Source organism: Streptomyces sp. NPDC049040 (assembly GCF_043197715.1).
Lineage (GTDB): Bacteria > Actinomycetota > Actinomycetes > Streptomycetales > Streptomycetaceae > Actinacidiphila.
In genome coordinates this window covers 23,106-80,776 of record NZ_JBICTO010000010.1, presented here as the reverse complement: position 1 = coordinate 80,776, position 57,671 = coordinate 23,106, and the positions used below count along the sequence as shown (strand labels likewise).

Sequence of the window (57,671 nt, the reverse complement as noted above, 5' to 3'; positions counted from 1 at the left end):
GGGCGCGTAGGCGTAGACGACGGGCACCGGCAGGTCGCGGCTGATCGACGGCCGCGGATCGGTGCTCTGGCCGACCACGATGATCCCGTCGACCCGGCGGGCCAGCAGCGTGCGGATGTAGTGCTGCTCGCGGATGGCGTCGCCGCGTGCATCGCAGAGCAGGACGGCCATCTCCCCCGTACCGAAGGCGCCTTCCGCGCCGAGCAGTACGGGGATGCCGAAGCGGCCGACGCTGTCGCTGGTGAGGAGTCCGACCGTGCGGGTCTGGCCGGATATCAGGCTCTGCGCGAGCGCGTTCGGCTGGTAGGAGAGTTCCTCGGCCGCCCGGAGCACGCGCTGCAGGGTCTCGGCGCGGACCTGGCTGCGGCCGTTGAGCGCCTTGGAGGCGGTGGCGATCGACACCCCCGCGCGCGTGGCCACATCGGTGATCGTGGTCGCACGCCGCCGCTGAGAACCCATGGTCAAGAAAGCCTTTTCTTCCGCAGGGAGCCCACCGTCAGCTCCATAGTGCCCGGGCATGGCCTCGCAGGCATCCCCTTCCGGTCAACCGGCCCCGCGCGCGGCGGGCTTCCCCTTGACAGCCCTGGGGCCCACACCTACTTTACGAAAACCTTTCAGGTCGCGTCACCGGCGGCCCTCCACACGCTATGCCGACCCCACCGGAGTAGCAGATGAAACGATTTCCAGCGCTTTTAGCGGCCCTGCTCATCGCGATGATCGGCTCGATCGCCGGCGCGGTCGCGGCCGCCTCGCCCGCCCTCGCCGCGACGGCCTTCACCTCGACCGCGGTCGACCAGAACGGCGGCAACTGCCTGGACCTGCCCAATGGTTCCACCGCCAACGGCGTCCAGCTCATCCAGTGGTCCTGCAACGGCGGCGCCAACCAGGCCTTCGCCTTCACCCCGGTCGCCGGGACCGCCGACCAGTACAGCATCGGCACGGCGGCCGCGGGCAAGTGCGTGGACGTCCACGGCGCGTCCACCGCCGACAACGCCACGGTCATCCAGTGGACCTGCGGTACGGGCACCAACCAGCGGTTCCGCCTGGTGCCGTCGACCGGCGGAGCCGCCGGCGTCTTCGCCCTCCAGGCGGTCCACTCCGGCAAGTGCGTGGTGCCCGCGGGCGGTTCGTCGGCCGGCGACACGGGGCTCGTGCAACTCCCCTGCAGCGGTGCGGCCTCGCAGGCGTGGCTGCTGCCCGGCAAGGCCGGCGGCGGCACGACGACCACTCCCCCGGCGAAGACCGTCAGGGTGTACTGGCTGAAGCCCTCCGACGTCGCGTTCGACCAGCGGTACCCCGACGGCATCGCCGACGTGATGCGGGAGGCGCAGCGGTACTACAAGCAGGAACTCGGCAAGACCTTCACGCTGAACAACCCCGTGGTCGAGGTCGTCGACGGCGACCAGCCGCGCAGCTGGTACGAGAACACCCCCAACGGCGGTGACAGGTACTGGTGGTCCGTCACGAACATGCAGAACGAACTCGCCAGGAAGTTCGGCCTGAACAACCCCGACAGCCGCTGGATCAACGTCGGCGAGATCAGTGCGGAGGGAGACGGCGCCGGCGGGGGCGGCAGCCCCGGCTGGGTCGTCCTCAGCGGACACGACGCCGACGGTGCCGCGGGCATCAGCGGGCAGTCGATGAACCGCTGGTACGGCGGCATGGTGCACGAACTCGGCCACGCCCTGGGCCTGCCGGACGCGGCCTCGACGGACGGCACACCGATGTCCGCGTCCTTCTACGACTACCCGAACACGCACTTCAGCCAGAGCCAGAAGGACCAGATCCTGAACGGCCGCTACGGCAGCTTCCTTTCCTGACGCCGACAGCTCTTCTGCGGGGCACCGCCCGGTGCCCCGCAGAAGGGAAGGCGCAGCCTCGGGGAGCCGGGCCTGGCGTGCCGGCCCGGCTCCCCGGGGTCAGGAGGCGAGCGTGATGGTCACGGTGCCGGCGCCGGGAGTGGCGGTGACGGTGTGGGTGGTGGCGTTGTAGCTGCCGCCGCTCACCGCGGTGACGCCGACCGTGTCGAAGATCGGGAGCTGGACGGCGACGGCGCCGCCGGGCAGCGTGCCGGTGAGCGAGACGGTGACCACCCGTCCGGCGCCGGGCTTGGTGACGGCCAGCGAGACCCCGTAGGTGCTGCGGGCACCGCTGCCGGTGTTGTAGGAGGTGGTCAGGTTGGTCACCGAGGTGGTCTGGCCCGCGGCGATCCAGCTGTTGGGCACGCCCCGCCCGATGTAGAGAGGGCGGGTGAAGCTGTACGGGCCGGTACCGGTGGACGCGCGGCCCTCGGCGACGATGGACTCGATCAGACCCTGCTGCTGCGCCGAGATCGGCCACGCGTAGGGGATCGCCCCGAACTGCGGCCCCGCGTGGTTGCCGATCCACGGGTTGGCGCTTGACGGCCCGCTGCCGTTCGCCTCCCACCAGGCGTTGGGACCGCCGGTGGTCGTCGAGATCTGCCAGGCGTAGCTGGTGATGGGCAGGTCCCGGTAGCTGGTGCCGTACAGGCCGTTGGAGGCGTAGGCGGTGTTGTAGGCGGTGGAGTAGCCGTTGAAGGCGCCGAAGGTCGGGTAGGGCAGTCCCTGGGCGGAGAGCCGGGCGAAGCCCCAGGCGTACATGGCGTCGCTCTGCGCGGCGCTGCCGGCGATGCCGTTGAGCGCGCCGCCTTCGAGCATGGTGGACCACTGGTTCTGCCCGACCCACACCGGTGAGGCCCAGTTGGCGTCGTTGTAGGTGTTGCAGCGGTTGGACGAGTTGGCCACGTCGACCGCGCAGGGCAGGTAACTGAAGCCGTGGGCGGACTGGTTGGCGCCGAGCACGGTGTTGAGGTGGCTCAGCAGCGAGGTGTAGGCGGTATCGGCGTACTGCGCCTCCGCGGTGTTGCCCAGCCGGGTGGCGATGTACTTGTAGGCGGCCAGGCCCTGGAGGGCCGAGTAGTCGTCGAAGAGCCAGCGGCCTGAGGAGTCGTTGTCGAAGCTGGCCTTGAGGACTCCGTCGGAGGCGAGCTGGCCCTGGTAGATGCTGTGCATGATCGTGTAGAGGCTCGGTCCCCAGGGGCTGGACCCGGCGGAGTCGTCGTGGAAGTACTGGCTGACGAAGGCCGTGTCGTCGGTCTTGGCGAGGTAGAGCGCCCAGACGCCGGGGGTCTTCCAGTCGCCGTCGTAGTACCAGTTGGCGCCGTGCTCGTTGTAGTTGACCGCTTCCGAGATGCGCGCGTTGAGCAGCAGGTTCTGCGCGTCGCGGAAGTCGCCGGTCTCGAAGCGGGAGACCAGCTCGCCGGGCACGTCGTGGTTCAGCTCCCAGAAGTAGTTGTTGGCTCCGGAGAACTGGGCCTTGCCGATCTGCATGATCAGGCCGTAGATGGTGCCGGCCTTGTAGGCGTTGGTCAGCGCGCTGCCGGGATTGGCCAGACCGCCGGTGTTGGGCAGGGCGGTGTTCGGCAGCGAGACGGTGGCGGTCTCGCCGATCCTGGAGTTCCAGTAGGCCGCCATCGCGCTGTAGGCGCTGTCCAGGGTGGGGGCGCCGCTGCCGAGTTGGGCGGTCGTCGGCAGAGCCGCGCCGGAGCCGAAGGTGTCGATCGCGGCGACGAAGTCGTGGTTGCTCGTCGTGTGCGGTTGCACGGTGTTGAGCGAAGTACCCGTGAGGCGGACCAGGTTGGGCCCGGTCGCACCGGGGTCGAGGGTGACGGCGGCCGCCGCGTTGTTGGTGACCGAGACGCGCGTGTAGGCGAGCAGCACCGGGTTGCCGCCGATGGTCGCCTTGTCGGCGAAGTTCTTGATCGAGACCGCGGTGCTCCCGGTGGTGAAGGTGGTCGTCAGCGCGGGCAGGTAGCCGCTGTCCTCGGTCCACTGCACCGACTGCGCGGGCCGGTTGCCGCCGGTGTGGTAGATCCCGAAGGAGTACATGGCGCCGCAGATCGAGGTTCCGCCCGAGTTGTACGTGGTGGGCACGCCGCGGGCGAAGTAGGAGCCGGACAGGTAGGCGTAGGCCGGCCAGTGGTTGCCGTCCCATCCGATCGCCGACTGGTTGGAGAAGCCCTGGCCGTAGGGATCGGCCGGGGTCGGGAAGTTGGTGCCGTAAGCGGTGGGCAGGGACGAGTTCTTGCACGCGTTGGGGGCGACGGCGGGGATGCCCTCGTAGCTGCCCGAGGGGGTGCCCGTACCGTCCGTGGTGTAGCCGGGGATCCGCCAGACCAGGGTGCCCGCGGAACCGCAGGGGAGCTGCACCAGCACGGCGTTGCTCGCGGTGGACCCGCCGGCGGGTGCGACGCACTTCCCGGAGTGCCCGGCGACCAGGTTGAAGGTGCTGGTGGTGCCGGCCACCGTCACCGCTTGCAGGGTGAACCGCTGGGCGGCCGCGCCGCTGCAGGTCGCCTGGTCCACCGCGGCGTTGTCGGCGGTGGAGCCGCCCGCCACGTCAAGGCACAGGCCCGCGAAGCTGGTGACGGTGTACGTGGCCGCGCTGCCGGAGACCGGGGCGAAGTTCCAGTTCTGGTTGGTGCCTGCGTTGCAGGTGTACTGGATCAGCTGGACTCCGGACGTGGTCTGGCTCCACGGGTCGTCCAGGCAGTTGCCGCCGGCCTGGTTGACCACGGTCGAGCCGAAGGCGGTCGCGGCGACCGCGGGTGAGGCCGAGCCGGCGAACTGGACCAGCGCGGCGAGCAGCGCGGTGGCCGTGGCGGCGGCGATTCTGCGCAGCCGCGGTGCGCGCAGGAACGTGGACTTCATCGCGCGATCACCGGCTCGGACGGTTCCTGCGGGCGGGGTGGGCGGTTCGTCATCGGTGGATCCTTCCCGTGGGCTGGGTGGTGGGGGGAGCGCGGTCCCGGGAAAGCCGGACCTTGGAGCCGGTCGCCGGCACAGGGGACGTGGGCGGCCGTACGGCGAGTGCACTGTGACACGAATGTGAGCGCTAACATTCCTACTGCCGTGCGCGTGGTGCGAGGCCGCGGGGTCCGGACGCCGGGCGGAGGTGCCGATTCATGCTCCCCATCTGTCGCCGCCACCCAAAGGGGAGGAAGCGGGAGCGGCGACGACGGGGCGCCCAGGAGCGGGTCGGGCCCGACTTTCCCAGCCGAACCGAAAACCTTTTCCTGGATGAGAAAAGTAGAAGCGCTCACATCACTCGTCAACGGTCCGCGCAGAACAACCTCGGCCGGATTCCGGGTCCACCGCCGGCCCCGCGGGCCCGAAAAGGCCCCGACGCCTGCCGAGATCGCCCGCCACGGGCACCGCCACGGCCCCGGTCCGCCCAGCGGCACACGGCATGACAGGCGCCCTCGGGCTGTATCAGTCTGGCTGCCGAGCGGCCCGCTCCCCCGAAACGGACGGGGCCCCCGGGGGCGGGGCACCGCGGGACGGGGGTGCGGTCACGCCGGCGCGGGCCGGTGATGACGGGCGACCGGGGGGACGAACCGATGAGCACGCAGGACACGACCGACACCGCGGCGGCGGATTCGGTGATCTCGCTGCCCAAGGGCGGCGGCGCGGTGAGCGGCCTGGGCGAGAAGTTCTCGCCCGACCTCTTCACCGGCACGGGGAACTTCTCGGTGCCGCTCAGCGTGCCGAGCGGCCGCGGCGGCCTGCAACCGCAACTGGCCCTCACCTACAGCACAGGCAACGGCAACGGCCCGTTCGGGCTCGGCTGGCAGCTCGGGCTGTCAGGGGTGGCGCGCAGGACGTCCCACGGGCTGCCCCGGTACGCGGACGTGCCGGACGCGGACGGCACGCGTGCCGACGTCTTCGTGCTGTCGGGGGCCGAGGACCTGGTGCCGGTGGCGGGGCGCCATCCCGGCCGGGTGTCCTACCGGCCCAGGAGCGAGGGGATGTTCGCCCGGATCGAGCACGTCAAGGACGGCGTCGGCGACTACTGGGAGGTGCGCGCCAAGGACGGCTCCCGCACCCGCTACGGCACCCCGCGCCCCGAGGACGCGCCCGCCGGCTGGCGGGACCCGGCGGTGGCCGCCGACCCCGCGGCTCCCGGGCGGGTGTTCGGCTGGCGCATCACCGAGACGGCCGACCCGCTCGGCAATCTGATCAGGTACTCCTACCTCAGGGACACCGGACGTCAGGCGGGGCACGAGTGGGACCAGCCGCTGCTCGCCCGGATCTCGTACGCCGACCACGGCGACCGCTCGGATCCCTCGTTCCTGGTCACCGTCGACTTCGACCACTCGCCGCGCCCCGACCCGTTCTCCGACCACCGGGCGGGCTTCGAGACCAGGACGTCGCTGCGCTGCGACACCGTCAGAGTGACGACGCACGCGGCGGACGGGGTCAAGCGGGTGGTCCGCGAGTACCGGCTCGGATACGTGCAGGCTGCCTTCAACGGTGTGTCGCTGCTGGACCGGGTGACGGTCGTCGGCATCGACGAGTCGGCTCCCGACGGGCAGCCGGCTGTCGAGGCCATGCCGCCGCTGGTCTTCGCCTACAGCGGCTTCGACCCCGCCGCACGCGGATTCCGGCCGCTGACCGGCCCGGGTCTGCCCACGACAGGCCTCGACGACCCGGCCATGGCCCTGGTCGACCTGCGCGGGGTGGGACTGCCGGACCTGGTCGAACTCGGGGCCGCGCACCGGGTGTGGCGCAACGCGGGCGACGGCCGCTTCGAGCTGCCGCGGCTGCTGCCGGAGGCACCGCCGCAGTCCCTCGCCGATCCCGGCGTGCGCTTCATCGACGCCGACGGTGACGGCCGCGCCGAACTGCTGGTCCCCGCACCCGCCTCGGGGAGCAGGACCGCGGGCGCCGCGGCCGGCTACTACCCGACGGCGCCCGGCGGCGGCTGGAGCCGCGGGTCCTTCCGGCCCTACCGGCAGGCTCCCTCGGTCTCGCTCGCCGACCCGCAGGTCAGGCTGATCGACCTCGACGGCGACGGGCTCACCGACGTCCTGCGCTCCGGCTCCCGGCTCGAGTGCTGGTTCAACGACCGGGACCCGCGCAAGGCGTGGCAGCGCAGGGCGACCGGCAGCGGCCCGCTCCCGCAGGTCGACCTGGCCGACCCGGGCGTGCGGCTGGCCGACATGACCGGCGACGGCCTGCAGGACCTGGTCCTCGTCCGCAACGGGAACATCTCCTACTGGCCGAACCTCGGCTTCAACCGCTGGGGCGCGCGGGTCGCCATGCGCGACGCGCCGCGGCTGCCCGACCGTTACGACCCGCGCCGGGTGCTGCTCGGCGACATCGACGGGGACGGGGCCGCCGACCTGGTCTACGTCGACGACGGACGGGTGCTGGTGTGGGGCAACCGGACCGGGAACGCGTGGTCTCCCGAGCCGGTGACGATCCGCGGCACGCCGGCCGCCGCGGGCCCGGACTCGCTGCAACTGTGCGACCTTTACGGCACCGGCATGGCCGGCCTGCTCTTCGGGCGCACGGCCGGCGGCCGTGCCGGCTCGGCCATGCGCTTCCTGGACTTCACCGGCGGCACGAAGCCCTATCTGCTGGCGGGGATGGACAACAACCTCGGGGCGGTCACCCGGGTGACGTACGGGGCCTCGACCGCCGAGTACCTGCGCGACCAGCAGGACCCGGGCACCCGCTGGCGGACCACCCTGCCCTTCCCCGTCCAGGTCGTCACGAAGGTCGAGGTCACCGACCTGTTCTCGGGCGGTGTGCTGACCACCGGCTACCGCTACCACCACGGCCACTGGGACGGCGTGGAGCGGGAATTCCGCGGTTTCGCGAGGGTGGACCGCGTCGAAGGCGAGACGTTCGCCGAGACGTCGGGACGGATGTCCGACGGGACGCCGCGGGACACGGCGGCCACCGGTCCCGGCGGGGTGCCGGCCGGGCACTTCTCGCCGCCGACGCTGACGAAGACCTGGTTCCACCAGGGGGCGGTGCCCGGCGCTGGGCCGGGCCAGTGGGCGGAGCTCGACCTGCGGGCCGAGTTCTGGGACGGCGACGCGCCGATGCTGCACCGGCCGGCCTGGCAGGACGCCTACCTGGCCGCGCTGCCGGGCGACGCCCGGCGCACCGCCCTTCGGACGATGCGCGGCCGGGTGCTGCGCACCGAGCTCTACGCCCTGGACGGCACTGCCCGCGAGGCCCGCCCGTACACCGTGACCGAGGCGGTCGCGGGTGTCCGCGAGCAGTCGGCACCGGCAGCGGCGGAAGGGGACCGGGAGCGGATCTTCTTCCCGTTCGCGCAGGCCACCCGCACCACCCGGTGGGAGCGCGGCACCGACCCGATGACCAGCTTCGGCTTCGTCGCCGATTACGACGACTACGGCTGCGCCACCGGCCGGCTGTCCTTCGCGGTGCCGCGCGGCAGGGACCCGCTGGCGGCGGCGGAACCCGGCGGCGAGCCGTACCTGGCCACGTACGAGACGACCGAGTACGCCCGGCGCGACGACGAGGGCCTCTACCTGGTCGACCGGGTCGCGCGGAAGACGGAGTTCGAGGTCGTCAACGACGGCCGGCTCGCCGTCCCCGACCTGCGTGCCGCCGTCCTCGCGGGCCCGCAGGCCGCCGGGCCCGGCACCGGGGTGTCGCTGCGGCTGATCGGCCACACCCGCACCTTCTACGACGGAGCCGCGTTCACCGGGCTGGCCGCGGGCGTGCTGGGCGACCACGGGCTGGCGGTGCGCAGCGAGTCGCTGGCCTTCACCGGCGGCTTCCTCGACGAGCTGTTCGACCCGGCCGACCCCGCGGCTGTCACCCCCAGACCGCCCTACCTGAACCCGGACGGTGCGGTGTCGTGGCCGGCCGGCCATCCGCCGGAGTTCACCGCCGCGCTGGCGCCGCTGGCCGGATACGTCCACTACGCCGACGACGAGGTGCCCGGCTCCCCCGGCGGCTACTACATCACCACCGCCCGGCACCGCTACGACGTGCACGACGCGGGCCGGGTGCCGCGCGGCCTGGTGGTCGCCTCGCTGGACGCGCTGGGCGCGCAGACCCTGTTCGGCTACGACGAGTACGACCTGCTGCCGGTCTCGACCGTCGACGCCGCCGGACTGACCCGCACGGCCGGCAACGATCCGCGGCTGCTGCGCCCGCACACCGTCACCGACGCCAACGGCAGCACGAGCACGGTGGCCTACTCCCCGCTCGGGCTGGTCACGGCACGCTTCGCCCGCGGCTCCGGCGGCGAGGGCGACGCGGTGCTGCCCGGTACCCGGATCACGTACGACCTGCTGGCCTATGTCTCGCGCGGCGAGCCGGCCTCGGTGCGCAGCGTGGTGCGGGTGCACCACGACACGGATACCGGGGTACCGGCCGACCGGCGCGACGACGTCCAGGTGTCGGTGCAGTATTCCGACGGCTTCGGCCGGGTGCTGCAGACGCGCTCGCAGGCGGAGGACACCCTCTTCGGCGATCCGGTGTTCGGCGGCGGGGTGATCCCGCAGGATCTCCTCGCCGACACGGGCGACACGGTGGGCCGTACCCGTGCGGCAGGCGATCCGGACAACGTGGTCGTCTCCGGGCTGCAGCGCTACGACAACAAGGGGCGGGTGGTGCAGACCCACGAGCCGCTCTTCGCGACCGGCTACGGCTACACGGACCCGTCGCAGGCACAGTCGGGGCAGCACACATCGACGTTCTACGACCCGCTCGGCCAGGCCGTCCGCACCGTGCAGCCCGACGGCAGCGAGCAGCGGGTCGTCCCCGGCGTCCCCGCCGACCTGGCCGACCCCGACGTCTTCGCCGCGACCGCCTGGGAGTCCTTCACCTACGACGCCGACGACAACGCGGGCCGCACCCACCCCGGCGCCACCGAGGACTTCCGCAGCCACTGGAACACCCCGGAGAGCATCGAGGTGGACGCGCTCGGCCGCACCGTGCGGGCGGTCCAGCGCAACGGCCCCGCCGCCGGGGACCGCTTCACCACCGCCTCGCGGTACGACATCCAGGGCAACCTGCTCACGGTCACCGACCCGCTGGGGCGGGTGGCCTTCCGCTACCACTACGACCTGGCGAAGCGGCGCTGGCGGATCGAGGGCGCGGACGGCGGGCGGCAGGACAGCGTGCCGGACGCGCTCGGCACCCCGGTGGAGACGCGCGACGGCAAGGGCGCGCTGGTAATGGCCGCGTGCGACGCGCTGCGGCGGCCGGTGCGCGTGTGGGCCCGCGACGGGACGTCGGATCCGCTGACGCTGCGCCAGCGGATCGAGTACGGCGACGGCGGCACCCCCGACCAGCCGGCGGCCGAGCGGGAGGCGGCCCGCGAGCTGAACCTGCTCGGACGGCCCGTGCGGCACCACGACGAGGCAGGCCTGCTGACGGTCGCCGCGGTGGACTTCAAGGGCAACGTGCTGGAGTCCGAGCGGCGGGTGATCGCCGACGCGCCGCTGCTGGCCGGCTACGCGGCCGCCGCGGGCAACGGCTGGCGGGTCGCCCCCTTCAGGGTCGACTGGACCCCGGCGGCGGGACAGGACCAGGCGGCGCACGACGACACGCTGCTGGAGCCGTCCGGCTACACCACGACGACGCGCTACGACGCGCTCGGCAGGGTGGCAGGCCACGTCTTCCCCGCCGCGGTGGACGGCACCCGCGCGGAGCTGCTCCCGTCCTACAACCGGGCGGGTTCGCTGGAGGCGGTGAGCCTGGACGGGACCGTCCATGTGCAGCGCATCGCCTACGACGCCAAGGGCCAGCGGGCGCTGGTGGCGTACGGCAACGGCGTGCTGACCCGCTACGCGTACGATCCGCTCACCTGCCGCCTGGCCCGGGTCCGCACCGAGCCGTTCACGGCGGACGGCGCGGCCTACCACCCGGCAGGCGCCGTCATCGAGGACCGCGGCTACGACTACGACCTGGTCGGGAACGTCACGGCCGTCCGCGACCGCACGCCCGGCAGCGGCATCCCGGGCAACCCCGAGGCGCTGGCAGCCGCCGACCCGGTGCTGCGGCGGCTGCTGGGCGGCGGTGACGCCCTCGACCGGCACTTCGCCTACGACCCGCTTTACCGCCTGGTGTCGGCCACCGGACGCGAATTCCAGTCGCCGGCGCCGGGCGACCCGTGGAGCGACATGCCGCGGGGCACGGACGTGACGAGGACCCAGGCGTACACCGAGACGTACACCTACGACCCGGCGGGGAACCTGCTCGCGCTGGTGCACGGCGGCGCCGGCGCCTTCCGCCGCGACTTCGTCCCGGACCCGGGCGGCGACCGGCTGCTGCGGATGACCTCGGGCGGTACACCGTACGACTACGCCTACGACGCGCGCGGCAATCTGGTCGCGGAGGCGTCCTCGCGGCACTTCGGCTGGAATCACGCGGACCGGATGACGTCCTTCGCCACGCAGGCAGAAGGGGCGGAGCCGTCGGTGCATGCCCACTACCTCCACGACGCGACGGGCCGGCGGGTCAAGAAGCTGGTCCGCAGGCAGGGCGGCGCCTTCGAGGTCACGCACTACCTCGACGGCACTTTCGAGCACCACCGCTGGTCGGTGGGCACGCCGTCGGCAGGCGCGAACAACCACGTCCACGTGATGGACGACCGGCAGCGGGTCGCGCTGGTCCGCCTGGGCACGCCGCACCCCGACGACCCGGGCCCCGCGGTGGCCTTCCAGCTCGGCGACCACCTCGGAAGCTGCACCGCGATCGTGGACGGCGCCGGGGTCCTCACCAACCGCGAGGAGTACACGCCCTACGGCGAGACCAGCTTCGGCAGCCACACCCGCAAGCGCTACCGCTTCACCGGGTGTGAACGCGACGAGGAGAGCGGCGTGAGCCATCACGGCGCCCGCTCCTACCACCCCGCGCTCGCCCGCTGGACCAGCACCGACCCTCGGCTCCCCGGCCCCGCAGAAGGGGCCCTCCTCGCGAACCCCTACCGCTATGTCCGGAACAACCCGCTGATGTTCAGCGACCCGGACGGCACGGACGTGTACATCCTCGCGAACCTCTCCGGCCGGGAGATCGACTACGCGGCGGTGGCGACCAGGAAGGCCGAGATCGACGCGAAGCTCTCGGCCGAGGGACGGACGGACAAGGACCATGTCTACGTCCTGACGGCCTTCGACCTCGGCGAGTTGGAGGGCAAGGTCGCGGAAAAGGTCAAGGACGCCAAGGAGAAGGGCTACGGCAAGACCGTCGAGTTCTCCGAGTGGGGCCACGGCGGCCGGGACGGTCCCCGAGGCGACAAAGTCGTCGCGCAAAAGGTCCGGCTCAGCGAGGAGGACCCCAAGCAGCTGAAGTTCGAGGTGTGGCAGCGGATCGACTTCAACTTCGAGCCGGGGCACTCGATCGCCGCCTTCTACGGCTGCCGGGAACTCGGCTTCGCCGAGAGGTTCCTCGCCGCCCAGCCGAACCTGCAGTACGTCGCGGGGTTCGACGTGCGGTCCTATCCGTCCTGGCAGTCGGGCACGTACGACTGGCACTGGAACGAAGGCTACGACTCCACGCGGGACGCCTCCCTCGCGCAGTCCCGCCTGAGCGGCCGGAGCCCGTTCGTGTGGTTCGTCGGCCAGGGCCGCCTGCGACGCGCCGACAACTCGATCGGTGTCAGGACCGAGGGTGACAAGAAGATCATCGAGGCGGTCGGGAGCACCACCAACCTCACCGTCGTCGACCGGGCGGGCAACGAGCGCGGGCAGGACCCGAACGCCGACATCGACACGCTGAACCGGCAGCCGTGGGCTCCCTGGATCCGGGAGCAGAACCGGCCCTGACCGCACACGTCCCCACGGCACGTCCCGACACAGGTCCCGCGCTGCCCACGGGTGGACCGCCCGCGGGCACCGCCGGCCGCGGCGCACAGTCCCGAGCACATCCTGTACTTCTCACTGGGGGAAACCGTCATGACCGGCAAAGAACGAGCAGACCTCGGGGGCAGGCCCCTGAAAGTCGTCGTCACCAACCCGCCGGCTCCGCCGGACGTGGAACCATCGGTGACCGTGACGCGCCCCGCGGGCCAGGTGGTGGCAGGGATCGCGGCGGCCTTCACCGTCGACGCCGACCGGGGCGAGCACTTCGTCTGGCAGGGCGGCGACGACAACTGGAACGGCGAGCCCAAGGTCACCTACACCGAGGTCCGCGTCTACGTCGACGGGGCCGAGGTGGTGCGCGACCACCGGGGTACCGGCGGCCTGGAGACGCTGACCATCCCCCGTCCCGGGGTGCACTCGGTCAGCGCGGCCGGCCTGACCACAGCGGGCGTCCTGATCGACTCCGCCGCGATCAGCGTCAGGGTCGCCGCGGCGGCGGCGCCGGCCTTCACGCTCGACGCACCCGCCGAGGGTGCCGTCGTCGACCTCGACGACGGGGGCGGCCAGGTCACCGTCAGGCTCGGCGTCACGAGCGACCAGTACTTCCCGTTCACCGCCGCCGTCACCCGCGACGGGCAGACCACGACGGAGACGATCCCCGGCGCCACCGCCCAATACCAGAAGGCAGTGTCCCTCGCCCCCCTGCCGCTCGGTGCCAGGACCCTCTCGGTGACCCTGACCGACCCCGACGGGCTGGCCACCACCAAGACCCGCACGCTCACCGGCCGGGACATCGCCCCGCCGCACCTGCAGGTGGACTTCCCCCAGCCGGCGGCGAACGTCATGGGCGACACCGGCGGGAAGGCGACCGTGGCGATGCACGGCACCGCGCCCGACGGGCAGAGCGGGATGACCGGCGGCAGCGCCTCGGTCGCCTGGGCGCTGAGCCCGACGGGCACCAGGACCGCCGCCCGCCCGGTGAACGGCGCCGACTTCGGTTCGTGGACCGCGGACGTGCCGCTGTCCGGGTTCGGCGCGCACACGATCTATGTGTGGGCGACCGACCACGCGGGCAACACCATGCCCTCGCCGGTGGCCGTGCCTGTCGTGGTCATCAGCTCCTACGTGCCGGCGAATCTCGACCAGCGGCTCGACGAGCGCGAATACCTCGCAGCGCTGCTGTCCTTCGCCCAGGAGCAGGTGACCGTGCCCGGCTCACCGCCGGTGCCCCTGGACACCGAGCGGCTGGTCGCCGCCCTGGGGCAGCCCGTGGACAGGCTGAGCCAGCCGCTGTCCGCCGCGTTCGACAGCGGGAGCCGGGAGGTCAACCAGCTGCGGGTGCCCGTGGAACTGCTCAGGGCCCGCATCGCCGCCACCGGCGCGTCCACCGCCCCCGGTGCGGCCGGCGAGGCCGCCTACCGCGGCACCGCCTACGCGGCGCTGCTCTCCGCAGCCGGTACCTCGTACGCCGAACTGCGGCTGGCCAGGGGCGCCGAGCCCGCGGCCCGCCAGGCGCTCGCCGCCCGGCTGGGCATCAGGCTGTCGGCGACCGCACCCGACGAGCTCGACCAGCTGCTGCTGGACTCCGCGGAACCCTCGGAGACGGCGATGGAGACCGTCTTCGGCCTCCCCGCGACCACCGCGGCCGACCCGCTGCGGATCCCCTCCACACCGCTGCTGCTGTCCTGGCAGCTGGCGGGGCTGGCGGCGACCTGGTCGGAACAGGACCAGCATCCGACCGTGCCGCCCGCCTACGGGGCGGTCGCCGACCCCGACGTCATCGGCGCCGCGGACGTCGTCGCCGGGCCGAGCGGGGACCGGATCCGCACCCTGCTCACCGCCCGGCAGCAACTGCTCACCGACTACGCCGCCTCGCTCACCCAGGCCCGCACGCAGGCGCCCGACGCGCCCGCCGGGCTCGCCGCCATGCAGGCGCTCGCACTGCCCGGCACCGACCTCGCGGCGCTGGAGGCCGCGGACGCCCAGGGCACCGACATCGGCGCGGCCCTGGCGGCCGCCGGGCTGACCCGCGGCGGTTTCCTCTACCTCAGGAAGCTGGCCCGCCTCGCGGCGACCGGCAGCGTGACGGCAGCCGAGTGGGGCGACGCGGTCGCCGTGCTGACCGGCGCCCACAAGCAGTCGCTGTACCCGGTGTGGCGCGCGCAGGAGTCCGTCGTCGTGCTGTCCCCCGACTTCTTCGTCCTGGCCGCAGGGGGACCGCGGGTCAGCCCCTACCGTGTCGACGCAAGGGCCCGCGCGGACTGGCAGACCGCGCTGCGCAACCGCACCTCGCAGCGCGAGGACCTGGTCGACGCCTGCGCCCGCGCCGTCGCGTCCGCCGAGCAGATCGCGCTGCCCGTCCTGCGGGACGCCCTGCTGGCCGACCTCGCGCCCACCACGGCGGGCGACGCCGGCGAGGCGATGTCCGCCAGGTTCCTGGTCGACGTCCTGGCCGGCGGCACGCTGCGCACCACCCGCCTCGGCCAGGCCGTGGAGAGCGTGCAGTCGCTGCTGGCGGCCAAGCGGTCGGGCGAACTGCCCGCCGACCACCCGGCGGCCGACTGGACTCTCGGCGACTTCGACGGCTTCACCGCCGCCTGGGTGTGGATGGGCGAGCAGGGCAGCTGGCAGGCGGCCACCCTGGCCTTCCTGTTCCCCGAGCGCCATCTCGACCCGACCCTGCTCGTCCCCGCCTCCGGGCCGCTGCGGACCCTCTTCGACGATGTCAGCGGCGGCGCGGTCTTCAGCGCGGCCGACGCAGCTGCCGCGGCCGCCACCTACCTGGCGTCGCTCAAACTCGGCTTCGGCTACCTCGACCCGAAGCGGACCGCGGCCCACCAGGCCACCTTGCGCGACCTGTCGAAGGCGCAACCGGAGCCGTCCGCACGGGAGATCTTCTGGGCGGTGCCGATGCTGCTCGCGCAGCGCCTGCAGGCGGCAGGCGACTACCAGGCGGCCCTCGACTGGTACTGGATCCTGTATCCCTACGACGTGGGCTCACCGGTCTCGATCTACAACCGCGTCAACACCGAGGCGGTCAACCGGCCGGACCTCACCTTCCCGCCCCGGTGGACGACGGCCCTCGACCCCTTCACACTGGTCACAGGGCGGCCCGCGCCCTACACCCGCTACACCCTGCTCTCCCTCATCAGGTGCCATCTCGACTACGCCGACGCGGAGTTCACCCGGGAGACCGACGAGTCGGTGGCGCACGCCCGCACCCTCTACGTCACCGCCAGGCGGCTGCTCGGTACGGCCGCGCTGCAACCGCAGCAGCCGACGAACCCCGGCGAGCCGACGCTGGCGATCCCCGACCTCGACGTCCTGCACGGCAGGGCGGAGGCGCAGCTCGCCAAGATCCGGCAGGGCCGCAACATCGCGGGCACGCCCCGCACCCAGGGGATCGCCACCACGACCACGGTGAGCCGGCCCACGCCGTACCGCTTCAAGGTCCTGCTGGAGCGGGCCAGGCAACTCGCCGCTCAGGCAGCCCAGATGGAGGCGGGATTCCTCTCCGCGCTGGAGAAGTACGACGACCGCACCCTGCGCCTCTACGACGCGGTGAAGGGCATCGACCTCACCGCCGCCCAGGTCGACCTCTCGGTCAGCCGGGTGCAGGAGGCCGGTGACGCGGTCACCGCCGCGATCTCCCAGCAGACCAGGGCCGACACCATGGTCACGCTCTACGCCGACGCCGTCGACGCGCCGGAGAACAGCTACGAGAAGGACCTGCTCGACGAGTACTCCGACCTGCAGTACGTCAGGGACGGCATCGCCGTGGCGGACACCGTCATCGGTGTCGCGCAGGCCGCCGCCAAGGCGAGCAGCCTGTTCGACGCGGTGACGAGCTTCGGCGCGAGCACGGTCTTCTCCGGCCAGGTCATCGCCGCGACCGTGGTCAAGGGCGGCCTGGAGCTGCTGCAGAACACCATCGACGCGCAGATGCAGGCCAACCAGTTGCGGGCGGGCATCGAGCAGCGCAAGGAGGAATGGCGCCGCCAGGAGGTCGCGGCCCGGCAGGACTCGCTGATCGCCGCGGCCCAGGTGACGACGGCCAGGGACCAGGCGGCCATCGCCCTGCAGGAGCAGAGCGTGGCGGCGCTGCAGCACGACCAGGCGGTGGCCACGCTGAAGTTCCTCAACGACCAGTTCACCAACGCGGACCTCTACCTGTGGCTGAGCAGCACCATGGGCGGGGTCTACCGCTACTTCCTTCAGCAGGCGACCTCGACCGCGCGGCTGGCCCAGGCGCAGCTGGGCTTCGAGCGGGCCGAGCCGGCGCAGACCCTGATACGCAACGACTACTGGCAGTCGCCCGGCGAGATGACGGCGGGCGGCACGCAGACCGGCCGCCGCGGTCTGACCGGTGCGGAACAGCTCACCGCCGACCTGGCCAGGCTCGACGAGTACTCCTTCAGTTCGGCGCACCGCCGCCTGAACCTCTCCCAGACCTTCTCGCTGGCCCGGCTGATGCCCGCGGAATTCCTGGAGTTCCGCAGGACGGGGACGCTGGCCTTCGCCACCCCGATGTCGCTCTTCGACGCCGACTTCCCGGGCCACTACCTGCGGCTGATCCGCCAGGTGCGCACCAGCCTGGTCGCACTGGTGCCGCCGGACCGCGGCATCCGCGCCACGCTCGCCTCGAACGGCATCTCCCGGGTCACCACCGGGGGCGACGGCGTCTTCCAGGACGTCACGCTGCGCTCCGATCCCGGCATCGTGGCGCTGACCTCGCCGATCAGCGCCAGTGGCGTCTTCGAACTCGACGTCCAGTCGGACCTGTTGCTGCCCTTCGAGTCGAGCGGGGTGGACACGACCTGGGAATTCCAGCTGCCGCCCGCGGCCAACCCGTTCGACTTCTCCGCCATCGCCGACGTGCTGCTCACCATCGACTACACCGCCGCGTACGACGAGACCTACCGCGACCAGCAGATCACCCGGCTCAACGCCGACCGCAGGCGCGGGGCGGACTGCGTCTTCAGCCTGGTCCGCGACTTCCCCGACCAGTGGTACGACCTGAACAACCCCGCCGACCCCGCGCAGCGCGCGGTCACCTTCACCCTGCGGGACCTGGACTTCCCGCTCGGCTACGAGGAGTTGTCCACCTCCGCGGTCACCGTACGGCTCTCGGCAGGCGAGACGGCGCCGGAGGCCGTGGTCACACTCAACCGCGGGGCGGCGGGCGGTGCGGCGACCACGGCAGGCGGCTTCGCAGGCACCCGCCGCGGCAACGCCCCCGCCTGGGTGCCGCTGTGCGAGGGCAGCCCGGCCGGCGAGTGGCGGCTCGGCTTCGGCGCCGGCGCGGACGCCCTGTTCGCCTCAGGCGACCTCGACGACATCCTGATCGTCGTCGGCTGGAACGGCCTCGCCCCCGCCTGGACGTCCTGACCGGCAGGCCGCGTCCGGCCGCATCGCCGGGCGCGGCCTTTGACTCGGGCACTTGACCGAACCATGTCGCATTCCGGAAGGTATGTCCGAGTGGGCGCCGGCAGTCGGCGTCCTCGACGACGGGGGAAGACACGGTGAGGCAGGCGGGACAGCAGTTAGCAGGACCGGCGGGTCAGACGGGGAGCGGCTCCACGGGGTCCGCGTGGTCCGGCGGACGGGGGGTACTGGAGGGCGCCTTCGGGCTGATGGCGGCATTGGAGGAGGCGGGTGAGGCGGGGCTCACCCGGCTGGCGTCACGCAGCGGGCTGCCCAAGTCGACCGCCTACCGGCTGCTGGAGCAGCTGGTGGAGTTGGGCGCCGTCCAGCGGCGCGGCGCGTGCTACCGGATGGGGCCGCGGATGTTCCGGCTCGGGCAGGGGTGGCAGCCGCACCCGGGGCTGCGGCAGGCCGCGCGCGAACCGGTACGCCGGCTGGTCGCGGCGACGGGGGCGACGGTGGGTGTCAGCGTCCTGTGGGAGGGCCAGACCCTCGTGCTGGACTGGGCGCCGGGCCAGGACGAGGCGCTCACGCCGCTGCTGAACGGCACCTCGTGGCCCTGGTACACGGCGGCAGGGAAGGTGCTCACGGCCTGGGTGCCGCCCACCCTTCCGGCCGGCCCGATGCCCGCGACATGGGCGCGGGAGGCCGAGGAGATCAGGGATCGCGGCTCGGCGTTCGACCGCGAGCAGATCATGCCCGGGGTGTGCTGCGCTGCCGTCCCGCTGCGGGCCGGCAGCGGGACGGTCGTCGGCGCGCTGTGCGTCCTGACCGCCCCTTCCAGGCGGCTCGAACAGCTGGCTGAGGACGCCAGGCGGACCGCCGCTGCGATCAGCGCGCGGTTGCGCGGGCGCTGACGCGCCCTCGGGGCGCGGGTGCGGGAACACTGACGCCCGCTCAGGGCGCGGGTGCGGGAACACTGACGCGCACCCAGGGCGCGGGTGCGGGAACACTGACGCCCACTCAGGGCGCGGGTGCGGGAACACTGACGCCCACTCAGGGCGCGGGTGCGGGAACACTGACGCGCACCCAAGGCGCGGGTGTGCGCGGGTGCTGTACAGGGGTCAGGGTGTCGGCTGGCAGGGCCTTCCTCGCGGCCGGCAGGCGGCACCTGCGGCGGGGCGGGTCCGTGGTGCGGCACACCACGGGCCCGGCCCCCGCTCCCCTGTGGACTTCGGCCCACGAGCCGGACGCCGGGCGCCTCAGGACCGTTCGCCACGGCGGCCTGGACCCGTGCGGTGGGCGGGAGGTCCCACCGGCTCCCGACGCTCCGCACGGGCGTCAGCGGGCGGGCCCGGTTTCGACCGGGCGGGAGGGGTCGCGGCTGTAGGCGGACCAGCCGCCGACGAACAGGCGCCCGATGCCCAGACCGGTGTGCTCCATGGTCAGGAGGTTGTGGCAGGCCGTCACTCCCGAGCCGCAGTAGGAGGCCACCCGCGCGGCGGTGCCCCGGTCGACTCCGGCGGCGGCGAACCGGTCGCGGATCTGCTGCAGCGGGAGCAGCCGGCCCCGGCTGTCCAGGTTCTCCCGGCACGGGACGTTGCCCGCACCGGGCACGTGGCCAGGACGCGGGTCGACAGGGTCCTGCTCGCCGATGAAGCGGTCCCGGTTGCGGGCGTCGATCGTCACGGCGTCCGGCCCGGTCACCTCGTCGGCGTCCACCAGTACCTGCGCCGGCCACGGGTGTTCGGCGAAGTCGCCTTCCGCCGGGGCAGGCTCCGCCACGGTCAGCGAGTCGGGGTGGACGTCGAGGTAGGCGGCGAGGCCGCCGTCCAGGACGGCCGCGCGACGGCCCGTGGTCCGCAGCATCCACACCAGGCGGGCTGCGATCACGCCGCCCTGGTCGTCGTAGGCGACCACGGTGTCCCCGTCGCGGATCCCCAGGGTCCGCATGCCCTCGGTGAAGACCTGCGGCGACGGCAGCGGGTTGCGGCCACCTTCCGGAGTGGCCGGCCCGGTCAGCCAGCGGTCCAGATCCACGAACACGGCACCGGGGAGGTGCCCGCTCTCGTACGCGGCCCGTCCGGAACGGCCGTCGAGGTACCAGCGCACGTCCGCCAGGACCGTACGCCCGGGCAGGCCGTCCAACTCCCCCACCCGCACGAACGGCGGGAAACTCACACGATCGGTCATGTCGCGACCCTATGCAGATGACCACATGGTGAGCCAATATTGACCAGATAGCGAGACGTCCTGGGAGCGGTACGCCCCGGCGGCCCGACCCCGGGCGAACCCGGGGTCGGGCCCTCGCGGCCTCGGCTCACGAAGAGGTGACACGCACCGCGATCAGTCGCACCGGCCGCACAGGTATCCGTGGCGCACCACGGAACGGGCCGGGGCCACCACCGGCACGGGCGCCCAACGGCCGCGGTGCGCCCGGTGCGGTGGCGGACCGTAGGGCGACTGCCAGGCGGGGCGATCGGTTCGGCCCTGACCGCCGGCGCCCCGGCGCCGCGTGACCGGGCCCTGGATCAGCCGGACGGCCGGGCCCGAGGAGCCCTCCAGGACAGCGGGCCCGCGGGTGACTCCGCACCCGGTGCACAGCGCCGGGAGCCAGGCCCCGAGGAGCTTGCGGCTCGCGTCGAGGCGGATGGCGCCGTCCGCCGGGAAGCGCCCGAAGGCGCATCTGTGGCAACGGCGAAGGACGATCGGCAGGCAGGTGGGCAGGACCACCCGGTTCTCTGACACAGGGATACACCGGTTCCAGTGAGAAGACCGCAGCGAAAAGGAGCGCGGCGCACAGGGCGTCGCGCGACGGTTCAGCGCTCGGGGGATCTCACTTGGTGTACAACGGCACGTCCTTGCCGGGGTGACTGCGGGCGCGAGCACGATAACGGCACGCGGTCGTACGGCTCCACTGGTTTTCCCGCCGCCCGCGGACATCGCCGGCGGCGGGGTGCGCCGCGCGCCCTGTCCCGCCGGTGCCGGCCGCGCCCGGCGGCAGGGGCGGCCGGGCACGGCGCGCGCAGGGGTGCCTCGCGGCCTACCGGGAGGCGGACTTCGCGTGCGGGCCGGTCGAGGTCCACAGATCGCGGTTCCCGGCGATCAGCACGCGGCCGTCGGCCAGGGTGACGGCGGTGGTCGGCCAGTCCTGGCCGCAACCGAGGCCGCCGCGCTTCCAGTGCGCGGTCGACGCGGTGCCGTCGCCGATCCACAGATTCCCGCATCGCACCGTCGGGGACTCCGGCTTCGCCTTGTGCTGCGCGGCCGTGCCGACCAGCACCGGGCGCCCCGCGCCGTCCACCGTCGCCGCGTCGATCTCGCCTGCACCCATCGCCGCGGTGTCGGCCCGCACCCAGTGCGTGCCGTCGGCGCTGGTCAGCACCAGCGGCAGGGAGTTGTAGACGTCGCCGGTCCGGGCATGGCCGCCCACCGCGTACCACCGGCCGGAGGCGTACAGCACGCTCCGGACCTGCGTGCCCGGCGGCGTCGCGGGGATGGTGCCCGCGGTCCAGTGCGTGCCGCCGTCCGCGCTGTGCCAGAACGGCAGAGTGCCCTCGGCCGCGTGGAAGTCGTAGGCGTTGGTGGCGCCGGCGCCGAAGGCGACGACATCAGAACCGTGGGTGGCGAAGCCGCCGACGGGGGTGTGCGCGGGCTCGCCATCGGCCGGGAGCTCCACGCGGTGGACGGTGGCGCCTCCGTCGTCGGAGGCGAAGAGGTAAGGCGACTCGACCTTGTTCACGTACTCCCCGCCGCCGATCAGCAGCCGGGTGCCGACGCGTATCGCGGCGTTCACCGAGGCGTCGTCGTCGGTCTCGTGCTCGGGGTGCAGGTTGAAGTCCAGCGGCAGCTTGGCGAGCGGGATCAGCTCGCCGCCGGCGGTGCGGCGGGTCAGCGCGCCGCCGACGCCGATCAGCGAGCCGTTCGTCCATGGCACCGCCACATCCGCCTGGAGGCCGCCGCCTGCCCATCCGCTGCGCATCGAGTAGGGCTTGTCGTCCTCCTCGGCGGTACCCGGGCGCGGGGTGATCGAGAAGGCCGTACAGCCGTCGGAACCGGTCCAGTTGACGTTCGCGTACTGGTAGCCGTTGGCGAACGTCCCCACGCCCAGCGCGCAGTCGCCGAGCGGCACGAGCTGCCGCAGGCCCTGGCCGGGCGCCACATAGCCCTTGGTGTTGCCGTAGTCCTGTGCAGCGAACTCCACCGCGCCCGCGTGCTCGGTGTAACCGAGTCTGGTCGCGCTCGTGTCGCCGCCCGAAGCGCTCCGCGTCCCGCAGCCCGCCAGCAGCATCGCCGTACAGCCCACCAGGCCCGCGGCCGCCGCGAGCCTCCCCCCACGTCGTCTCATCCCGCCACGCTAGCCGACCCCCGCATAGGGCGGCCTTCGGGGCGGGCGGCGTGGTCCGCGCGGTCGCCGGGGCCTGTCAGGCGTCCGCCGACCGCGGGTTCGCTTGCCTCAGCACGTCGTATCCGACGAAGGTGAACATGCTCATGCCCTCGACAAGCGGCCGCGGTTCAGCGGTGAAACGGTGCACACCGACACCGAAGCCGGCGTCTTCTTCCGACAGCCACTGCCGTTCGAACCCGCGGGCCTCGAACCACTCGCAGATCAGCGGCACCCGGTCGGGAGCTCCTCGGTGGCGGGTCCAGATGACGGTGCCGCCGGTCCTGCACAGCTGGGAGCACGAGTCGACGGTGCGCTCGATGTCCTCGTCGGTGATGTTGCCGAACACTCCGCAGACCAGTACCAGGTCCGCAGGCACCATGTCGCGGTAGTGATCGGTGAGCGACGCGTCGGCGGTCACCACTTCCACCTGAGGGAGCCCCGCGGCGCGGGCCCCCGCCCTGGCGCGCTCGGTGTTCCGAGCGTCCAGCTCGACAAGTCGTGCCCGTACATCGCCTCGGCGCGGGTGGTCGGCCAGCACGTTCAGCAGATCGCGCCCCTGACCTGCGCACAGGCTGACAACCCGAAGCGGACCGGACGGGCTGCTGTCCAAGGCGGCCCGGATCCGGGCTTCGACAGCCTCCAACCGCCGGGCCATCCACGAGTCGGGAAGATCGTAGGCTTCGTGCCAGGTCTGCCAGTCCATGGAGGAAAACCTATGCGACGGCTTCGTCCGGCGCCTCGACCAGGCCACCCGCTTCACGGCCTTCCGGACGACCCGTACGACCGGGCGGGCGCCGTGGACGCGCCGGCCCGGACGGCAGCCGCGGAAAGCGCGAACGTATGGACCGGCGACGACGACCCGCGGGAGAATGCGGTCATGCGCATCCCCAGAGCCGACGACCCCGAACTGATGGACGCGGTCAATCGCTACGTGCTCGCCGGCGAGGGGAACATCAAGCGCTACCTGAAGCTCCTGCACGGAAGCTTCGTGGCGCTGGAGGCCGCGGAACGTGCGGACTTCCTCCGCTCACTCGCGGAGGACGCCGAGCGGATCACCGACCGCGAACTCGGTGTCCTGCTCGACAGCGAGTGGCGATCCCGGATCACCGCGGCCTGGCTGATCGGGCTGGGCCGCCGGGAGCAGTTCCGCGGACGGCTCGGGGAGCTGCTGCTGGCCAGCGAGCTCACCTACGCGGGCCAAGGCTACTGCGTCGCGCTGGCCCGCCTCGGCACCGCGGCGGACGCCCGGCTCCTCGTCGCCTACCTGGACCGGTACCTCCGTCGGCCGGACTGCCCATACGACCAGCACTGGGCGCTCGGCGCCCTGCTGCACATCGACGAGCGCCTTCACACCCGAAGCGCCGCCCCATTCACCCGGCCCGACGGGCTCTGGGAGCAGTGGGCGCGGGACCGGTACGACCCGGCGAACGAGAAGGAGCGGATCGACACCCTGTGTGCGTTCGCGGATCAGGCCGTCCGCAGCGCGGCCGCTCCGGGGCAGGACCCCTAGGGCCTGGCTCGGGCAGGGGCTTGGATCCGGCCATGTCCCGGATCGGTGTCCGGCCGCACGCGGTCGCCCGCTCAGCGCAGCAGCGCGTCGAGGAACGGGCTGGACAGCACGTGGTGCGGATCGAGCCGGTCGAGGATCGCCACCGCCTCGTCCCAGCCGGGGCCGCCTCCGGCCCGGTGGCCCGCCGGGATGGCGCCGGTGAGGACATCCGGATCGGACCAGGCTGCCGTCTCGGTGTAGGCCCACCCCTTGGACCACTCCACCCGGACCGTCGCCCGGTCCCCGTCCAGCGCCAGCAGGAACTGCTCGACGTCGCGGTAGAAGCGGTGCAGGGCGGGCGTGGTCGGCAGGGAGAGGATGTCGATCCACACGGCGGTGTCGACGTCGGGCCGGTCGGGACGCGGCCGCAGGGCGGACAGCAGCGGCGGCCGGGCGCCGGGCACTCCGCACGCGGCGGGGTCCTCAAGACCGGTCACCCGGATCTCCACCTGGCCGTTGACCGGGAACTCGCCGCGTGCCGCGTACTGCGCGAGCAGCGTCCGGTAGAAGTCGGCGAACCGGCTGACCACCCACTGCAGATCGGCGCGCCGGGTGAGGACGGCGTAGCCGTTGGCGGTCTCGCGCAGCGTGGTCGGCCGCACGTATTCCAGCAGGTTGCGGGAGGCACCCCACAGGTCGGAGCGCAGGCCGCCCGCCAGCAGGTGGGTGAGTACGTCGCCGGTCAGCACGTCCCGCACCAGGGTCCCCGAGAGCAGGACATCGGTGATGTCGCCGGTCAGCGCGACCTTCGCCAGCAGGTACTGGACCTGCCCGAAGAGCGCCGCGCCGGCCCAGGCGCCTGAGACCAGCTCGCCGGCCAGCCGGGCCACCGGCTCGGGGATCGAGTCGGAGAAGGGGTAGTTGTACGGCTCGGTGACGGCGCGCGCGGCGAGCGGCCGGTGCGGGGTGACGCTCCAGGTCTTCAGCCAGGGGCTGTCGGTGAAGGCGAACCAGATCGCCTCCACCCGGCCGGTGCCGTCCACGAAGCCGGCCAGGGTCCTGGTGCCGGCCGGGGCGCCGGGTGCGGCGAACAGTTCGGCGGCGGGGATGTCCAGGTAGGACCGGCAGCGCAGATTGACGTCGGCACCGACCCGCAGGACGGCCTCGGTGACGAGCGAGCGGCCGAGGTGGGTGAGGAGCGCGGCGCAGTCGGGCTCTGCTCTGCCGAAGGTCCGCAGGACGTAGCTGCCTGCGTCGGAGTCCCAGACCACCGCGGTCAGTTCGGTGACCAGGTTGCTCAACGAGCCGTAGCCGTGCCCGGGTGCCGGGATCTCGCCCAGGGCGGGGGCGGCCGTGCCGTGCGCGCCGATGGCGAGGGCGCCCCCCACCGACAGGTCGCCCGGCGCCGGTGCGGCGGTGACGCCGTGGCCGCCGGCCCCGGCGAAGGCGAGCAGCGTCTCCAGCGAGGCGCCGGCCTGGACCCGGACTTCGGCCGAGCCGTCGGCGGACTGCTGCTCGAGCGACATCGCGGTGAGATGTGCGGTGGTGTCCAGCAGGATGACGTGGGCCGCCGCGGGTGTGCCGTCCGCGACGGTCAGGGGTGCCCAGCCGTGCCGCTGCCCTTGCGCGCGTGCCGTCCAGCCGGCGCCGTGTGCCCAGTTGACGACGTCGAGTACGTCCTGCGGGGTGCGGGGGGCACAGGTCCACAGCTGGTCGGTGCGGATCTCGCCGGCCCAGTTCTCGTAGACGCGCTGGTGGACGTCGAGTCCGGCCGGGAAGCCGGGCGGCGGCCCCGAGGCGGCGTAGGCGCTGCCCGGCCGGGCCAGCCCGCGCAGCAGCCAGACCGCGCCGCCCGCGGCGGCCGACGACGCGAGCAGCCCGCGCCGCGACAGCGCGCGGCCCTGCTTCGAGGGTTCCTCCGTCATCCCCGCCATCCCTCCCCTTGCCCCGCTTCGGCCCGGCCGCGCCGGGCCGGTCCAGACGGATGCTACGCAGAGGCGACGACCTTCCGGGTCGTGTGTTCGATCGGTTCACGTGAACGAGTGAATGTCCCACGAACCGTCCCTCACGGACCCGTTCGTGGGTCTAATGCTGTGCCCGCAAGGGTGTGCCGGAAGCTCGCGGCCGGTGAACTCCCGGTCACGGCACCGGGGGGCGGGGCTCAGACCGCGAGGCGCCGGCGGCGACCCCGCTGCCGGCAGGTCGCGCCGCAGTAGCGCATGGGGCGACCGGTGGGCATGGGGTGCAGAGCGGCCCCGCACTCCGCACAGCTCGCCACGGATTCCCTGCGGATGCCCGCGCCGTCACGAAAGGCCTGCTGTTCCGTGACGCCGTCGGGGGTCCGCAGACCGTCGAGGGTGAGCCGGACGAGCCTGAGGCCGGCCGATCGGTCGTGGCGGGCGGTGAGCATCGAGGCGCACCCGACGGTGAGCGAGACGACGTCATCGGGTCCGATGTCGGCACGTACGCCGCCGGCCCGCTGCGCGGCGTGCAGCAGCGCGGTCAGGACCTGGCGGAAGCGCAGCACGGCCGCGGTGAGCATCGGGCGCGGCCAGCTCGCGTCGGCGGCCACGACGTCGCACACGTGGCCGCGCCCGTGCGTCTTCTCGACGACCTCCAGCAGGAAGCCGAAGAAGGCGGGGGTGGGCGCGAATCGGGCCATCCGGCGCTCGCCGGAGACGACCAGGTCGTTCAGGTGCCGGGCGAAGACCGCTTCGAGGAGGGCCTGTTTACTCGGAAAGTGCCGGTAGACGGTGCCGGCGCCGACGCCCGCGCGGTGCGCGATCTCGCCGAGCGGGACGTCGAGCCCCTGCTCGGCGAAGACCTCGCCCGCGGCGGCGAGCACCCTGGCCCGGTTGCGGCGGGCGTCGGCCCGATCGCCACCGGTCGTCGCTTCGGTCATGTCACGAAACCCCTTGTGTGCCCGGATCAACCGGGTTGGAGTATCCCGGATATCCCCGGGTTCCGCACCTGCCGGTGACGGCCGCGCCCGGGGCGAGGGAGGACGACATGACCGCACATCCCACCGGTTCCGCCGCCGGGCCGGCCGCGCACGGCCTCGTCGCCGTGACGGGCGCCACCGGGCAGCAGGGCGGCGCGACGGCGCGACGCCTGCTCGCCGCCGGCCGGCCGGTGCGCGCCCTGGTACGCGACAAGGTGGCGCCCGCCGCGGTGGCGCTCGCGGACGCGGGGGCCGAGTTGGCACTCGCCGACTTCGACGAGCCGTCAAGCCTGGCGCCCGCGCTGGAGGGTGCCACCGCGCTGTTCGCGGTGCCGCCGGTCGCCTACCGGCCGACCGGGAGCAATGCCGAGCTGGAGTTCACCCGTGGCCGGGCGCTGGCGGACGCGGCGCTGGCCGCGGGGGTGCGCCAGGTCGTCTTCACCGGCGTCGCCTCGACCACGGGCGACGCCTTCGCCGCACCCGGGAAGCGGCGCATCGAGGAGTACTTGCACGAGCACGTCCCGCTCGTGACGGTGCTGCGCCCGGTGCGGTTCATGACGAACTACCTCGGCATGCCGGGGATCGGCCTCGACGGCTTCGTCGGCGGTGTCCACCGGCATCTGTTCCCGCCGGACGAGCCCGTCCAGATCATCGCCCTGGAGGACATCGCGGAGTTCGCCGCCCTGGCCTTCGAGCAGCCCCGCCGTTTCGCCGGAAGGACCCTCGAACTGGCCGGTGACGACCCGACACCGGCGGAGGCCGTCGCGGCGATCGGCGCGGCGACCGGGGCCCGGGTGCGCTATGAGCAGCTCACCCACGACGAGGCCGTCGCGCTGAGCCCGCAGATCGCCGGAGTGCGGAAGGCGTGGATCTCGGGCCTGCGCTGGCACGCCGACATCGAGGCGCTGCGGGTCATCCACCCGGGGCTGCGCACCCTGGCGGACTGGCTGTCGGAATCCGGAGCGGCCGCTCTGCGCTCCCGGTTGCTCGACGGCCTCGACAGCGGGCCCCGCCCGGCCGCTGCGGTCGACCCTTCGGGTGCCTGACCGCTCCCTGACCCGCACCTGACCGCTCGGCACCCGGCGCGGGGCGCGTCCGACCCGCGCCCCGCGGGGATCACCGGACTCGGCGGCCCGGCCCGCGGCCGCCGATTCCGATGGTGCGGGAGGGTCTTGGTGCGCAGTATGGGGCGATGCGGATCTTCAAGGCTGTTCTGCGCAGTCGCCGGGCCTGGCCGACACATACTCCACCGACCGTTCCTCCCTCCGGCGCGCCGGTCTTCCACTGCCCGCGGTGCAGGACTCCGGCCCCTGACGGCCGTATGGTCTGCGGCTCGTGCGGATCGCGGCTGGACGGCGGGGATGACGGGGACGGGGACGGGCATGGGCGCGGGCGCGACTGATCCTGCGCAGCCGGGCAGCCGGGGGCTGCCCGGGTCGAGCGCGCCGGCCGCCGCGAGGTCGATGCCGTCGACGCGAGCGCTCCCTGCGGGCGCTACGCGCCGGGGAGCTTGGCGCCGAGGATGTCGACGAAGTCGACGGTGGGCGGCGCGATGAACAGTGCGGGGGCCGCCTGCTCCAGCGGCTTGCTGTAGGCGTCCCAGTGGGCCTGGCGGCCGGCCTCGTCCTCGAAGGCGTCGAAGACGGCGAATGACGCGGGTCCCACGCGCATCGCGTGCCAGGCGATCGTGGAGACGTCGCCGCGCACCTGGAGGAGCGCGGACCGGAGCATGCTCTCGACCTCCGCGACCTTGTCGGGTTTGGCGTCGAAGCGGATGAGAATACCGACGGTGACCATGACTGCCTCACTTCTGTAGTGATCCTTCGAGAAGTAAGCCAACCACACATCTCTAGCGATCGATATAGAATCGCGGACATGAGAACAGGCAGGCCCAGGTCCTTCGATCGCGACGAGGCCCTGGAAGGCGCCATCGCCGTGTTCTGGCAGCACGGTTACGAGGCCACGTCCGTCTCGCTGCTGACCGGTGCCCTCGGTATCGGCGCCCCGAGCCTGTACGCGGCATTCGGCGACAAGAAGACGCTCTTCTACGAGGCGCTGGACCGCTACAACCGCACCTATGGTGATTTCACCGTCCGCGCTCTCACCGAGGAGCCGGACGCCCGGGCGGCCGTGGAACGGCTGCTGCGCGACGCCTCCGCCGCCTACACCCGTCCCGACCGCCCGCCCGGCTGCCTGCTGATCACGGCCGCCACCAACTGCTCCCCGCAGTCAGCCGATGTCGCCACCCGGCTGCGCGACATCCGCGCCCGAGCCGGGACCGCCCTGGCGGACAAGATCGGCGCGGCGGTACGGGCCGGCACCGTCCCGGCCGGCACCGACGCCAAGGCGCTGGCCTCCTTCTACGCCGCGGTCCTCCAGGGGATGTCCGCCCAGGCCCGCGACGGTGCCACCCGCGCCGACCTGCGCCACATCGCCGAGGCCGCCTTGCGGGCCTGGCCCGCGCCGCAGGCCTGACCGCACCGGGTGCCCGAAGAGCGGGCCGCCGGGATCCGGCTCAGCGGGAACGGGCGGGACGAACGGTCAGGTCATCGCCCACCTGTCAGGCACCTCGCCCCCGGGCAGGACGGCGTCAGCCGCGGGCTTGCCCCTGCCCACCACGGCCTCCCCCAGCGCTTCCAGCATGGGCCGGATCAGCGGGTGCTCCTCCGCTCCGCAGCGCACCGCGGCGAAGACCCGCCGGGTCGGCGCCACACCGTCGACGGAGCACACCACGGCCCCGCCGAGGTCCACCCCGCGAAGTGCCGACCGCGGTACGAGGGCGACGCCCGCTCCCGCCGAGGTCATGGCGACCACCGCGTGGAAGTCGTCGGACTGGTGCTCGAAGGCGGGCTGGAATCCGGCGGCCTCGCAGGCCAGCACCACCACGTCGCGGCACGGGTTGCCCGGGGAGGGGCCGATCCACCGGTCGGCTGCCAGCTCGACCAGCGGCACCCGGTCGGCACCGGCGAGCCGGTGCCCGGCGGGGAGTACGACGTCGAAGGGTTCCGCGTACAGCGGCACGCGGGTCAGCCGGGCGTCGCCCGCCGCCGGGGCGCCGCGATACTCCACGGCGACCGCCACATCGACCTGCCGGTCCAGGACCATCGGCAGGCTCGCGTCCCCCTCGGCGTCCAGGACGCGGACCCGGATGCCGGGCGCCGCCCTGGCGAGGTGGACCAGGGCGGGTGCCACCGCCAGGCTGATGCCGGTCGCGAACGACGCCACGGTGACCGTGCCGGCCGCGCCCGAACTGTGCGCGACGAGCTCGGCCTCCGCACGCTCCAGCTGGGCGAGGACGGCGTTGGTGTGGCGCAGCAGGATGTCGCCGGCCGCGGTGAGGTGCACACCGCGGCCCGATCGCTCCACGAGCCGGTGCCCGGTCTCCTGCTCGAGGGCGGCGAGCTGCTGGGAGACCGCGGACGGGGTGAGGTGGAGCGCGGCGGCGGCAGCCGTCACCGTACGGTGGTCGGACAGCGCGCGGAGGATGTGCAGCCGCCGTGCTTCGATCATGGGGACAATTGTCTCAAACCGCGTGAGCGCTCATGCATCGAGCTCCGCCCTCGCGGCCACGAAGGCGTCGACCGCGCGGTGCACGTCCTGCGTGGAGTGCGCCGCGGACAGCTGCACGCGGATCCGGGCCTGGCCCTGGGGGACGACGGGGTAGGAGAAGCCGGTCACGTAGACACCGCGTTCCAGCAGCAGTTCGGCCATGCGTCCGGCGGCGGCCGCGTCACCGATCATGACCGGGGCGATGGGGTGGTCGCCCGGGGGGATCTCGAAGCCCTCCTCGGCCATCCGCGAGCGGAAGAGCGCGGTGTTCGCGTTCAGCCGCTCCCGCAGGTCGCCGGCCGACTCCAGCAGGTCGAGCACCTTGAGCGAGGCGGCGGCGATCACCGGGGCGAGGGTGTTGGAGAACAGGTAGGGCCGCGAGCGCTGACGCAGCAGCTCGACGATCTCGCCCCGGGCGGCGACGTAGCCGCCGGACGCGCCGCCGAGTGCCTTGCCCAGGGTGCCGGTGATGATGTCGACGCGGTCCATGACGCCGTGCAGCTCCGGAGTGCCGCGCCCGCCGGGGCCGACGAAGCCGACGGCGTGCGAGTCGTCGACCATGACCATGGCGTCGTGGCGGTCGGCGAGGTCGCAGATCTCCCGCAGCGGTGCGACGTAGCCGTCCATGGAGAACACCCCGTCGGTCACGACGAGGCGGCGGCGCGCCCCTGAGGCCGCCTTGAGCTGCTGCTCCAGGTCGGCGAGGTCGCGGTTGGCGTACCGGAAGCGGCGTGCCTTGGACAGCCGGATGCCGTCGATGATCGAGGCGTGGTTGAGCGCGTCGGAGATGACCGCGTCCTGCTCGCCGAGGAGCGTCTCGAAGACGCCGCCGTTGGCGTCGAAGCAGGAGGAGTACAGGATCGTGTCCTCCTGGCCGAGGAAGGAGGAGAGGCGCTGCTCCAGTTCCTTGTGCACCTCCTGGGTGCCGCAGATGAAGCGGACGGACGCCATGCCGTAGCCCCAGCGGTCGAGCGCCTCGTGGGCGGCGGCGATCACCGCGGGGTGGTCGGCGAGGCCCAGGTAGTTGTTGGCGCAGAAGTTGAGCACCTCGCCGGGGCGGCCGCCGGCGGTGACACTGACCGTCGCGGACTGCGGGGTGCCGATGACACGCTCGGGCTTGTGCAGTCCTGCCGCGCGGATCTCGTCGAGGGTGGCGCGCAGGTCGTCGCGTACGGAATCGAACATGGAGGAGTCCTTCGACTGGAGCGGGTGGATGGGTCAGGAGGTCCAGTCGAGGACGACCTTGCCGCCGAGCCCGCTCGCGGCGTCGGCGAAGGCGGCGTCGAATTCGCGGAAGTCGTACCGGCCGGTGATCACCGGGGCGAGGTCGAGGCCGCCCTCGAGCAGCACGGACATGGCGTACCAGGTCTCGAACATCTCGCGGCCGTAGATCCCCTTGATGGTGATCATCGAGGTGACGATCCGCGACCAGTCGACCGGGTACTCCTGGGACGGCAGGCCGAGCATGGCGATCCGGCCGCCGTGCGTCATGTTCGCGATCATGTCGCGCATGGCCACGGGCTGCCCGGACATCTCCAGGCCGATGTCGAAGCCTTCGCGCAGGCCGAGTGCCCGCTGGCCGTCGGCGATGGTCTCGTCGGTGACGTTCAGGGCCAGGCTGACGCCGATCTTGCGGGCGAGGTCGAGGCGCTGCTCGCTGACATCGGTGATCACGACGTTGCGGGCGCCGGCGTGCTTGGCGACGGCGGCGGCCATCAGCCCGATCGGGCCGGCGCCGGTGATCAGGACGTCCTCGCCGACGAGTGGGAAGGACAGCGCGGTGTGCACGGCGTTGCCGAACGGGTCGAAGATCGCGGCGACATCCAGGTCGACGGGAGTCCGGTGCACCCAGACGTTCGACGCGGGAAGCGCGACGTACTCGGCGAAGGCGCCGTCGCGGCCGACGCCGAGGCCGACCGTGGCGCGGCACAGGTGGCGCCGCCCTGCCAGGCAGTTCCGGCACTTGCCGCAGACGAGGTGGCCCTCGCCGCTGACCCGGTCGCCGACCGCGATGTCCGTGACGTCGCGGCCGGTCTCCACGACCTCGCCGACGAACTCGTGCCCGACGATCAAGGGTGTGCGGATCGCCCGCTGCGCCCAGCCGTCCCAGGAGCGGATGTGCAGGTCGGTGCCGCAGATGCCGGTGCGCTGCACCTTGATCAGTACATCCCCGGGGCCGGGCGTCGGCTCGGGCACGTCCATCAGCCACAGGCCGGGCTCGGCCTTCTTCTTGACCAGTGATTTCAACGCTGCGGCTCCTGTCGTCCACCGGGTCTCGTGCAGCCCCCGGGTCGACATGAAGCCTGACGGATGGCGGCGCTCCCGGTCCATCGAGGATTTCTTAAGCGGCACAGCAGCTTTTCTTCACGCCCGCCGGTAAGGCGGGTGCCATGGGCCGGAGGGGCATCCGCCGCGTGGTCCTGGGGCGTGGCCTGCGGACTCTTTGTCGACACAAGTCGGTCGCCACCGCGCACGGCCCGACTCGTCCCGTGCCGGAAGCGTCATCGGGCGTCGGTCACCTGACGACTACTTGACCTGGGTATTGTCAGTCCTTTAGACATCAGATGTGGCCCTCTCCGCCGACTCCTCGTTCCCTGTCGTCTCCGGCGCGGACGGACCGCGGGTCGTCCGGCCGCGCGGAGTGCTGGATCTGCGGTGCGAACCGGGGGCCGTCGAACTGGAGTACGGCGCGGGGGCCGTCGTGGTGGTGACAGGACTGCCAGGGGCGGGAAAGAGCACCCTCATGGCGCGGGCGGCCCAGGCAGCGGCTCTCGCGGACTCGCAGGCGGTCAGGGAGCGCTGGGCGGCACGGGTGCCGGGATGGCTGGCCTACGCGGTGTACCGGCCCCTGGTCCGGATCGAGCACTACGCCCGCCTGCGCGCCGCCATGCGCCGGGCCGAGCCCCTGGTGGTGCACGACAGCGGGTCGCAGGCCTGGGTACGCGGCTGGCTCGCCCGCGCCGGCCGGCGCCGCCGACGTCCCCTGCATCTCATCACGTTGGCGGTCACCGAGCCGGAGGCGATCGCCGGCCAGCAGGCCAGGGGCCGCCGGGTCACGCCCTACGCTCTCGGCCGCCATGTCCGCGCCTTCCGCTCCCTGGAAGCGCAGTTGGCGAAGTCCGCGGCCCCGCCGCCCGGATACGCCTCGGTCGTGCTCCTCGATCGGAGTTGCGTCGCCCGCCTGCGGACGATCCGCTTCATCCCGGCGCCGCCGCAGCCCCTCGGCCGGGCAGGGCCCGACCGGCATGAAGCCGACCGGCACGACGACCCGCGCTGACCTCGACGGTCTGCCGCGATGCCCAGAGGCACCCGCGTCCCCGGGCGGGTCAGCCGCTCACGACCGCGCTCAGACGGCACACGGCCTCAGCGATCGCCTCCCGGCCGCGGGCGAGGTAGCGGCGGGGATCGACGGCGTCCGGCTTGGCCGCCAGCGCGTCGCGGACCGCGCGGGTGAAGGCGACGCCGAGCGCGGTGCCTATGTTGACCTTGGAGATGCCCGCCCCGACGGCCCGCCGCAGCTCGTCGTCGCCGACGCCGGACGAGCCGTGCAGCACCAGGGGTACCGGCACGGCATCCCGTAGCCGTTCGATCAGCGCGTGGTCCAGGGTCGCCGAGCGCTCGGTCATCGCGTGGCTGCTGCCGACGGCGACAGCGAGGGCGTCGACACCGGTGTCCGCCACGTAGTGCGCGGCCTCCTGGGGATCGGTGCGCACACCGGCCGCGTGCGCGCTCGCGGGGGCGTCCGGTTTGCCTCCCACGTAACCGAGTTCGGCCTCCAGCCACAGCCCGGCGCCGTGCGCCCACCGCGCGGCGGCGAGCGTGGCGGCGCGGTTCTCGGCGTACGGCTGGGCCCCGGCGTCGAACATGGCCGAGGAGAAGCCCGCTTCCGCCGCCTTGTGCAGCAGCCCGATGTCCGTGACGTGGTCGAGGTGCAGCGCGATGTCGATGTCGCAGTCGCGGGCGACCTGCGCGGCGGCCCGCGCCATCGGCTCGACCTGTCCGCCGTGGAAGCGCACGGCGTTCTCGCTGATCTGGAGGATCACCGGTATGCCGGCTGCGGAAGCACCCGCGGTGATCGCCTCCGCGTATTCCAGCGTGATCACGTTGAACGCCGGTACGGCTCGGCGCTCCGCGGCAGCGCTCAGGACCAGTTCGCGTGTGGTCGTCAGTGGCATCGTTACGCCTCTCCTTCTGTGGGCGGCGCGCTTCGTGGCGCCGACCGGTACGGACGAGGCACGTCCGTACCGGCCGGGATCGGGGGGTGACGGCGAGCGGCGGGCTACGTGAGGGGGTGCAGGACCACGCCGCGCACGACCCGGTTGACCTCGCCTGAGGGGAAGGGTTCATCGGGCCTGATCCCCCGCGCCAACGAGGTCCGCAAGGCGATGAGTTGGGCGTAGACCACTGCCGCGAGGGCCAGGACGACGTCCTCGACGCCGTCGAGCCCGGGCACCGTCCAGGTGTCGGCACCGCAGGCCGCGGGCTCCGCGCCGGATACCGCGGTGACGGTCACGACGCTGCCGGCGGGGAGATTTCCGCGCAGCTCCGCGACGATGTCCTGGTCGTACCGGCGGGTGTACGGGTCGTTCGACAGGTAGACGACGACGGCCGTACGTTCGTTGAGCACCGCCTTGGGGCCGTGGCGGAATCCCAGCGAGGACTCGGAGCCGGCCACGACGGCTCCGCCGGTGAGCTCGAGGACCTTCAGCGCCGACTCCTGGGCGAGGCCCTTCAGTGCCCCGCTGCCCAGGTAGACGATGCGCTCGGGGGCCCGGTCCACGAGGCCGGCGATCGCGTCGGCGCCGCCGCCGTCCGCCATGATCGACTCTGCCGCGCGTGCGAGGCGCTCCGCGATCCCGTCATGCGCGCCGCCGCCCAGGACAAGCAGCGCGGCCAGTGCCATGCAGGTGAAACTCGACGTCATGGCGAAGCCCCGGTCGTTCGACTCGGCAGGCATCAACAGCACCCGGGACGCCGGGCGTTCGGTGTGCTTTCGCGCCAGGTCACCGGCCGCGTTGCAGGTGATGACGAGATGGTGCACCTCGGAGAGCACCTGGTCGGCCAGGTCGGTGGCGGCCACGCTCTCGGGGCTGTCGCCCGACCGCGCGAAGGACACCAGCAGGGTCGGCACGTCCTCGGCAAGGCATCCGCGGGGGTCTGCGACGAGGTCCGTGGTCGACACCGCGTCGACGCGCAGTCCAAGCCGCCGGGCCAGTGCCGATTGCAGCACCTGGCCGGCGAAAGCGGAGGTGCCGGCGCCGGTGAGCACCACCCGCAGGTCACCGCGTGCCGTCAGTGGGTGCAGGAACGCGTCCAGCGACTCCCGCGAGGCCGCGACGAGCCGATCGACCTCCCGCCACAGGCGGGGCTGCTGGGCGATCTCGCGGACGGTGTGGACTGCACCGTCGTCGACGGAGGGACTGCCGGAACCGGATGTCACAGATACTCCTTGCGTGTCGGGTCGCGGGCGCGGGCGATGCCCGCGCCGAGCAGGTCCGCTCCACTCCTCCGGGCCCAGGGGCCCGCCGGTGGTTCGGCTCTGGTGGCTGTCGCCGGCCGCCGCCTGGTCCGGTTGCAGACCAGTTCGAGCCACTCTGCCGTACCGCAGGCGGTGGCAGCCGCCTGCCGCGCGCCGGAACGACCATCGCGTCAACGCAGCAGACCGGAAGCCGCCTTCGCCACAACGGCCCGGCCACTCCGCCGTATCCGTGGAGCGGCCGTCACGACGACCAGCGGATGAGCCGAGGCCCGCTGGGAACGGTACTGGCCTCCTCTGCGGTCGTCAACGGTCACTATCTGGTATGCTTCTGGTATGCTTACTCCTCCGGACCCGGCTCACCGACTCCCCCGCGGCCTCCTGGGCGGTGACGCACTGCCGCTGTACGCCCAGGTCGCCACCCGCCTGTGGGCCGACATCTCGGCCGACGGCGCCAAAGCGGACGACCGGCTGCCGTCGGAGCGCGTCCTGGCCGCGCGATACGGCGTCTCGCGCGTCACCATGCGCGCCGCGCTCACCGATCTGGCGGCGAGGGGCATGGTCGAATCGGCCGCGGCCAGGGGCTGGTTCGTCAGGCAGTCGACCGGCTTCCCGCTCGGCGGCGACGCCGACACCCCTGAGGTCCCCGGGTCGGGCGCACGCAGCGTCGAGGGCTTCGCCGACTACGCGGCCAAGCACGGTCTGGCCACCCACAGCCGCATACTCCAGTCCGCGGTCCGGCCCGCGACCGTCGGCGAAGCGGAAACCCTGCGCGTCGGCCCTGGCACAGCGGTGTTCGAGATGCGACGGCTGCGCTTCCTGGACGGCCAGGTGGTCGTGGTCGAGCACAACCGGCTACCGCTGGCGCTGTGCCCCGCACTCGCCACCACCGACTTCACGCAGGCGTCGCTCTTCGGGACGCTGCGCAGCGCCGATCCACCCCAACTCCCACGGGTCGCCGACTACTCGGTGGAGGCCAGGCAGCCGGACGCCACCGAACGCGAACTCCTGGAGATCAGCGACGCCACACCGGTGCTCCTCGCGCACCAGCTCGCCTTCAACCAGGACGGCCGCCCCCTCGAACTCACCCTGGCCATCTACCGCGGCGACCGCTACCGCTTCCGGGCCTCGATCTCCTCCTGAACGGCTCTCGACGGGATGGGCCTTGCAGGGCCGGTCCGGCGACTCAGAAGGTCTCGACGAACTCCTCCGGTGGTCCCAGCTCCGGCCGGTCCCGCAGCTCCAGCCGCTCCCCGAAGTGCTCCAGTTCCAGCACGGTCACGGTGTTCCGGCCGGGCGTCACCAGCGGCGCGGGCACGTAGAGGGTGGTCTGCGGGCCGATCTCCCAATAGCGGCCCAGCAGGGTGCCGTTGATCCAGGCGAAGCCCTTGCCGAAGCCGGGGAGGGCCAGGAAGGTGTCCGCGGGCTCGGGTGCCTCGAAGCCGGCGCCGGCAAAACCGGTCCGGCCCGCGGGCGCGGCGGCCGCCGGTGCCCGCAGCACCTGGGCCGAGGTCCATTCGTCCAGCGGCAGGCCGTGGACCTGCCAGGTGTGCACGAGCCTGCGGTCGATCCGGACACCGCCCAGGATGCCCTTGCCCTGGCCGAGCAGCGGGCCGTAGTTGATCCGCCCCTGGTTCTCGACGAGCAGGTCGAGCCGCACGCGCTCGCCGGAGCCCGCGATGGGGAGTGAGCCGGTCTCCTGGTCGAGTACGCCGGCGGGGACACCGTCGAGGAAGACCTGGGCGCGGTCGTGCAGGCCGTGGACCGTCAACTCGTGCTCCCCTGACGGGATACGAGGGGCGCCCCGGTAGAGGACCAGGCCCGAGGGCTGCCCGAGCTCCTCGAAGCTCAGCGGATGCGGCGACGCCACCGGCGGCTGGGACAGGGCGGTCAGCGCGTCGAGCAGGCCGCCGCCGCGCACCAGCGGCAGGGTGCGGGGCGCGAGCAGGACGGGATCCGGGGGCAGCGGGCCCGCCTCGGCACCGGTCAGAGCCCGCATACGCTCCCGTAGCGCGAAGAACTTCGGTGTCGGTGAACCGTGTTCGGCGATCGGGGCATCGGAGTCGTAGCTGGTCACGGTCGGCTGGAAGCGGGTGCCGTCGTGGTTGGCGCCGGACGACAGGCCGAAGTTCGTGCCGCCGTGCGCCATGTAGATGCTCACCGAGCCGCCCGCGTCGAAGATCTCGCCGAGCCCTTGGGAGGCACTCGCGGCCGACCGCACATGGTGGGGTTCGCCCCAGTGGTCGAACCAGCCGTTCCAGAACTCCGCGCACATGAAGGGCTCACCGGGCCGCCGTGCCCGCAGCATCGCGGCCGCCTCGGCGGCGCGCGACCCGAAGGTGGCGAAGGCCGGCACGCCGGTCAGGGTGCCGCCGTCGAGCATCAGCTCGGTGGGTCCGTCCGCGGTGTACAGCAGCTCGGTGATGTCCCGCCCGACCAGGGCGTCCCGCACCCACGCCAGGTAGCCGGTGTCGTCCCCGTAGCTGCCGTACTCGTTCTCGACCTGTACCGCGACCACCGGGCCGCCGTGGCAGGCCTGCGCGTCGGCGATCCGCGGGATCAACTCGTCGAACCAGTCGGCCACCGCGTCCAGGTACGGCTCGTAGGACGAGCGGGGCCGCATCCCGGGCACTCCGGTCAGCCAGACCGGCAGGCCGCCGTTGTCCCACTCGGCGCAGATGTACGGCCCAGGACGCACGATCACGTCCAGCCCCGTGCCCTGGGCCAGGTCCATGAAGCGCTCGATGTCGCGCCATTCGTCGAACCGCGCCCGCCCACGGCGGGGTTGGTGGAAATTCCACGCGACGTAGGTGTCGACGGTGTTCAGGCCCATGGCGGCCAGCCGTCGCAACCGGTCCTCCCACAGGCCGGGATGGACACGGAAGTAGTGCATGGAGCCGGCAAGGATCCGGTGCGGGCGGCCCTGGCGCAGCAGCACCCCGTCGGCATACGTCAGCGCCGGTGCGCACGACCGTGTCTCCGGCAGTCCGTCAGCGGGCCCCGCCGTGGCGAGGGCTTGGCCGGCGGAGCCTCCCGGTCCGCTTTCCCACCCGCCCATACCGACCGCCACGCCTCGGATCGACGTGATGGTCCCGCCACTGTCCATTGCTGCCATGATCGCGGTCTCCGCTGTCGGGGGCGCACTTCGCCGTCGATTGCCGTGTCACTGTCCCATGGCGATGTTATCGATGCCAACCCTCTGAGATGCCCGCATGGCTGTGTGATTACCCGTCCGCTGAGGTACCACAGGCATCGATAACACCGAGCCGACAACAGGCAAGCCCCGCAGGCGATGCCAGGGTGAAGGAAGCCGCACGTCGCAGCGATTCGGGCAGATGCCGACCCTCCCCGCACTGACGGCAGCCGGACACAGCGCGGCCCAAGCCCTTGGCATCGATAACATTCGCTGCCATAGTTGCGCCGCAGATCCGCCCGGCACCACCGGATTCATGGATGGGATCGGTCTCATCGGAGGTTGCTCACCCCCACAGGAAGGCCTGCGAAACGTGTCACATCGAAGGGCGAAACACCTCGGCATCGCTGCCGGTATCGCGCTGACCCTGGTCACCGCGGCGACAGCAGGGCAGCAGCCGGCGTCGGCTGCCGCCCCCACCCCCACCTACACCGTCACCGTCGGGGCGAAAGGCACTTGGACGCACCCGGACGACACCCCGGGCTATCCGTACATCGACAAGGACGGCACCTTCCAACTACAGCAGTCGCACTCCCTGTACGGCCCGACAGACGGCCGCGCCTGGACCTTCTTCACGGGCACCGACATCGACTCCGTGACGCGTTCCGGCGTCAGCGACGCGGTGAACCCGGCCAACTCCCAGGACAGGAACAACGACACCACCTGGCGCTGCAACAACAGCCCGACCGGCCGGGAAGCCACCAACACCGCCACCACGGGATACGCCCAGCCGAACTTCTGCGACCTGTCAGGGGTGTGGGTCGACCCGGACACCGGTGACTGGTACGGCCTGGTCCACAACGAGTTCACCGGTTCACCGTTCGGCGACGGCTCGCACTACGACGCCATCGACTACGCGGTCTCGACCGACCAGGGCAGGACGTGGGCGATCAAGAACCACGCCATCACCTCCCCCTACAGCACGAAGCGTGGTGACACCACGGCCTTCCCGCAGCAGACGTACTACTACGGAGACGGCGACCAGCGGCTGTTCGTCGACACCGCCTCGGGATACTTCTACGCCTACTACGGCTCGCGGATCATCGACAAGACCGGCGGCTGGCACAACTTCTACGAGCACGTCGCCCGCGCCCCGCTGTCGGGCAAGATGGCCGCAGGCACCTGGCAGAAGTGGTACAACGGCGCCTGGTCTCAGCCGGGCGTGGGCGGCAAGGAGAGCAACATCGTGCCGGTCACCTCCGGCAGCGCCACCGGCTACACGCCCCCCGCCGCCGAGTACGACCCCGCGAACACCGGCACAGCCGACCAGCAGGTGACGGCCGGCACCGCGCCCCCGACCTCGCCGCTGTTCGTCATGGACATCACCTACAACGCCTACCTGGGCCTGTACATCGGCGAACCGCAGGCGGTCGGCCAGAGCGGATCGGCACCGCAGCAGCTCTACGCGACCGACAACCTCGCCACCCAGAAGTGGAAGCTGCTCGGCGACACCGGCAGCTACACCACGGCCTCCTGGTACCGCTGGTTCCTCGACAGCGCGAACCGCACCAGCTCCACGATCGTGGGCAAGAGCTTCCGCTCGTACTGCTCCTTCGGATGCTCGGGCGGCTCCTCAGGCGAATACGTCAACCTCACCGTCGGCTCCTCCGCGCCTGCCGCGGCACTCCTCGACCCCGCCAAGACCTACACGATCGCCGGCGGCGCGGGCCGCTTCCTCGCCCAGACCTCAGGCGGCTCGACGACCACGTCCCTGCCCGCCGCCGGCGGCTCCGCCCTGGCGGCATGGTCCTTCGCCACGAACGGAGACGGCTCCTACCGCATCACCAACGCCTCCACCGGCCGACTCCTCGGCGTCCCCACCACACCCGCGGCCGGCCGCGCGTGGGGCACGAAACCCACCGTCACCGCGGCCGGAACAGGCGGTCCCACCGTCGGCCAGCAGTGGTTCGTCATCCCCACCACCGCTCCCGGCACCGGCGCCGCAACCGGCACCTACCGGCTGGTGAACCGCTACAGCGGCCTGGTCGTCGGACTGTCATCGGCCGCCGGCCGCCTCGCCGAGACCACGCCCGTCCGCGCCTGGACCGACACCACGGGCAACAGCGTCGGCGCCTCCCGCTCCGCGGCAGAGCAGACACTGACGATGACCGCGGTCGGCACCTCGCCGGGCGACCTCAGCGGACCGCACACCCTGTCCATCGGCGGCAAGGCCCTCGACGACCCGGGCCACAGCACCACCGCGGGCACCCGGCTCGTCACCTGGACCGCCAACGGCGGTCCCAACCAGCTCTGGCGGTTCACCCGGCAGCCCGACGGCTCCTACCAGCTCCTCAACACCGAATCGGGCCTGTGCGCGGACGTCGACGGCGGCGCCACGACAGCGGGCACGGCGATCATCCAGTACACCTGCACGGGCGGTGCCAACCAGCGCTGGAGGCTTGCCCGGCAGTCCGGCGGCACGTACACGGTCACGTCGGTGAGCAGCGGCCTGCTGCTGACGACTGCGTCGGCATCGGACGGCTCGCCGGTCACCCAGCAGCCGTCCTCGGCGACGGCCTCGCAGCAGTGGACGCTGGGCTGGTACGAGTCCCCCTGACGGGTCGATCCGCCCATCGGGCTGACTCGCGCACGGGCCGCCTCGCCAGGAAATACCCGGGTTCCCGGTCGAAGATGGACGGGGGGAAGGGAAACCACGGAGAGGACGCCCCCGATGCCGGACACCACCACCGTCGCCGTCCTCGGGGCGGGCGCACTGGGCACCGCGATGGCGAGGCGGCTCGGAGAGTCCGGACACGAGGTGCGGCTGTGGAACCGCACCGGGGAGCGGGCCCGTGCGTCGGCGGAGCACGCGGTCGGCGTCACGGCGGTGCGGCATGCGGGTGACGCCGTGTCCGGAGCGTCCGTCGTGATCACCGTGCTCCGCGACGGCGGCGCGGTGGCGGCGGTCATGTCGGACACCGTCACCCGGCTGGCCGAAGGCGCCGTCTGGGTCCAGGCGAGCACGGTGGGCCCGGAGAGCGCCGGTGGACTCGCCGCGATGGCCCGCGACCACGCAGTCGCCTACCTGGACGCACCCGTCTCGGGAAGCACTGTTCCCGCCCGGCAGGGGAAGCTCGTCTGGATCGTCGCCGGCCCGCAGGACGTCCTGGCACGGGCACGTCCCGTGCTCGACGACCTCGGCTCTTCGGTGATGCATGTGGGGACGGGGGTCGAGGGCAGCGCGGTCAAGCTCGCGGTCAACGCCTGGATGGCCGCCTCGACGGTGGCGATGAGCGACGTGCTCGCGGTGTGCGACGCGCTCGGCATCGACCACTCCACCTTCGTCCAGGTCCTGGGGGCGGGCCCGCTCGCGATGCCGTACGAGATGCAGAAGGTGGGCGCGATGGACGACGCCTCCTACGCACCCGGCTTCGCGGTGCAACTCGCCCTCAAGGACCTCGACCTGGCCGCGGAGGCCGTCGCCCCCAGCCCGCTGCTCCAGGCCGTCAGGGACCGCCTGCACGCGACCGCCGCGGCCGGGCACGACCGGGACGACCTCGCGGCCGTCGACTACCTGAGGACGCCCCCGCCGCACCAAGGGCAGAACGGCAAGATGGGGATATGACCCCGACGCCGGTGACCGCCGGCGGTCGGCCACCTCAATTCGGCGATTTCTGCCCGCCGTTGCCGCGCGGCCCTACAAGGGCGGAGTCGGTGTCACCAACAAGGGAAGCGCCCGCAGGGGAACGCGCCGGAGGAGCGGAGCACGGCCGGGCGGACCTGGCCCGACCCGGCAGGACCGGATCGCCCGGCTGCGCACACCCCTGCAAGCGGAGGACGCCGGTCGTGTCGGGGTGTGGTCCATCCGGCTGAAACGGTCCGAGCCGCGCAGCCGCCCCTGCGTGCCCCGCGGCAGCGGCCACGTGGCGCGGTCCAGAGCCAGGGGTGAGGCTGGGCACACATCCGGAAAGCCGGAGGAGAGAGGATCTGCCGTGGCTCGGAGTGGCGGAGCTGGGAGGCATCGGACCGATCAGGCAGGTCTTGCGCCCCGAGTGGACGATCGTCGTGCGCAGCTCGGCATGTCCGAGGAGGAGCTGGCGCTGCTGGCGGCCATGTCGCCCCACTACCTGCGGCTGGTACTGGACGCGGGCCCCGGCTTCGATCCCGGCGGTTGCGTGCGGATCGCCGCCGCCCTCGGCCTGACATACCAGGAGCTGCTGGAAGGCCGCGACGACCCGCCCCCCGGGCAGGCGCGGCCGAGCGCGCGGCCGGTGCTGGTCCGGCTTTCCACGACCGAGTGCTGGGACCGGCTCGGCAGCCACGGTGTGGGCCGCATCGCCCTGCCCGTCCACCCCAGTCCCCTGGTGTTCCCGGTGAACTACGCCGTCGAGGCGCGCACCATCGTCTACCGGACGGCGCTCGGCGGGCCGGCCGCGCTGGAGACCGGCGCGCCGGTGTCCTTCCAGGTGGACCGGATGGACGAACGCATCAGCCAGGGCTGGAGCGTCCTGGTCGGCGGGACCGCGGAGGAGATCGACGACGTGGCGGCGGTGCGGTCCCTCACCGATCGGGCGGTGGCGGAGCCATGGGCCGGTGGCGACCGTCCCGTGTGGATGCGCATCCGGCCTGATGCGATCACCGGCCGCCGTATCGACACCATGTGAGGGGGCCGGGACCGGCGGCGCGTGCGACGCGCCGGAACGGCCCGGACCGGGTGCGGTGCCGTGTCCCGCCCGATTCCGGCCCTCCGTGTCCCGCGACCCTACGGCCACCGGCCGCCGGAAGGGCGGCCGGCAGCCGGCGAGGTCAGGGCCCGTCGTGGCCTGCGGTTCCCTCGGCCGGGGCGGACGCGGCGCCGCCGGTGGGGACGGACCTGCTCGTGAGGACCGGGGCGGTCGGCGTCTTCTCCCCCGCCTCGATCGCCACCCGCAGCCGGTTCTCGGCCGGCGGCAGCGGGCAGGTGGCCAGGTCGGTGTAGGCGCAGGGCAGGTTGGCGGCCCGGTTGAAGTCGATCAGCACATGGCCGTCGGCGTCGGGCGCGTCGATGGACACCGCCCGGTTGGCGGCGTAGGTGGTCACGCCCGACGTCGCGTCGGTGAGCAGCACGAGCAGGCTGCCCGGGGCGTGGCCGTTGAACGCGGTCAGCCGCAGGGTCGTGCCGTCGAGCTCGAACTCGACCTGGCCGGGGGCGTCGTAGACATGCTGGAGGCCTTCGACCGCGGCTCCCACCGTGGTCGGGCGGGGCACGTCGAAGGGCACGTAGCGGCCGGCGAGTGCCCATCGGGGGTCCGGTGCGTAGGCGGGGGTGCCGGTGAAGGCCAGGCGCAGCGCGTTCTCGGGGTGCCGGGGGCGCACGATGTCGTATCCGCCGCGCTTGGCCACCTCGATCACCGCGTCGCCCGAGGCGGGGAAGAGGCTCGCCCGCTCCTCGATCACGCCGAATTCGTGCCGCCCGCGCAGGACCTGCCCTTCGAGGGTCAGCTCCTCGCCGTCCGCGAGTTCCACCACCACGCCGTCAGCGGTGCTCGACCAGGTGCCGGGGGCGTCCGGGAAGCGGGTGGGGGTGGCGTCCAGCCAGTGCAGGCCGGTGATGGCGAGGAAGCCGTGCGGGCCTGCGAGCACCTTCTCCTTCTGTTCGTGCCACTCCTGCCACTCCTGGGCGAAGGCGGCGCGGTCGGTCTCTGCTGCCTGTGCGGTCATGACGACTCCTGGTTTCCTGTGGGGTGCGGGGTGAGTGGTGCGGGACGGTGCCCGATGCCGGCGGCGGGCTGCTCCAGCCGTCGGAACCGGCTGCCGTGGAAGACCAGCGGCGGCACCGCGTGATCGGCGTCCAGGGCGCGGACGCGCAGCAGGACGATGTCGTGGTCGCCGGCCCTGATCCGCTGCTCGACGCTCGTGTCGAACCAGGCGCCGGCGCCGTCGAGCAGCACCGCGCCGTCCTCGGTGGCGTGCCAGTCCAGGCCCGCGAAGCGGTCGTCGCTGCGCGAGGCGAGCTGGGTGCAGGCGCGCTCCTGGGCTGCGCCCAGCACCGTCACGCCGAGCCGGGCACGGTCGGCGAGCCGCGGCCAGGTGGTCGAGGTGTGGGCGACGCAGACCGACACCAGCGGCGGGTCGAGCGACACCGCGGTGAACGAGTTGGCCGTCAGGCCGACCGGTATCCCGTCCACCAGAGCGGCGATCACCGTCACCCCGGTCGGGAAGGCACCGAACACCCTGCGCAGCCCGGCCGGGGACAGGTCCTGCTCCTGCGGCTGGCCCTGCCCGCTGGTGCGTGCCTGATCTTCGAGCAGGTTCCGGGTCGTCATCGTCGCTTCCACTCCTGCGCCAGCAGCTCGTACGAACGCACCCGGTCGGCGTGGTCGTGGGTGATGGTGGTGATCACCAGCTCGTCGGCGCCGGTGGCGTCGCGCAGCGTCTCCAGCTGGTCGGCCACCTGTTCCGCCGACCCGGTGAACTGGGTCTCGACGCGGTCGGCCACCAGGTCCCGCTCCTGCTGGCTCCAGGCGTGCGAGCGGGCCTCGTCCGGCGTGGGGAAGCGGATGGCGCCCGCCCCGCTGCGGATGCTGTGCACCCACAGCCCGTAGCCGGTGGCCAGTTCCTTCGCGGTGGCCTCGTCCTCGGCCACCACGACGTCCGCGGAGACACTGACGTAGGGCCGCTCCAGCTCCGCCGAGGGCACGAAAGCCGCCCGGTAGCCTTCTGCCGCCTGCAGTACGGTGGCCGGGCTGACGTGGTAATTCGCCGCGAAGCGCAGCCCGTTGGCGCCCGCGACCTGCGCGCTGATCCCGGCGCTGCTGCCCAGGATCCACACTTGGAGGTCAGCGCCCTCGCCGGGCACCACATGCGCCTCGACACCGTCCTGCGTGACGTAACTGCCGTCCAGCAGCGCCAGGATGTCGGCGATCTGCTCGTCGTAGGGCTGTGATTCGGCGCCTGGCTGGGTCAGCAGCCGCTTGTGCAGCGCGAACCGCGGCGAGGCGAGCAGCTTCTCGAACGAGAACGGGGCCGGGATCCGCAGCCCGTTGGAGGTGTGGCCGTCCACCACCGCGGCGGCGCCGATCGGCACCGGCGGCTGGGCGGCCGGTGCCGTGCGCCCGCCGGAGCGGCCGAGCCCCAGGTCGAACCGGCCGGGGTGCAGGGCGTCGAGCAGCCCGAACTCCTCGACCGTGGACAGCGCGGTGCGGTGCCCGAGCTGTACGGCGCCGGCACCGAGCCGGATGGTGCTGGTGGCCGCTGCGGTGAGCGCGAGGACGACGGCCGGTGAGGTGCCCGCCACGCCGGGGTTGAGGTGGTGTTCCGCGAACCAGTGGCGCGCGTAGCCGAATTCTTCGGCGTGCCGGGCCAGGTCGATGCTGTTGCGCAGCGCCTGGCCCGCGGTGGATCCGGTGGAGATCGGCACGAGGTCCAGGACCGCGAGCGGGGTGTGTGACACGGCGGTGCTCCTTGTCAGACGTGGGCGGGGGTCGCCGGGCGGGCGGAGTCGTCCACTCCGGCCGGGCCCCAGACCCACGGCGGGTCGGGGATGTCCCTGCGCAGCACGGGGGCGATGTCGGACTGGAAGAGTTCGAGCGCGCCGCGGTGCTGGGCCTCGGTCAGGCCGCCCGCGTCGGCGTGCAGGTGCAGCACGGTGTGCCCGAGCTGCTCGTGGTAGCGGTGCACCTTCTCGATGACCTGCTGCGGGCTGCCGATCAGCGCGGAGCTGCGCTCTGCGAAGTCCTCCAGGGTGCGGAAGACGGGTTCGATGCCGAGTCGCCGCTGGAAGGCCAGGTGGCCTTCGAAGACCGGCCGGTAGGCGGCGAGTGCCTCCTGCGAGGTGCGGGCCGCGTAGTAGCCGGCGGTGCCCGCGCCGACGGCGGCGAGCGCCGGGTCGTGGCCGTAGTGCTCCCAGCGCTCACGGTAGTGGCGGACGAGTTCGGCGTAGGGCCCGATGGGGTTGGTGACGTTGGCGGAGAACAGCGGGTCGCCGTGGCGGGCGGCCAGGTCGACGGACTCCCGGCTGGTGGCGCTGCCGTGCCAGACCCTGACCGGGTTCTGGAAGGGGCGCGGCAGCACCTCGGCGTCCCGCAGCTCCGGCCGGAAGGCCGGCTGCGCGGTGACCTTCGGCTCCCGCCAGATCCGCCGGAACAGCTCGTAGCTCTCGGCGTTGCGGTCCCACTGGTCGTCGGTGGTGACGTGGAACAGCTCGCGCTGGGCTGAGCCGTTGCCCTTGCCGACGATCAGTTCCAGCCGTCCGCCTGACAGGTGGTCGAGAGTGGCGTAGTCCTCGTAGGCGCGGACCGGGTCGAGCAGGCTGAGGGTGGTGACGGCGGTGAACAGCCGGATCCGGGAGGTCAGCGCGGCCAGGTGGCTGAGCACCACGGGCGGCGCCGAGGAGATGAACGGGCGCTCGTGGCGTTCCCCGACGCCGAAGCCGTCGAAGCCCAGCTCCTCGGCCAGCAGGGCGTTGTCGACGACCTCCCGGAAGCGGTCCTGGGTCGACTTGAGCACCCCGGTGACCGGGTGCGGGTTGTGCGCGATCAGGGTGATGGTCAGGAACTTCACGACGCCGCCTCCGTACGGGCGCCGCCGGCCGGCCGGGCGAGGGGCGGCAGGCCGAGATGGTCGCGCAGGGTCTCGCCCGCGTACTCCGTGCGGAAGACCCCGCGCTCCTGGAGCAGCGGCACCACGGTGTCCGCGAACTCGTCGAGGCCGCCGGGGGTCAGGTGCGGCGCGAGAATGAAGCCGTCGCTCGCGTCGGCCTGCACGAAGTCGTCGAGCGCCCGGGCGACCTGCTGGGGGGTGCCGACGAAGGACTGCCGTCCTGTGACCTCGATGACCAGCTCGCGCAGGGAGAGCTTCTTCTCCTCGGCAACCGCGCGCCAGTGCGCGGCGGTTGCCAACCGGTCCTGCCCTGAGGAGTCGGCCCGGCCGCGGACGATGGGATCCGCGTCGAGCAGCGGCTCGGACTCGGGCAGCGGACCGTCCGGGTCGTGGTCGCTCAGATCGCGGTTCCAGACGCGCTCCACGAAGGTGATCGCGGTGGGCCCGCTGACCTGCTGGCGCCGGACCAGGCGGGCGCGTTCCTCGGCTTCTGCCGGGGTGTCCCCGAGGACGAAGGTGATACCGGGCAGGATCAGCAGCTCGTCCCGCGACCGGCCGTATCGGCCCAGCCGGCCCTTGACGTCGGCGTAGAACGCCTTGCCGGCTTCGAGGGTGCCGTGGCGGGTGAAGATCGCGTCGGCGGCGGAGGCCGCGAACTCCCGGCCCTGCTCGGAGTCGCCGGCCTGGAAGATCACCGGCCGGCCCTGCGGGCTGCGCGGCACGTTGAAGCGGCCGCCGATGTCGAACTGGCCGGCGCGATGCGCGAACCGCCCGGCGTCCGGGTCCCGCAGGAAGGTGCCCGACTCCTTGTCCGCGGCGATCTCGTCACCGCGCCACGAGTCGAGCAGAACCTTGACCGCGGTCAGGAACTGGTCGGCCCGCTCGTAGCGGTCCTCGCGGGCCAGGAAGCCGCCGCGGCGGAAGTTCTCGCCGGTGAACTCGTCCCACGAGGTCACCACGTTCCACGCGGCGCGGCCGGCGGACAGGTGGTCAAGGGAGGCGAACTGCCTGGCCACCTCGTACGGTTCGTTGAAGGTCGAGTTGATGGTGCCGGCCAGGCCGAGCCGGTCGGTGACGGCGGCGAGGGCCGCGAGCACCGTGAAGGTGTCGGGGCGGCCGACGACGTCCAGGTCGTGGATCTTCCCGCCCTGCTCGCGCAGCCGCAGCCCTTCGGCGAGGAACAGGAAGTCGAACTTGGCCCGCTCCGCGGTCCGTGCGAGGTGGACGAAGGAGCTGAAGTCGATCTGGCTGCCGGCCGCCGGATCGCTCCACACGGTGGTGTTGTTGACGCCGGGGAAGTGCGCGGCGAGATGGATCTGCTTGGGCGTGCTGCTCATGCGGGTTGGCCTTCCTGGGAGTGTCGCGCGGGTCGCTCAGGCGGCGGTGAAGCGGTTGGCGGGGCGCGGCAGTCCGAGCAGCCCGCGCAGGGTGCCGGCCTCGTACGCCTGCCGGAAGGCCCCGCGCCGCTGGAGTTCGGGAACCAGCCCGCCGGTGATCTGCGCCAGGTCGTACGGCAGGGTGGCCGGCCGCAGCCGGAAGCCGCTCAGCCCGCTGCGGGCGAACTCCGCCAGCAGGTCGGCCAGTTCCGCGGGTGTGCCGGCGAAGACCAGGGCGTCGCCGGTGTACGGCTCGTCGAGCGAGGCGTCCAGCCGCGCCCTGCGCTCGGCGGCGCGGCCGGGTTCCTCGTCGAGGAAGACCACCAGGTCGGCGAGGACGTGCACGGTCTCGGCGGCCCGGCCGGCCCGGTCCTGCTCGGTACGGATCCCGTCGACGATCGCCGCCGCCTGCGCGGTGTCGTGCGGGGTGACGAAGCCGATGTCGGCGGACGTGGCGACCAGCCGGAAGGGCTCGGCGCGGTGGGCGAGCGCGGCCACGACCGGCTGGCCCTGCGGCGGCCGCGGGGTGATCGAGGGGCCTTTGACACTGAAGTGCCGTCCCTCGAAGTCGATGTAGTGCAGTTTGGCGCGGTCGATGAAGCGGCCGGTGGCCACGTCGCGGATCTCCGCGTCGTCCTCCCAGCTGTCCCAGAGCCGCCGCACCACCTCCACGTAGTCCGCGGCCTCGCCGAACAGCTCGTGCAGCAGCGCCAGTCCGGCGGGCGAGTCCAGCTCCGCGACGGGCAGCCGGGGCACTTCGCGGCGGCCGAAGTGCGCGGCCTCGTCGGCCCGCCCCGACACCCGGACCTGCACGCCGGCCCGGCCGCCGCTGACGTGGTCGAGGGTGGCGACGGCCTTGGAGAGGTGGAAGGGCTCGGTGTGGGTGACCACCGCGGTCGGGATCAGCCCGATGTGCTCGGTCAGCGGGGCGATCCGGGCCGCGGTCAGCACCGCGTCCAGCCGGCCGCGCACCTGGTCGGTGCGCCCGTCGGGTCCGGTGAAGCGGGTGGACTGCTGGCCGAGGGAGTCCTCGATGGTGACGAAGTCCAGCAGGCCGCGCTCGGCTTGCGCGGCCAGGCCGCCCCAGTAGGCGGCGGTGAACAGGTCCGCGGGGCGGGCATCGGGTTCCCGCCAGGCCGCCGGGTGCCAGCCGGCACCGTCCAGCGCGACGGCCAGGTGGAGGAGAGAGGGGGATCGGGACATGGGCGTACCGCTTCCTGGTCGGACGGAGCGCAGGCGGACAGCCGTCGCGGTGGCATGCCGACCGCCGTGGCAGGCATGCCGAACAAGGCCCGCACCGGGCGTGGGCCCGGCGGGGTTCAGCGAAGGAGGAGGGGCGTGGAGCCGGGCCGGTGCGGTGACCGGGAAGGTGTGCCGGAGGCTCGCGGTGTCGTGTGCGGTGCGGCGCGGGCGCCGGATCGGCCCGGTGGTGGGCCTACGCGACTGATCCGGCGGCGCCGCTCGGCGCCGTGCGGGACGTCGCGAGCGGGTGGACCTTCCCGGTCACCGCAATGGCACGGGACGTGTGGCAGTGGCCGGTGACCGGTACTGCCTCAGCGGCCCGGACACAGTGCGCCGGCGACGCGCTGGAGGTCGATGTGCCGGCGCGAGAACATGGCGATGGAGGGCAGCGGCTTTTCGGTGGTCTCCGGCACCTCGTCACCTCCCCGTCCCGAGCGGCTCACGCCTGCCGGGTTCGCACTTGCCGGGCCGTCGTCGGCCCCGCCGGGTCGTCACCTGGAGCACCCCGCCGCGACGGAGGGTTGCCGGTCAGCAGGCCAGGGCCTTGGTTGCTGACGCTCATGACCTGCAAGCACGGTAACTCCGCCGCGCCGTCGAACACAATCCCTTCCGGCCAGGAGTGACACCCGTCGCTTCCCGGCCGCCGGAGCCGTCGGGGGATTGTCTGGCCGCTGCCCTGCGGTTAACGTGCTGTAGGCATGGGGCCCTCGAACAGGGCCGACGAGTGCGACTCGAAGAGAGCGAGGGGATGGACATGGACGCGGCACAGCGCGACCGCGAGTCGTCCCCCGATGGCTCATTCAGGACCCGGGTGACCCGGCGGCACGTCGATCTGCTGCGTGTCAGCAGCGCCCTGTGTCCGGAAACGACCGCGGTCCACTGACCGCCTGCGGGCCCGCTGTCCGGCCGGCCCCGAACTCCCGCCCGTCCACGGCATCCTGACGTGCGCCCGGTGACCGGCGCGCGGACCCGCCGTGCGCGGCGCCGCCTCCTTCCACCCTTTTCCCGGTAGCCCCAGCGGCAGTCCGGTGCCCCCGTGCGGGGTGCCGCGCCGCCGCGCGCTGCCGCGCTCCCCGACGAGACGGGACCCCTCATGACCCAGCACGACCTCTCCGGGCCGGCCACTGCCGCGCCCGGTCATCCCCCGCCCGACCCGACCGAGCCGGCGTCCGGCCGGCGGCCACCGCACGCCCTGGACAGCCGACCGGCGGACGGGGAGTTGCTGGCCGCCCGGCTGGTCCCGCTGCGCCGCCCCGGGCAGTGGATCTCCGCCGCGGTGCTGCTGGTGCTGTTCGCCATGCTGGTGCACACCCTGGTGGCCAACCACCGCTTCCAGTGGGACGTCGTCGGCCGGTACTTCCTACGCGGCTCGATCCTGCACGGCCTGGTGCTCACCCTTTGGCTCACCGCCGCGGTGATGACCAGCGGCTACCTGCTCGGGATCGGCATCGCCGCGATGCGGCTGTCCGGCAACCCGGTGCTGCGGGGGCTGAGTTTCGGCTACGTCTGGCTGATCCGCTCGGTCCCGCCACTGGTGCAGCTCCTCTTCTGGTACGAACTCGCCTCCCTCTACCCGAGGTTGTCGGTGGGCGTGCCCTTTGGCCCCGAGTTCGCGAGCATGGGGACCGCGCACCTGTTCAGCGGCATCCTCGCCGCCTACATCGGACTCACCCTGGACGTGGGCGCGTTCTCCGGGGAGATCGTCCGCGGCGGCATCCTGTCCGTCGACCCCGGGCAGCGCGAGGCCGCCAAGGCACTCGGCCTGCGCGACGGTCGGATCTTCCGCCGGATCGTGCTGCCGCAGGCCATGCCGGCCATCGTGCCCGCCTCGGGCAACCTGCTGATCGGCATGCTCAAAGCGACCTCGATCGTCAGCGTGATCGCCGTCCAGGACCTGCTGTACTCCACCCAGTTGATCTACAACCAGAACTTCCTGATCATGCCGCTGCTGCTGGTCGCCACCCTCTGGTACATCATCCTGACCAGCCTGCTCTCGATCGGGCAGTACTACGTCGAGCGCCACTACGCACGCGGCAGCAACCGGCCGGGCAGCCGCCAGGGCCGCGGGCTGTGGCAGGTGACGCGGTCCAACATCCCGCTCTTCGGCCGGGCCAGGACCGACCTGGCGGGACTGTCATGACCGGCGGCGAGCGCCCGCTGGTGCGCATCCGCGGGCTGCGCAAGAGCTTCGGCGCCCACACCGTCCTCGACGGCATCGACCTGGACGTCCGCGAGGGCGAGGTCACCGTGCTGCTCGGGCCCTCCGGCTCCGGGAAGTCGACGCTGCTGCGCTGCGTGAACCACCTGGAGAGGCCGGACGCCGGCTTCGTCGAGATCGGGGGCGACATCGTCGGCTACCGCCGCGACGGCAACCGGTTGCGCGAGCTGCGGTCCCGGTCGGTCACCAGGCAGCGCGCCCATGTGGGCATGGTCTTCCAGCAGTTCAACCTCTTCCCGCACATGACCGTGCTGGAGAACATCATCGAGGCGCCGGTGGCGGTACGCGGCCTGTCGCGCAAGGACGCCGTCGCCCGGGCCCGCGAACTGGTGGCACGCGTCGGCCTCGCGGGCCGGGAGGACTCCTACCCCCGGCAGATGTCCGGCGGCCAGCAGCAGCGGGTCGCCATCGCCCGCACGCTGGCCATGGAGCCGCGGCTGCTGCTGTTCGACGAGCCGACCAGCGCGCTCGACCCTGAACTGGTCGGCGAAGTCCTCGCCGTGATGCAGGACTTGGCGCTCAGCGGGATGACCATGATCGTCGTCACCCACGAGATCGGCTTCGCCCGGAAGGTGGCCGACACCGTGGTCTTCCTCGACGGCGGCCGGATCATCGAGTCCGGCGCGCCCGCGGACGTCCTGACCGACCCCCGGCACGAGCGGGCCAGGTCCTTCCTGGCCGCCGTGCTGTGACGGTGTCCGAGCCGCCCCCTTCCGCAACTCCCCCGCCCCCGGCACCTTCCTGCCGGGCCGTCGCCGCCGCCGGCCCGCAGCACCGCTCCGCACCTCCCGCAGGCTCCACCTTGTGAAAGGCACTGCCGTGACCACCGAACGCCGCTTCAGCCGCCGTATCCCGTACCTGGCCGCAGCCACCGCGGGGTTGATACTCCTCGCCGCCTGCGGCAGCTCCTCCGACGACTCGGGCTCCGGTGCCCAGGACAGCGGCAAGGGCCCCGCCGCGCCGGGCGCGAAGGCAGCCGACTCGGCTGCGATCCCGACGCAGGACGTGGTCTCCGCCATCGCCGCCGACCCGGCGCTGCGGGCGGAACTGCCCGCCAAGGTGCGTGACGGCGGCAAGCTGATCCTGGGGACCACCCGCGCGCCCGGCACCGTCGGCCTGCCGCACGGCGGGGAGGTGAACGGCACCCCTGTCGGCCTCGACGTCGACCTGCGCAATGCCGTCGCCAAGGTGCTCGGCATCGAGTGGGACGTGCAGTACGGCACCTTCCCCACCGTGATCCCCGGTGTGCAGAACGGGCGCTACGACGTGGGCCAGGACAACTTCGGCGTCACCGAGGAGCGGGAGAAGGTGGTGGACTTCGCCACCTACCTCAACGACGGCCAGGCCTTCCTCGGCTCCCGGGACACACCGGTCGACACCGTGAAAGAGCTGACCGACCTGTGCGGCCTGACCATCGCCACGGCACCGGGATCGACCTTCCAGCAGATCCTGACCGACGGCGCGGGCAAGTGCGCGGCACTCGGCAGGAAGCCGTACAAGGTGCAGTACTTCTCCGACAACGCGACGATCCTCCTCGGCCTGCAGAACGGCAAGGTCGATGTCAGCTTCGGTCCGACGCTGGGTGTGAAATACGAGGCGGCGCACCTGCCGAACACCAAGTTCCTGGGCGAGATCAGCACCACGGCGGTCGGCTTCGTCACCGCGAAGGACTCGCCCGTCGCCAAGGCGCTCCGCGACGCGGTGAACAAGCTGATCACCGGCGGCGACTACGCCAGGATCTTCGCCAAGTGGAACCTCCCCGGCAGCGGGATCGCCACGTCGGAGGTGAACCCGAAGCCGTCCTTCTGACCCCGGCGAGCCTTCCGGACGCGGGCCCGCGGCTTTCCACCCCGGGCCCGCGTCCGCGTCATCGACGCCGGTCGCCATTCACGTGCGCGGCTGGGCCTGGACGTCAGGCCAGGACGTCGGTCCCGCCCCGGAGCGCGGCAGAGATCCGATCACTGAGCGTGCAGGGAAACCATCCATCGGCCACCTCGACCTCCTGAATTGGCATTCCTGCACAACCTCTTGACGATCACCCAGTGGACTGCCAGCCTGTGGCCGCATTGATCGGATGTCTTGTCTCCCCCCGCGGATCAGCTCGCGGGCCGGCGGTTCCGGAGCGCACATGAAGTGGATGGCGTCATCGTGGAAGACTCTCGTTGCGGTGGTTGTATTCGGCATCACAGGGGCGGCACCCGCCCTGTCGGCGGCGCCCGCGCAGGCGGCGACAGGGCCGGTGCTGTGGGCGGCGCCTGACGGCCATGGCGCGGCGTGCACGGCGCGGAATCCGTGCTCGCTGCCAGCGGCGCAGTCCGCGGTGCGGAAGACCACCAAGGGCCGTCACGCCGCGGGCGCCACGGTCGAACTGACCGGCGGCACCTACCGTTTGAGCGAGCCGTGGAGGTTCGGCGCAGCCGACTCGGGAAGCAGCGGTCACCCGGTGGTCTGGCGCGCCGCGCCGGGAGCGCACCCGGTGATCTCCGGCGCCACCCGCGTCACCGGCTGGTCGCAGGTCGGCGGCACCGGTGTGTGGTCGGCGAGCGTGCCCCATGGCAGCGCCACCCGGCAGCTCTGGATCGACGGTACGGAAGCCCCGGTCGCGCAGGCCACACCTGCCGCCCTGCACTTCACGGGCAGCTGGGTCGGCTCGGCCACCGGATACGACCTGTCGAAGGACCCGGCGGCCCTGGCCTGGTTCGGCCGGCTCACCCCCGCGCAGCTGGCCCAGGTCGAATTCGACTACCCCGGTGGCAGCGGCCCCTGGACCGACTCGAAGTGCCGGGTCGCCGCGATGTCCGGCAACCTGCTGACCATGGACCAGCCCTGCTGGACCAACGTCACCGACGGGGCGCCCTTCACCCAGGGCTCCGGCGGCCTGCCGTCGATGCCCACCTCCCGGATGCCCTCGACGATCGAGAACGCCGCCGGTCTGCTCCAGACCGGGCAGTGGTTCCTCGACAGCGCCGCGCGCAAGCTCTACTACGCGCCGAGGAGCACCGACCACATGGCCGCCCTCGATGTCGAGCTCCCCCGGCTGGAGACGCTGCTGCAAGGCGCCGGGAGCCTGCGCGACCCCCTGCACGACATCACCTTCTCGGGCCTCCAATTCTCCTACGCCACCTGGAACGACCCGTCCTCGACGGTCGGTTTCGCCGACGTCCAGAGCAACCTGCGCAGGACCGGCGCGAACAACCAGGGCCTGTGCACCTTCTCGACGCCCGCCGGCAGCTGTCCGTGGGGCGCGCTCACCCAGCCCCCCGGCAACGTCTCCTTCAGCGCCTCCAGCCACGTCACGATCAGCGGCAACCGGTTCGTCGACCTCGGCGGCGCGGGCCTGAGCTTCAAGTACGGCGGTTCCGGCAACGCCGTCGAAGGGAACGAGTTCACCGGCATCGCGTCGACCGCGCTGATCCTCGGCTGCACCTACGACCCGACCCCCACCGCCACCCCGGCGTCGGTGATCCAGGCCGGCTGCACCCCCGACCCGAAGGCCGTCGCCAAGGACCCGGTCGGGGAGAACGAGATCCTCGACCACACCACGGTCGCGAACAACGTGATCCACCACATCGGCACCGACTACCCCTCGGCCTGCGGAATCACGCTGCTCTTCAGCCGGCACACCACGATCACGCACAACGACCTCTACGACCTGCCGTACACCGGCATCACCGCGGGCGTCATCCAGGGCCACGTCGACGAGGCCGACCACCCGCAGAACTCCACCAACATCAACGCCGACAACACGATCAGCGACAACCTGATCTTCGACTTCCTCAAGGTGCTCGCCGACGGCGGCGCCATCTACATCGAGGGCCACCAGGCGCAGTACGTCCTCCAGGCCGACGGCACGATCGACGCGGCGGCCACGCTCGCGAACGGCCTGCACGTCACCGGCAACGTCGCGTACAACGACGGCGCCCCGTACAACGCGTACTACGACGACGCGGGTTCCGAGTGGATCGACTTCAGCGGCAACGCCGAATTCCACCCGCTGGCCTCCATCGCCGCGCAGGGCGGATGCTCGTCCACGGGCCACTTCCGGGTCACCGGCAACTACTTCTCCGACCGGGCCGGCAGCTACGACTGCAACCCGCCGGTCGACTCGCACATCAGCGGCAACACCACGATCCCCGCGTCGCCCGGCCCCGGCGACATCCCGGACCCGATACTCAGCGGCGCGGGACTGACCGGCGCCTACCAGTCGCTGGCAGCCTCGCTGCAACCGCAGGCGAGCTACATCTCGGCGCCCGCCCCCGTCGCCACCGGCTCCGCGACCGCCCAAGTGCTCATCGCCGGATCGGGCTTCTCACCCGGCACCCCGGTGTACTTCGGCGACCAGCGCTCCACGGGTGTACGGCTGCTGTCCTCCGGGTTCCTGACCGCCACGGTGCCGCCGGGAGCGGACGGCACCGACGTCACCGTCGGCACCTACGTCCCCAAGCCGGTGATCACCGCTCCGGCCAACGGCGAGGCCGGCCTGGCCGACCCCTACACGGTGCGCGGGACCGGAGTGCCCGGCGGCACCGTCACCGTCGGCGTCTCCCTCGACCACACCGGCTGCACCGGGGTGACCGGCGCCGACGGCAGGTGGGCCTGCGCGGTCACCGGCTCCTCTCCCGGCCAGCACACGCTCACCGCCACGCAGTCCGACAGGAACGGTGCCACCTCCAAGCCGTCGGCGGGCGTCACCGTCCACGTCGGGGTCCCGCAGGCCGCGGTACGGATCGACGACACCGAACCTTCCCTCGCCTACAGCGGCTGGAGCTACGCGGCCGGCCGGAGCTACGGCGACCACAACGGCGACATCCACTACGCGGGGAGCAACGGCAGCAGCCTGTCGTTCACCTTCATCGGCACCGGCATCAAGGTCTTCGGCGAGCAGTACACCGACCAGGGGGCCATCGGCGTGTCCATCGACGGCGCGGCCCCCGTCGTCGTCGACACGGTCCCCGCCGACGGCATCCGCCACGCCGACACGGCCGTCTACACCAGCGCGCCGCTGCCGGCCGGGCTGCACACGATCGTGGTGAGCAAGCTGTCGGGTCAGTACGCCACGTTCGACGGCTTCGAGATCGACTACGTGACACCCTGACGGACTCGCCGGAACCGGTCGCGGGTGACCGGGTGGGCGAGCGCATGTGGATAGGGGGCCCGGGGGGGGGGGGGGCCCCCGCCGGGGGGCCCCCCCCGGGCCCCCCCCCGGGGGGGGCGCGGGCCCGGGGGGCCGGCCCCGGCCGGGGGAGGGCGCGGCCGCGGGG

38 protein-coding genes and 1 riboswitch (1 of these 39 only partly in view) are annotated in these 57,671 nt (G+C 72.5%); of the genes, 17 read left to right on the top strand and 21 right to left on the bottom strand.

Annotated features, from left to right (window positions below):
- Positions 1–459: the 5' portion of a LacI family DNA-binding transcriptional regulator gene (locus ACGFMP_RS24160; protein WP_393675051.1), read on the bottom strand. The gene continues 558 nt to the left of window position 1, outside the view; the window shows 459 of its 1,017 coding nt (coding positions 1–459); it begins with the start codon at positions 457–459; its stop codon lies off the left edge, out of view.
- Positions 460–671: 212 nt separating this feature from the next.
- Here ACGFMP_RS24160 and ACGFMP_RS24155 point away from each other — a divergent pair, with 212 nt between their 5' ends.
- On the top strand, positions 672–1,820 hold the full coding sequence (locus tag ACGFMP_RS24155) for an RICIN domain-containing protein (RefSeq protein WP_393675050.1): 1,149 nt from the start codon (positions 672–674) through the stop codon (positions 1,818–1,820).
- Positions 1,821–1,919: 99 nt separating this feature from the next.
- Here the strand turns inward: ACGFMP_RS24155 and ACGFMP_RS24150 are convergent, their stop codons facing one another.
- Complete coding sequence (locus ACGFMP_RS24150) at positions 1,920–4,730, bottom strand: RICIN domain-containing protein (RefSeq protein WP_393675049.1); 2,811 nt, start codon at positions 4,728–4,730, stop codon at positions 1,920–1,922.
- 689 nt (positions 4,731–5,419) lie between these two features.
- On the opposite strand from ACGFMP_RS24150, the gene ACGFMP_RS24145 reads away from it, so the two are divergent.
- The 3 genes from ACGFMP_RS24145 (at position 5,420) to ACGFMP_RS24135 (ending at position 18,936) form a co-directional block, all read left to right on the top strand.
- Positions 5,420–12,619, top strand: coding sequence for a SpvB/TcaC N-terminal domain-containing protein (locus ACGFMP_RS24145; RefSeq protein WP_393675048.1), 7,200 nt, complete (start codon positions 5,420–5,422; stop codon positions 12,617–12,619).
- Positions 12,620–12,838: 219 nt separating this feature from the next.
- Positions 12,839–18,043 (top strand): hypothetical protein, encoded by a 5,205-nt coding sequence (locus ACGFMP_RS24140; protein WP_393675047.1) that lies wholly within the window; start codon positions 12,839–12,841, stop codon positions 18,041–18,043.
- 245 nt (positions 18,044–18,288) lie between these two features.
- Positions 18,289–18,936, top strand: a complete 648-nt coding sequence (locus ACGFMP_RS24135) for an IclR family transcriptional regulator (protein WP_393675046.1) — start codon at positions 18,289–18,291, stop codon at positions 18,934–18,936.
- A 424-nt stretch (positions 18,937–19,360) separates the two neighbouring features.
- On the opposite strand, the gene ACGFMP_RS24130 is transcribed toward ACGFMP_RS24135, so the two are convergent.
- From ACGFMP_RS24130 to ACGFMP_RS24120, 3 genes are all read right to left on the bottom strand, one after another.
- On the bottom strand, positions 19,361–20,212 hold the full coding sequence (locus ACGFMP_RS24130; protein ID WP_393675045.1) for a sulfurtransferase: 852 nt from the start codon (positions 20,210–20,212) through the stop codon (positions 19,361–19,363).
- An 850-nt stretch (positions 20,213–21,062) separates the two neighbouring features.
- Entirely contained in the window at positions 21,063–22,367 is a 1,305-nt protein-coding gene (locus ACGFMP_RS24125) for a hypothetical protein (RefSeq protein WP_393675044.1), read from the bottom strand.
- Between the two features lie 76 nt (positions 22,368–22,443).
- Positions 22,444–23,109: a class I SAM-dependent methyltransferase gene (locus tag ACGFMP_RS24120; protein ID WP_393675043.1), complete on the bottom strand. Its 666-nt coding sequence runs from the start codon at positions 23,107–23,109 to the stop codon at positions 22,444–22,446.
- A gap of 174 nt (positions 23,110–23,283) precedes the next feature.
- On the opposite strand from ACGFMP_RS24120, the gene ACGFMP_RS24115 reads away from it, so the two are divergent.
- Positions 23,284–23,916: a DUF6000 family protein gene (locus ACGFMP_RS24115; protein WP_393675042.1), complete on the top strand. Its 633-nt coding sequence runs from the start codon at positions 23,284–23,286 to the stop codon at positions 23,914–23,916.
- A 71-nt stretch (positions 23,917–23,987) separates the two neighbouring features.
- On the opposite strand, the gene ACGFMP_RS24110 is transcribed toward ACGFMP_RS24115, so the two are convergent.
- Complete coding sequence (locus tag ACGFMP_RS24110) at positions 23,988–25,820, bottom strand: cholesterol oxidase substrate-binding domain-containing protein (RefSeq protein ID WP_393675041.1); 1,833 nt, start codon at positions 25,818–25,820, stop codon at positions 23,988–23,990.
- 236 nt (positions 25,821–26,056) lie between these two features.
- Positions 26,057–26,797, bottom strand: coding sequence for a TetR family transcriptional regulator (locus tag ACGFMP_RS24105; RefSeq protein ID WP_393675040.1), 741 nt, complete (start codon positions 26,795–26,797; stop codon positions 26,057–26,059).
- Between the two features lie 107 nt (positions 26,798–26,904).
- Between ACGFMP_RS24105 and ACGFMP_RS24100 the strand changes: the two genes are divergently transcribed.
- A complete protein-coding gene (locus ACGFMP_RS24100; RefSeq protein ID WP_393675039.1) occupies positions 26,905–27,882 on the top strand; it encodes an NmrA family NAD(P)-binding protein in 978 nt (325 codons plus the stop codon).
- Between the two features lie 448 nt (positions 27,883–28,330).
- On the opposite strand, the gene ACGFMP_RS24095 is transcribed toward ACGFMP_RS24100, so the two are convergent.
- Positions 28,331–28,633 carry a putative quinol monooxygenase gene (locus ACGFMP_RS24095; protein WP_393675038.1) on the bottom strand — a complete coding sequence of 101 codons (303 nt, stop codon included), beginning with the start codon at positions 28,631–28,633 and terminating at the stop codon, positions 28,331–28,333.
- 78 nt (positions 28,634–28,711) lie between these two features.
- Here ACGFMP_RS24095 and ACGFMP_RS24090 point away from each other — a divergent pair, with 78 nt between their 5' ends.
- Positions 28,712–29,311 carry a TetR/AcrR family transcriptional regulator gene (locus tag ACGFMP_RS24090; protein ID WP_393675037.1) on the top strand — a complete coding sequence of 200 codons (600 nt, stop codon included), beginning with the start codon at positions 28,712–28,714 and terminating at the stop codon, positions 29,309–29,311.
- Positions 29,312–29,377: 66 nt separating this feature from the next.
- Here the strand turns inward: ACGFMP_RS24090 and ACGFMP_RS24085 are convergent, their stop codons facing one another.
- From ACGFMP_RS24085 to tdh, 3 genes are read right to left on the bottom strand one after another with little or no spacing between them, the layout of a single operon-like run.
- Entirely contained in the window at positions 29,378–30,346 is a 969-nt protein-coding gene (locus tag ACGFMP_RS24085; protein ID WP_393675036.1) for a LysR family transcriptional regulator, read from the bottom strand.
- A gap of 30 nt (positions 30,347–30,376) precedes the next feature.
- Positions 30,377–31,570, bottom strand: coding sequence for a glycine C-acetyltransferase (locus ACGFMP_RS24080; RefSeq protein WP_393675035.1), 1,194 nt, complete (start codon positions 31,568–31,570; stop codon positions 30,377–30,379).
- Positions 31,571–31,603: 33 nt separating this feature from the next.
- Entirely contained in the window at positions 31,604–32,632 is a 1,029-nt protein-coding gene (tdh, locus tag ACGFMP_RS24075; protein WP_393675034.1) for an L-threonine 3-dehydrogenase, read from the bottom strand.
- 319 nt (positions 32,633–32,951) lie between these two features.
- Between tdh and ACGFMP_RS24070 the strand changes: the two genes are divergently transcribed.
- Positions 32,952–33,662 (top strand): AAA family ATPase, encoded by a 711-nt coding sequence (locus tag ACGFMP_RS24070; protein ID WP_393675033.1) that lies wholly within the window; start codon positions 32,952–32,954, stop codon positions 33,660–33,662.
- A 49-nt stretch (positions 33,663–33,711) separates the two neighbouring features.
- On the opposite strand, the gene ACGFMP_RS24065 is transcribed toward ACGFMP_RS24070, so the two are convergent.
- Positions 33,712–34,560: a ketose-bisphosphate aldolase gene (locus tag ACGFMP_RS24065; RefSeq protein ID WP_393675032.1), complete on the bottom strand. Its 849-nt coding sequence runs from the start codon at positions 34,558–34,560 to the stop codon at positions 33,712–33,714.
- A gap of 104 nt (positions 34,561–34,664) precedes the next feature.
- Positions 34,665–35,825: an SIS domain-containing protein gene (locus tag ACGFMP_RS24060; RefSeq protein ID WP_393675031.1), complete on the bottom strand. Its 1,161-nt coding sequence runs from the start codon at positions 35,823–35,825 to the stop codon at positions 34,665–34,667.
- A gap of 372 nt (positions 35,826–36,197) precedes the next feature.
- On the opposite strand from ACGFMP_RS24060, the gene ACGFMP_RS24055 reads away from it, so the two are divergent.
- Positions 36,198–37,004 (top strand): GntR family transcriptional regulator, encoded by an 807-nt coding sequence (locus tag ACGFMP_RS24055; protein ID WP_393675030.1) that lies wholly within the window; start codon positions 36,198–36,200, stop codon positions 37,002–37,004.
- A 43-nt stretch (positions 37,005–37,047) separates the two neighbouring features.
- On the opposite strand, the gene ACGFMP_RS24050 is transcribed toward ACGFMP_RS24055, so the two are convergent.
- Positions 37,048–38,919 (bottom strand): beta-galactosidase, encoded by a 1,872-nt coding sequence (locus ACGFMP_RS24050; protein WP_393675229.1) that lies wholly within the window; start codon positions 38,917–38,919, stop codon positions 37,048–37,050.
- A 448-nt stretch (positions 38,920–39,367) separates the two neighbouring features.
- Between ACGFMP_RS24050 and ACGFMP_RS24045 the strand changes: the two genes are divergently transcribed.
- From ACGFMP_RS24045 to ACGFMP_RS24035, 3 genes are all read left to right on the top strand, one after another.
- Positions 39,368–41,611 (top strand): RICIN domain-containing protein, encoded by a 2,244-nt coding sequence (locus ACGFMP_RS24045; protein ID WP_393675029.1) that lies wholly within the window; start codon positions 39,368–39,370, stop codon positions 41,609–41,611.
- A gap of 15 nt (positions 41,612–41,626) precedes the next feature.
- Entirely contained in the window at positions 41,627–42,619 is a 993-nt protein-coding gene (locus tag ACGFMP_RS24040) for an NAD(P)-dependent oxidoreductase (protein ID WP_393675228.1), read from the top strand.
- Positions 42,620–43,046: 427 nt separating this feature from the next.
- On the top strand, positions 43,047–43,658 hold the full coding sequence (locus tag ACGFMP_RS24035) for a pyridoxamine 5'-phosphate oxidase family protein (RefSeq protein WP_393675028.1): 612 nt from the start codon (positions 43,047–43,049) through the stop codon (positions 43,656–43,658).
- Positions 43,659–43,800: 142 nt separating this feature from the next.
- Here the strand turns inward: ACGFMP_RS24035 and ACGFMP_RS24030 are convergent, their stop codons facing one another.
- The 7 genes from ACGFMP_RS24030 to ACGFMP_RS24000 all read right to left on the bottom strand — a co-directional run bounded on the left by ACGFMP_RS24030 (position 43,801) and on the right by ACGFMP_RS24000 (position 50,605).
- Positions 43,801–44,694, bottom strand: coding sequence for a DUF1684 domain-containing protein (locus tag ACGFMP_RS24030; protein ID WP_393675027.1), 894 nt, complete (start codon positions 44,692–44,694; stop codon positions 43,801–43,803).
- Positions 44,691–45,299: a flavin reductase family protein gene (locus ACGFMP_RS24025; RefSeq protein WP_393675026.1), complete on the bottom strand. Its 609-nt coding sequence runs from the start codon at positions 45,297–45,299 to the stop codon at positions 44,691–44,693. Before ACGFMP_RS24025 ends, ACGFMP_RS24030 begins: the two co-directional genes overlap by 4 nt.
- Positions 45,296–46,426, bottom strand: a complete 1,131-nt coding sequence (locus ACGFMP_RS24020) for an LLM class flavin-dependent oxidoreductase (protein ID WP_393675025.1) — start codon at positions 46,424–46,426, stop codon at positions 45,296–45,298. Before ACGFMP_RS24020 ends, ACGFMP_RS24025 begins: the two co-directional genes overlap by 4 nt.
- A 14-nt stretch (positions 46,427–46,440) precedes the next feature.
- Entirely contained in the window at positions 46,441–47,535 is a 1,095-nt protein-coding gene (locus tag ACGFMP_RS24015; RefSeq protein WP_393675024.1) for an LLM class flavin-dependent oxidoreductase, read from the bottom strand.
- The gene (locus ACGFMP_RS24010; RefSeq protein WP_393675023.1) at positions 47,532–48,911 is read right to left on the bottom strand and encodes an NtaA/DmoA family FMN-dependent monooxygenase; all 1,380 of its coding nucleotides are present in this window, start codon (positions 48,909–48,911) and stop codon (positions 47,532–47,534) included. The genes ACGFMP_RS24015 and ACGFMP_RS24010 overlap by 4 nt, the downstream gene beginning before the upstream one ends.
- Positions 48,912–48,947: 36 nt before the next feature.
- Positions 48,948–50,153, bottom strand: coding sequence for an LLM class flavin-dependent oxidoreductase (locus ACGFMP_RS24005; RefSeq protein WP_393675022.1), 1,206 nt, complete (start codon positions 50,151–50,153; stop codon positions 48,948–48,950).
- 350 nt (positions 50,154–50,503) lie between these two features.
- Positions 50,504–50,605, bottom strand: coding sequence for a putative leader peptide (locus ACGFMP_RS24000; RefSeq protein WP_393675021.1), 102 nt, complete (start codon positions 50,603–50,605; stop codon positions 50,504–50,506).
- Between the two features lie 38 nt (positions 50,606–50,643).
- Positions 50,644–50,758: riboswitch (SAM riboswitch) on the bottom strand.
- Between the two features lie 182 nt (positions 50,759–50,940).
- On the opposite strand from ACGFMP_RS24000, the gene ACGFMP_RS23995 reads away from it, so the two are divergent.
- The 5 genes from ACGFMP_RS23995 (at position 50,941) to ACGFMP_RS23975 (ending at position 57,505) form a co-directional block, all read left to right on the top strand.
- Positions 50,941–51,075: a putative leader peptide gene (locus ACGFMP_RS23995; RefSeq protein ID WP_393675227.1), complete on the top strand. Its 135-nt coding sequence runs from the start codon at positions 50,941–50,943 to the stop codon at positions 51,073–51,075.
- Positions 51,076–51,285: 210 nt separating this feature from the next.
- The gene (locus tag ACGFMP_RS23990) at positions 51,286–52,332 is read left to right on the top strand and encodes an amino acid ABC transporter permease (RefSeq protein WP_393675020.1); all 1,047 of its coding nucleotides are present in this window, start codon (positions 51,286–51,288) and stop codon (positions 52,330–52,332) included.
- A gap of 17 nt (positions 52,333–52,349) precedes the next feature.
- The gene (locus ACGFMP_RS23985; protein ID WP_393675226.1) at positions 52,350–53,102 is read left to right on the top strand and encodes an amino acid ABC transporter ATP-binding protein; all 753 of its coding nucleotides are present in this window, start codon (positions 52,350–52,352) and stop codon (positions 53,100–53,102) included.
- A 127-nt stretch (positions 53,103–53,229) separates the two neighbouring features.
- Positions 53,230–54,219, top strand: coding sequence for a transporter substrate-binding domain-containing protein (locus tag ACGFMP_RS23980; protein ID WP_393675019.1), 990 nt, complete (start codon positions 53,230–53,232; stop codon positions 54,217–54,219).
- A 358-nt stretch (positions 54,220–54,577) separates the two neighbouring features.
- Entirely contained in the window at positions 54,578–57,505 is a 2,928-nt protein-coding gene (locus ACGFMP_RS23975; protein WP_393675018.1) for a hypothetical protein, read from the top strand.
- Positions 57,506–57,671: the final 166 nt, after the last annotated feature.

What these genes read in the sequence shown, in the direction of transcription:
- ACGFMP_RS24100 (WP_393675039.1), top strand. Translation starts at nt 26,905, where the DNA reads ATGACCGCACATCCCACCGGTTCCGCCGCCGGGCCGGCCGCGCACGGC.
- ACGFMP_RS24025 (WP_393675026.1), bottom strand. Translation starts at nt 45,299, where the DNA reads ATGACGACCCGGAACCTGCTCGAAGATCAGGCACGCACCAGCGGGCAG.
- ACGFMP_RS23990 (WP_393675020.1), top strand. Translation starts at nt 51,286, where the DNA reads ATGACCCAGCACGACCTCTCCGGGCCGGCCACTGCCGCGCCCGGTCAT.
- ACGFMP_RS24145 (WP_393675048.1), top strand. Translation starts at nt 5,420, where the DNA reads ATGAGCACGCAGGACACGACCGACACCGCGGCGGCGGATTCGGTGATC.
- ACGFMP_RS24155 (WP_393675050.1), top strand. Translation starts at nt 672, where the DNA reads ATGAAACGATTTCCAGCGCTTTTAGCGGCCCTGCTCATCGCGATGATC.
- ACGFMP_RS24030 (WP_393675027.1), bottom strand. Translation starts at nt 44,694, where the DNA reads ATGACCGCACAGGCAGCAGAGACCGACCGCGCCGCCTTCGCCCAGGAG.
- ACGFMP_RS24065 (WP_393675032.1), bottom strand. Translation starts at nt 34,560, where the DNA reads ATGCCACTGACGACCACACGCGAACTGGTCCTGAGCGCTGCCGCGGAG.
- ACGFMP_RS24130 (WP_393675045.1), bottom strand. Translation starts at nt 20,212, where the DNA reads ATGACCGATCGTGTGAGTTTCCCGCCGTTCGTGCGGGTGGGGGAGTTG.
- ACGFMP_RS24110 (WP_393675041.1), bottom strand. Translation starts at nt 25,820, where the DNA reads ATGACGGAGGAACCCTCGAAGCAGGGCCGCGCGCTGTCGCGGCGCGGG.
- ACGFMP_RS24125 (WP_393675044.1), bottom strand. Translation starts at nt 22,367, where the DNA reads ATGAGACGACGTGGGGGGAGGCTCGCGGCGGCCGCGGGCCTGGTGGGC.
- ACGFMP_RS24095 (WP_393675038.1), bottom strand. Translation starts at nt 28,633, where the DNA reads ATGGTCACCGTCGGTATTCTCATCCGCTTCGACGCCAAACCCGACAAG.
- ACGFMP_RS24115 (WP_393675042.1), top strand. Translation starts at nt 23,284, where the DNA reads ATGCGCATCCCCAGAGCCGACGACCCCGAACTGATGGACGCGGTCAAT.
- ACGFMP_RS24050 (WP_393675229.1), bottom strand. Translation starts at nt 38,919, where the DNA reads ATGGGCGGGTGGGAAAGCGGACCGGGAGGCTCCGCCGGCCAAGCCCTC.
- ACGFMP_RS24080 (WP_393675035.1), bottom strand. Translation starts at nt 31,570, where the DNA reads ATGTTCGATTCCGTACGCGACGACCTGCGCGCCACCCTCGACGAGATC.
- ACGFMP_RS24090 (WP_393675037.1), top strand. Translation starts at nt 28,712, where the DNA reads ATGAGAACAGGCAGGCCCAGGTCCTTCGATCGCGACGAGGCCCTGGAA.
- ACGFMP_RS24010 (WP_393675023.1), bottom strand. Translation starts at nt 48,911, where the DNA reads ATGAGCAGCACGCCCAAGCAGATCCATCTCGCCGCGCACTTCCCCGGC.
- ACGFMP_RS24120 (WP_393675043.1), bottom strand. Translation starts at nt 23,109, where the DNA reads ATGGACTGGCAGACCTGGCACGAAGCCTACGATCTTCCCGACTCGTGG.
- ACGFMP_RS24150 (WP_393675049.1), bottom strand. Translation starts at nt 4,730, where the DNA reads ATGAAGTCCACGTTCCTGCGCGCACCGCGGCTGCGCAGAATCGCCGCC.
- ACGFMP_RS24005 (WP_393675022.1), bottom strand. Translation starts at nt 50,153, where the DNA reads ATGTCCCGATCCCCCTCTCTCCTCCACCTGGCCGTCGCGCTGGACGGT.
- ACGFMP_RS24105 (WP_393675040.1), bottom strand. Translation starts at nt 26,797, where the DNA reads ATGACCGAAGCGACGACCGGTGGCGATCGGGCCGACGCCCGCCGCAAC.
- ACGFMP_RS24135 (WP_393675046.1), top strand. Translation starts at nt 18,289, where the DNA reads ATGGCGGCATTGGAGGAGGCGGGTGAGGCGGGGCTCACCCGGCTGGCG.
- ACGFMP_RS24085 (WP_393675036.1), bottom strand. Translation starts at nt 30,346, where the DNA reads ATGATCGAAGCACGGCGGCTGCACATCCTCCGCGCGCTGTCCGACCAC.
- ACGFMP_RS23995 (WP_393675227.1), top strand. Translation starts at nt 50,941, where the DNA reads ATGGACATGGACGCGGCACAGCGCGACCGCGAGTCGTCCCCCGATGGC.
- ACGFMP_RS24055 (WP_393675030.1), top strand. Translation starts at nt 36,198, where the DNA reads ATGCTTACTCCTCCGGACCCGGCTCACCGACTCCCCCGCGGCCTCCTG.